The following is a 57,671-nucleotide window of genomic DNA, read 5'->3' as shown; positions in this document are numbered from 1 at the left end:
CGGGTTTGTCTCCGGACCGCCCGACCTCGGCGTGACCGGCGGCGCGCTCGACGACCTGATCGCCCGCCAGCGCGCGTTCTTCGCCGCCCGCGGCGAGGAGTTCGAGTGGAAGACCCGCAGCCACGACCGCCCCGCGGAACTGCCCGAGCGGTTGCTCGCGGCCGGATTCGTCCCGGAGGAAACCGAAACCGTCCTGATCGCGCCACTGGACGCTGTTGCCGCCTCCGCTCCGCCGTCCACCGACGTGGTCGTGCGCGAAGCAGACAGCAGCGACGACCTGCTGCGCATCGCGACGCTGTCGGCCTCGGTGTTCGGTCACGACGAAGCCGCGGTCGCCGCGGATCTGCTCGCGCGGGCCCGCTCCGACGCCGGGACCACCACGCATGTCGTGGCTGAAGCGGACGGCCGGTTCGTCGCCGCGTCCCGGCTGGAACTGGTGCCCGGCACCGGATTCGCCGGACTCTGGGGCGGCGCGACTCTCCCGGAATGGCGCGGCCGCGGCCTCTACCGTGCCCTTGTTGCGCACCGGGTCGGCGCGGCCCGGGCTCGCGGCGTCGCTTACCTCCAGGTCGACGCGCTGCCCACGAGCCGTCCGATCCTCGAACGGCTCGGCTTCACCGCGGTGACCGAGACGACGCCCTACGTGTGGAGCCCGCTCAGCCGATGAGGCGCGTCGCGTACGGCATGATCCCGCCGTAGCGGACCGAGGTCACGCGGACGTAGGAACCCGACTGCGGGGCCTCGACCATCTGCCCGTTGCCCAGGTACAGCGCGACGTGGTGGATGCCGCCCGAGCCGCCCCAGAAGAGCATGTCGCCGCGGCGCATCTGCGACAGCGGGACCCGGCGGCCGGAGGTGTACTGGTAGCCGCTGAAGTGCGGCAGGCCCTGCACGCCGGCGAAGGCGTAGATCATCAGGCCGGAGCAGTCGAAGCCGATCTTGCGGTAGTCGCCGTACCGGTCGGCCACGCCGCCGTCGCGGATGCCGCGGGTCGGGCCGCTGCCGTTGCCGCCGCCCCACGCGTACGGCATGCCCACCTTGGACAGCGCCCGCGCGATCACGGCCTCGATCGAGCTGCCCGCCGCCGGGGACGGCCGGCCGCGGCTTCCGCCGCCGTTGTCGCCTCCGTCGTCGTTGTTCGCCGCGGCTGCCCGCAGGGCCGCCTGCCGGGCGCGCTCCTCGTCCTCGCGCTGCTTCTGCGCGAGCCAGTCCTGGTAGCGCTGGCGCTGCCCCTGCAGCCCGTTGACCTTCGCCTGCGCGGCGTACAGCTGCTGCTCGACGGCGTTCTTGTTGGCTTCCAGCTGCGTGTTCTGCGCGGCCTGGGCCTGCTGCGCGGACACGGCGGCGGACTGCGCGGCGTCCGCGGTGCCCTTCGCCCGCGTGGCCGCGTCCTGCTTCTGCTGCGCCAGCTCCAGCGCCTTGCGCGCGGCGGAGTCCTTGTTGGCCTTCTCCGTCTGCGCCTGCTGGAGCCGGTCCATCGCGTTGAGCCGCGAGCCGCCGATGGAGTTGAGCAGCTGGGCGCGGGCGAGCAGGTCCTTCGGGCTGTCCGAGGTCAGGTACGCCGAGATCGACCCGATCGTGCTGCCCTGCTCGAAGCTCGCGGCGGCGAACTTCTTCGCGTCCGCGCGGGCCTTCTCGATGGCGCCGACCGCCGCGTCCGCCTCCTGGCGCGCCGACTTCGCGTCGTTCTGCGCCTGGGTCGCCTCGTCCTGCGCGGTCTGCAGGTCGACCAGGGCCTTCATGGCCTGTTCCTGCTTCAGCTCGACGTTGTCCTGCAGCGCGCTGAGCTTCTGCTCGGCCTGCGCGAGCTGGTTGGTGAGCCTGCCGACCTCGCCGGCCTTCGCGTTCGCGTCGCCCTTGGCGGAGTCGATCGAGGAGTCGCTCGGATTCGGCGGCGGCGGGGGCACCGCGAGCCCGGTGCTCGTCGCGCCGAGCAGGGCCGCCAGGGTGACCGTCGCGATCGCCAGCCCGCGCCGGGCCCCGGCTCCGCGCACCAGCGCGCCCGCCGTCCCGGACTGTCCACGCCGGACCCTCACGCCCGCCACCTCCGCTCGCCCGCTGCCGTCCCGCGGGCACACCGCGTACCTCTGCAGTCACACCACTATCACAAGCCTCAGGAAGAACTTACACACCGCGGAGATCATTTCCCCTGTTCGGGGGACCTGGCGGGACCGCGTGTCCGGATGGCGCACGTCACTCCGCGTGTCGTCTTGAACGAAATACAGGACACGCGTACTGTTTGGGTCGAGAAGACGAGGTGTGCCCTCCCGGTTCCGGTTCTACGGTGGGGGTGCGCAAGACTCGCGCGGGTCGATCCCGACGACCCGGAGACCGACACCGAACTGACCCGGGAGGACACGCCGGCGGCGGCGTGGAATCCATGCCACTGGAGTTAGACGTGACTGCACCTAGCAAGGACAGCTTCGGCGCCAAGGACACCTTGCAGGTGGAAGAGAACTCGTACGAGATCTTCCGCCTGGACAAGGTCGAAGGCGCCGCCCGGCTGCCCTACAGCCTGAAGATCCTCCTCGAGAACCTGCTGCGCACCGAGGACGGCGCGAACATCACCGCCGACCACATCCGCGCGCTCGGCGGATGGGATCCGAACGCGGACCCGTCGATCGAGATCCAGTTCACGCCCGCCCGGGTGATCATGCAGGACTTCACCGGCGTGCCCTGCGTGGTCGACCTGGCCACCATGCGCGAGGCCGTGACCGCCCTCGGCGGCGACCCGGACAAGGTCAACCCGCTCGCGCCCGCCGAGATGGTCATCGACCACTCGGTGATCATCGACGTGTTCGGCCGCGCGGACGCCTTCGAGCGCAACGTGGAGATCGAGTACGAGCGCAACCGCGAGCGCTACCAGTTCCTGCGCTGGGGCCAGGGCGCCTTCGACGAGTTCAAGGTCGTTCCGCCGGGCACCGGCATCGTGCACCAGGTCAACATCGAGCACCTGGCCCGCACCGTCATGGCCCGCAACGGCCAGGCCTACCCCGACTCGTGCGTCGGCACCGACTCGCACACCACCATGGTCAACGGCCTCGGCGTGCTGGGCTGGGGCGTCGGCGGCATCGAGGCCGAGGCGGCCATGCTGGGCCAGCCGGTCTCCATGCTGATCCCGCGCGTCGTCGGCTTCAAGCTGACCGGCGAGATCCCGGCGGGCGTGACCGCGACCGACGTCGTGCTCACGATCACCGAGATGCTGCGCCGCCACGGCGTGGTCGGCAAGTTCGTCGAGTTCTACGGCGAGAGCGTCGCCCAGGTGCCGCTGGCCAACCGCGCCACCATCGGCAACATGAGCCCGGAGTTCGGCTCCACCGCGGCGATCTTCCCGATCGACGAGGAGACCGTCCGCTACCTCAAGCTCACCGGCCGTTCGGCCGAGCAGGTCGCGCTGGTCGAGGCGTACGCCAAGGAGCAGGGCCTCTGGCACGACCCGTCGCACGAGGCGCAGTACTCCGAGTACCTCGAGCTGGACCTGTCGACGGTCGTCCCGTCGATCGCCGGCCCGAAGCGCCCGCAGGACCGCATCGAGCTGACCGACGCGAAGTCCTCGTTCCGCAAGTCGGTGCACGACTACGCCGAGGACGAGCAGCCGACCCCGCACACCAACGTCGACGAGACCGTCGAGGAGACCTTCCCGGCCTCCGACCCGGCCGCGCTGTCGTTCCAGGACGAGACCGCGGTGCCGGTGCAGTCCGCGGCGAACGGGGCCACCGGGCGCCCGACCAAGCCGGTCAAGGTGTCCACCGCCGACCGCGGCGAGTTCGTGCTCGACCACGGCGCCGTGGTGATCGCCTCGATCACCTCGTGCACCAACACCTCGAACCCGTCGGTCATGCTGGGCGCGGCGCTGCTCGCGCGCAACGCGGTCGACAAGGGCCTGTCGGTCAAGCCGTGGGTCAAGACGTCGATGGCGCCGGGTTCGCAGGTCGTCACCGACTACTACGACAAGGCCGGCCTCTGGCCGTACCTGGAGAAGCTGGGCTACCACCTGGTCGGCTACGGCTGCACCACGTGCATCGGCAACTCGGGCCCGCTGTCGGACGAGATCTCCGCCGCGATCCAGGAGAACGACCTCACCGCGGTCTCGGTGCTCTCGGGCAACCGGAACTTCGAGGGCCGGATCAACCCGGACGTCAAGATGAACTACCTGGCGTCCCCGCCGCTGGTCATCGCGTACGCGCTGGCCGGGACGATGGACTTCGACTTCGCGACCCAGCCGCTCGGCCAGGACAGCGACGGCAACGACGTGTTCCTGAAGGACATCTGGCCGTCGCCGCAGGAGATCCAGGAGACCATCGACTCCGCGATCACCCAGGAGATGTTCAAGAAGGACTACGCCGACGTGTTCGACGGCGGCGAGCGCTGGAAGTCGCTGCCGACGCCGACCGGCAAGACCTTCGAGTGGGAGGCCGAGTCCACCTACGTCCGGAAGCCCCCGTACTTCGACGGCATGACCGCCGAACCGGCCCCGGTGCAGGACATCTCCGGCGCCCGGGTGCTGGCGAAGCTGGGCGACTCGGTCACCACCGACCACATCTCCCCCGCCGGCGCGATCAAGCCCGGCACGCCGGCCGCGCAGTACCTGGTCGAGCACGGCATCGAGCGCAAGGACTTCAACTCCTACGGCTCGCGCCGCGGCAACCACGAGGTCATGATCCGCGGCACGTTCGCGAACATCCGGCTGCGCAACCAGCTGCTGGACGACGTGCAGGGCGGCTACACCCGCGACTTCACGCAGGAAGGCGCCCCGCAGGCGTTCATCTACGACGCGGCCCAGAACTACGCGGCGGCAGGCACCCCGCTGGTCGTCCTGGGCGGCAAGGAGTACGGCTCCGGTTCGTCCCGCGACTGGGCGGCCAAGGGCACCAGCCTGCTGGGCGTGCGCGCGGTGATCACCGAGTCGTTCGAGCGCATCCACCGCTCCAACCTGATCGGCATGGGCGTCATCCCGCTGCAGTTCCCGGAGGGAGAATCGGCGTCGTCGCTGAAGCTCGACGGCACCGAGACGTTCGACATCGAGGGCATCACGAAGCTGAACGAGGGCGAAACGCCCCGAACGGTCCACGTGACGGCCACGAAGGAAGACGGCTCAAAGGTCGAGTTCGACGCGGTCGTCCGCATCGACACCCCCGGCGAAGCGGACTACTACCGCAACGGCGGCATCCTGCAGTATGTGCTGCGGAAGATGACCCAGTCCTGACGGTCTGACCTCCAAGTTGTTGGCCCGCTCCGATCTTTCGGAGCGGGCCACACTTGTTTCCGCCTTCGTCCGCTTCGCCCGCCGTGCGTGAGGGGAACCCTCATTGACTCTGATTCCCCCAGGGTTCCCCTCACGACCCGCCCGCCGGCCGTGAGGGCCTCCTTCACGGACTTGGATTCCCTCAAGGAGCCCTTCACGGACCACCCCGGCTCCGCCCCGCCGCCCCCGCCGCCACGATGCGCCCCCAATGCGGCATTGGGTGCATCGCATGCACCCAACAATCGAGGCACCCACACCACCCCCGCACCCCGATACGAAGCCAAAAATGCGGTCCGGGGGTGCTTGTCAAGGCATCTTTCCCGCCTTGACAAGCACCCCCGGACCGTCATCACAATCAGCTTCGGGGTGCCCCACGCAACCAAGGGCCGCAATGTCGCCGCCAGGCGACGAGCCGCCCAGCAACCGCAGCGCCCCCCTTAACCAACCACCGCCCCAGTCCGAGGATCCAACCTCAACGACTTCGCCTTAGCATGCGAAAAATCGAACATCCCCGTCAACGGAGCCGCCATCACATCAAACGACCCGCCACCAATCCGCCCCAAATGCCAGTTGTCCTCAATAAACCGCAGCACCGAAGTCTGATCAGTCATAGTGTGATCAACATAATTAACCCTGCTATAAGGCGAAATCACCAGCAACGGCAACCGAGGCCCATACCCGCACCGATCCGCGAACCCACCCAACTTCACCGGCTTCGAAGTACAAACCGAAGCATCCTGCGCAGAATCATGCGACCCGTTCAGAATCTTCGGCGCAACATGGTCATACCACCCGTCCGAATCGTCATAAGCCAACACGATCGCCGTATTCTTCCACTGCGGCGAAGCCTGGATCCGATTGACCTCCTCAGCCACAAAGGCCTGCTCGTCCAACGGATCCGAATACCCAGCATGCCCGTCCTGATACTCCGGAGCCTTCAGAAAACTCACCGCAGGCATCGTCCCCGCAGCAAGCGCATCATTGAAGTCCCGAACGTCATACTGATGATTAGCCTGATCCTGCTGCCCCACCGCATGCAACGAGGACGGCGGAAGGTGCTTCCGATTAGCCGTCGACCGGTAGTACTGGAACGGCTCGTGATGCGGACTGTAGTCAACGGACGCCTGCCCACCCACATTCGGATGCTTAGTCCCGCAAACGGCATACCCGTTAGCCTCACCAGTAGGCCGGAACCCACCCTCGAACCAGCCCCACGTAACCCCGCGAGCATTCAGCAGATCCCCGACATTCCGCCCCTGAAACGCCCCGAGATTGTCCTTAGCCGTGTGATTCTTGTCCGAACAGTCGTCAAACGCCGGATCCGGATCGGTAATCATCGTCCCGACCCCATGAGCATCCGGCGAAGCCGCAGTGTGCGGATCAACCTTGGGCTCCCCGGTAACCGAATCCACCGGCTGCAACCCATGCGTCTGCCCCGACACGAGATTGATCGCCCCGGGACTAGACGGCCCGAACACAGTATTGAACGAGTTGTCATTCAACGAGTAGTGCTGCGCGTAATTCCACATCGCAGTAACAGTATTGCCGTCGAAGTAGTTCATCACCAGACCGGGCTCGCCGAACAGCACAGGCTGCCCAGTGCACTTGTCCTTCTCGGTGTACTCGACGAACTTGTCCATCTTGCCGCCGTTGAACGCGGCCTGTTCCTTCTTGTAGTCATGCGCCTGATCACAGGTGAGCGCCTGGTCGGGGCTCAACCGCTTCGGGTTGTAAGCGTTCGGGTTGTGCTGCAGCAGTTCCGGAGTCAGGCCGTTGACCTTGGGAGTGCCGGGCGCGGCATGGAACGGAGTGCCGTTCTCGTTCGTCGCGTTCGGATAGGTGCCGAAATAATGGTCGAAGGAGATGTTCTCGCCGAAGATCACCACGACGTGCTTGATCGGCGTCGACGTCGTGAACGTCTCGGCGGCGATCGCGTGCGCCGGGGCCGAGGTCGACGCCGAACTGCTCGCGCACGCCGCGGCCAGCGCCGCGGTCGCCGCCAGCGCGGCCGCCGCGGTGGCCCGCTTCCTGGTCCGCTTCACTGCAGAACTCCTTCCGCTCAGCCCAGCACTGCCCGGCCGTAGTGGTCGGCCGGATCCGTCACGCCCGGGAACAGGTGGAAATACCCGCCCCCGAACGGCGAGACGTAGTCGGTGAGCGGCTCGCCGGCGAGCCGCTTCTGCACGGCCTCGAACTGCTGCTCGAGATCGCGCTGGTAACAGGTGAAGACGAGGCCCATGTCGAGGTTGCCGTTGGAGTCCACGCCGCGGTCGTAATTGACCGCGCGGCGCAGGATCCGCTGTCCGTCCGTCTGCGGCGTGCGCGGGTTCGCGAGCCGGATGTGGCTGGTCAGCGGGATGACCGTGCCGATCGGGTCGTCGGCGTAGCGCGGCGCGTCCTGCTCGGCCGCGCCGTCGAGCGGGGCGCCGGTGTCGCGGCGGCGGCCGATCATGTTCTCCTGCTCCGACAGCGACACCCGGTCCCAGAACTCGACCAGCATCCGGATCAGCCGGATGACCTGGTAGCTGCCGCCGTCGTCGGTCCACACCAGACTGTCCGCTTCGGACGGTCCGGGATTCGCGGTGCCGTCCTTGAATCCGAGCAGGTTGCGCGGGGTCCCGGACGGACGCGGCGGCGAGCTGAACCCGTCGATCTTCCAGCGCAGCTGCATCCCGCCCCGGGTCGCGCGGGCGATGTCGCGCAGCGCGTGCAGCACGGTGTCCGGTTCGGCGGCGTTGAGCACCAGGGACAGATCGCCGTGGCACCACTGCGGATCGAGCGCGTCGTCCGGGAACATCGGCATCTGCTTGAGCTTCGGCGGTTTGCGCGCGGCGAGCCCGTACCGGTCGTCGAACAGCGACGCGCCCGCGCCCACCAGCACGGACAGCTGTCCTTTCGGGACTTCCGGACCGAGCACGCCGGAATCCGCGGGCGGGCCGGTGATCCCGACGGACGCGGGCGCACCGCCACCGGTGAGGAAACGCGCGCGGTCGGTCAATTCCTTGAGCAGGGCGGTGAGTTCGGTGCGATTCTCGGCGACGACGTCGAACGCGGCGACGACCGAATGTCTCGCCGGTTCCGCCAGCACGGCTGTCTGATGTGGACCGTGGAACGGCACCGCTCCCCCGGCGGCCGTCGCGCTTCCGGACAGACCGACCAGACCCGCGCCCGCCCCGGCGGCTGCCGCTCCGCACAGGAACGCGCGCCGTCCCAGGCTCACGAGACCCTCCTCGGCTCCGCGATCGCCGCGACCGGGGCCATGCGTTCGGTCAGCTCCGAGACGTCGGCGTTGATCCGCTGCCGCTGCTTCCGGTCGAGAGCGGAGAGCGGTTTCCCGGCGACCGTTTGGAGATCGTGGTCGGTGCGGGCGATCCAGGCGTCCAGATCCTTCAAGCCGGGGAACCTCGTCGTCAGCAGCGGGCGCAGCACGTCGAGCACCGCACGGGTCCCGGCGAGGTTCGCGCGGGCGGTCGCCAGGGTGGAGCCGCTGCCGTAGTCGGTGCGGCCGGTCAGCTCGAATTGGAGGGTGTTCTCCATGATCTCGTGCGCGCGCAGGCCGAGATCGTTCTGGTCGATCTGGGCGTCGGCGAACGACGTGCGCAGCTTCTGGACCGCCTGGTCGAGCTGATCGGCGATCGGGCTCAGCTCGGGCATCGCCTCGTTGTGCCACAAGCCGTTCTCGAGGCGATGGAAGCCGGTGAAGCCCGGATCGGCGGCACCGCCCGGCAGCCCGGCGGTGGTGCCGTTGATCACCCCGTCCGAGTCTCCGAAGGCGTCGTAAGCGGCGCCGAGCCGTTCGTAGGTGAGGTGTGCGGTGAGCCAAGCCTGTTGTGCCGCACCGCGATTGCCCGAGCGGACGGCTTGCGCCAGCGCCGCGGTCTGGCCGGTGAGCGTGCTGAGGCCGTCGGCGACGTAGGCGTGGTACTGCTTGAGCGGGCCGAGCAAATCCGCGTTGGTCACCGGCACCACCGCTGGGCCCGGACGGTCCGCGCCGCCGGTGACCTGCACGGTCGGGCCGACGAAGGGCGTGCCGTCCTCGGGGGCGCAGCGCAGGGCGTACGCGCCGTTGCCGAAGTTCACCGGCAACGCGCGCGTCGTGCCGGGGCCGACGCCTTCCAGTTCCCCGAAGACCGTGCCGGTGGCCGGGTCGACGAGTTCGATCTCCATCGTGACGGCGGCGTTGTTGCGGACCTGCAGGGTCTGCGGCCCGGCCGGCGGCGCGGTCCAGCCGTCGCCGCAGGCCGAGCGCGAAACCTCGACCGGACCGGGCAGGGCGGGCGAGCCGGAACACCCGGCGAGCGCCGCGGTCCCGGCAAGGACCGCGGCCGCGCCGAATCCGCCCGCCCAGCGCCGCACGTCAACCCCCCTCAGGTGAACTTCTGGCGGACACTTTCACCGATCCGCCGGGCGCTGACAAGAGGGTTGTGCCGATATGCCCGATTCCGGGCCGAAGATCAACCGATCAGCCCTTCGCGGGCGTCGTGAACGGCTGCTGGTCCGGCTGGAACACCTGGCCGGCGGCGGGCACCTTCAGGTCGATCAGGTACGCGGCGGTCGCGTCGTCCACCCCGCGCGCCTTGCCGAGGATGCAGTGGCCGAACGCGTCGACCGACAGCAGCCGCGAGTTGCCCAGTTCCTCGGCCATCCGCTGGCCGAAGCGGTACCGGGTGGCCGGGTCGTAGAAGTTGCTCACCACCAGCACCGGCGTCGCGGTGTTCGCGCGCCACGGCCCGCGGTACGGGTCGGACGTCTTCGCGGCGGGCCACACCGGGCACGCGGCGATGTCGGAGAACACCTGGTAGCGGCCGAAAGTCGGCGATTCCCGGTCCGCGTTGGCCGCGATGCCCGGCACCTGCTCCTGCCGGATCCGCATCGGCTTGTCCGCGCAGTTCACCGCGAAGTAGGAGTCGTCGCCGGTGTACGGGCTGTCCGGGGCGAGGTCGAGCAGACCGCCGCGGCCCGCGGACAGGGTGCCCTTCCGCGCGGACTGCGCCTGCAACGACGGATGCAGCACTGAGTACGCCTGCTGCAAGCCCTCCGCCAGCTCGCCGAACGAAGCGGGCGAATACAGCGAGCTCGACACCGCGCCGGTCAACGCGCCGAGGTCGATCTTCGTGCCGTCGGGCAGCGTGATCGGGTCGGTGCGCACGTGCTCGCGCAGCTCGTCGAACTTCGCGCGCGGGTCGCCCGCGCTGAACGCGCATTTGTCGCCGGCCTGGGCGCAGCGGTCGAGGAAACCGGCGAGCGCGATCTCGAAGCCCTGCGCCCGCGCGAGGTCGTAGGTGACACCGTCGTTGGTGCGCAGCTGCGGGTCGACGTTCCCGTCGATCACGATCGCCCGCGTCTGCTTCGGGAACATCGCCGCGTAGGTGGAGCCGACGAGCGTGCCGTAGGAGAACCCGGTGTAGGTCAGCTGCTTGTCGCCGACGGCGGCGCGCAACTGGTCGAGGTCGCGCACGACGTCGCGGGTGGACATGTGGTCGAGCAGCGCGCCCGCGTTGCGGCGGCAGAACTGGCCGTAGTCGCGGTACGCGGCGAGCGTGCCGGAGATTTCCTTGCGCGACAACGGAACCGGGACCATCTCGTTCTGCACGTCCGCGGCGTCCTCGGCGGTGGTGAAGCAGCGCAGCGGATTGCTGGTCCCGACGCCGCGCGGGTCGAACCCGACGAGGTCGAAGCGGTCCATCACCTGCGGGCGGAAGTAGCGGTCGCCCGCGATCGGCATCCGGAGCCCGGACCCGCCCGGACCGCCCGGGTTGAGGAACAGCGACCCGATCCGCTGCCCGGGAACCCTGGCGGCGCGCTTCATCAGCGCGATGTCGATGCTGCCGAGCGACGCGTCGTCGTGGTCGACCGGCACGCGGTAACGCGAGCAGCTGTACAGCTTCACCTGGTCTTCCGGGACCCCGCGCAACTGGTCTTTGGTGCAGTCCTCCCACCTGACCGGCGCGGTGCGCGCGATCTCCGCGGGGGTGGCCTGCTGCGCCGCCGGACCGGCGGGCGCCGCGACGGCAGTGCCCGCCAGCCCGGTCAGCGCGGTCGCGATCGCCGCGACCAGTGCTCCGGCTCGTGCTCTTTTCGCTCCGCGCACGTGGAATCTCCCCTGGTTGCGCACCCGTCTGATTACGGGGCGTCACCGAGACTGGCACAATCCGGCCAAGCCGGGCACCGGCCAAAAGGAGGAACTGCGGATTCGGGCGAGCGGCCCGGTTCAGGGATCCTCGACGACCGGCCGGAGCGGTGAGAGAAACGGGTCGAGCCGGACGGTGATCTCCCCGCGCGCCATGACTCGGACCCGGAACCCGTCCGGCCAGGGCATCTCTCTCGCGTCGTCGTCGAGCTCGTACAAGAGGCCGTGCGAGCCGGGAAGCAGGCGGGCCACGTACTCAAGAAGTTCGGTCAGCTCCTGTTCCTCGTCGCGGCGGCGGTTCGGCATGCCGTTCACCGTCAAGACGTGCATGCCGTTGAACACCTTCAGTCTCGCTTCGCCGGACAACCAGTCGATCGCGGCGACGCGCTCGCGGACCTCCTCGAGCAGCTCGTCGAACTTCTCCTCGCCCCACTCGACCTCGGACGGGGATTCGTCCAGCTCGAACCAGCCGTGGAACGTGTACATTCAGATCTCCGAGATAGGTCCGATTTTGACGACCGGCTCGATGCCGTACCTGCGAGCGTATTCCGCGATCTTAGCCAGAATCTGGGGATCCGGCGGCACCCCGAAGTGGAAGAACGGGATCCGGCCGGTCAGCTTCGCGAACTCGAAGGTCCTCTTGGCCTGGGCGCGGAACTTACTGCCTTTTTGCAAAGGCTCCGATTTGGTCTGAGCGATGTAGAGATCACTGATGACGTCGAACTCCCGCTGCTCCGGGTCGTTGACGAAGATCCCCCGGGAGTAGCCCCCGAGCCGCTCCGCCAGCGCGTCGGCGTCGGCATCGGGCTTGTTGGACTTCTTGAGCCCGCCCAGCCCGGCGTTGATGCACTCGTCACCGTTGTTGTTGTGCACCAGGACCGGCGTCCCGGCGGCCTCGATGTAGTACGTGTGGAGGCCGTTGACCGTCAGGTTGTACGTCCGTCCGCTGCCGGAATAGCGACGGTTCGCCGCGACGCTGACGTGCTGGCCGCGAGTGCTGTCCAGCTGAGTCCCCGGCGCGAGCGCCGCGGCTGGCGCCCACGTGTGCGCGGTGCCGTCCCAGAAGAGGTGGTGCGCGGTAGCAGTGACCCGCGCGGAACCGCCGGGCGTGGCCAGCGTGACATCGTCGAAATCGGTGTCGTCGTCGGTGATGTGCACGGCATCGACGACGTGCTGCTGGAGCACCGGGCTATCCGGTTCGGCATTCGCGACCCGGTCGCCCGCGCGCACGGTCTCGATGGGCTTGGTCGTGCCGTCCGCCATCAATACCCGGGTCCCGGCCACGAAACTGTTGCCTCGGCACAGGATTTTGCTGAGGCTTTGCGCCTCTTCGGCTATCTGAGCGAGTTCCGCTTCTCCTTCCTGAGCCAGGGTGGCAGCTTCGCCCAGTTCCGCGTTGATCTCGGCGCCGAGCACGTCGAAGGCGCTGCGGCCGCTGCCGAGAGTGTCGGCCAGCCCGGCGATTCCTTCGAGGCTGTCGGCCACGCCGATTTCGGCCCCGGCTCCGCCCAGGAGCGCGAGGACGTCGCAGACGCCTTCGCACGCGGCGGTCAGCAGGCCGATGCCGATGAACATGAAAATGTCGTCGACCGGATCGCCCCCGCTGCCGGTCATGATCGGGTCCGGGTATCGGGCCGCGAAGTTCGGGTTGAACAGATTGTGCGGGTCGAGGCAGGCGTTGGTCTTGTAGCTGCCCTGCGGATTGAGCTGACGGCACAGGTCCTGCAGATGGTGGAGAATCCGCTCTTTGTCCGCCTGGGTGCCGGTGATCAGGAGGATGCAGTCTTCGGTGCTGTACCCGGCCATCGACGCCGCGGGGCGCATCGCGGGCTGGCACGATTGCTTGCGCTGCTCGACGATCTTTTGCTTCTCGGACTCGACCTTGGCTTTGACGCCGTCCCAAGCCGCACGCGCCGCGTCGGCGGCGTCCTTGGCGCTCTTGCCCGCGCCGAGTGCGTACTGGTAGGCGTTGTGCGCGGAGACCGCCGCGTCACGCGCTGAGCTGGCGGCTTCCGCGGCCGAATGAGCGGCCCACGCAGCGGACCGGCCCGCCTGGTCGGCCGCCGAAATCGCCCGTGCCGCCGCGGCCGCGGCCATGTTCGCCGAAGCCTGGGCCTGCTGCGCGGAAGCGGTGGCGCGGTTCGCCGCTTCTTGAGCACGAGTGGCTGCGGCTCCGGCGTCAGCGGCCGCTTTCTGCGCCTCGTTGAGATAGCGCGTCGCGTCCTCGTCCGCCTTGCGGGCACGGGCCGCGGCAGCCTGGGCTTCGTTCGCGTCGTGGGTCGCGGATGCCGCCGCGCTGGCGGCCTGCTCCAGCAAGCTGTCGATGGCGGCGTTGTGGGCAGCGGTGTTCTGGTCGCGCCGGGCCGCGGTGAACTGGCCGACGGTCAGGAACTCGTGCAGCAAGGTCGGCGGCCCGTCCAATGCGGCCTGCGCCCCGGCGACGACCTCGCGCGCCCCGGCAGCCCGGGCGGCGGACTGCACCTGTTCTGCCTTGACCTGGTCGTCTGTCTGCAAAGAGACGTATTGGCCGGTGTCGAGGAAGTCGCGCAGCGCCTGGTCGGTCCCAGCGTCCAGCGCGCTCTGCCCGTGCTGCACGACTACGGTGCGCCCGGCCGCCCTCGCTGCGGACATGATCTGGCTGACCTGCAGGGTGTCGTCCTGCAGACGGCCCGGGTAGTCGCGGCTGCGCAGGAAATTCCGGACATCCGTATCCGAGCCGGCTTGGGCGGCCGCGGCGGCCGTCTTGAAACCGGCTGTGCCCGACTCCGCGAGCCGGCCGAGGAGGACACGATCGTCCTGGCCCGCGGCGGCAGCCAATCCGGTGAGGACGAAGTCGGCGGCTTCGTCGTCCGAGGCGGAGATCGCCGTGGCCGCCGCAGCTCTGGTCCACGTACCGCCGAGGTCGGCCAGCGTCAAGGCGACCTTGCGAGCGTCGCTGACGACAGTGGCGCGTGCGGTGCCCGGCGCAGTGGCTTCGGCGATCAGGCGGTTGGTCTCGGCGTCCCAGATGCTCGCCTGGTCCAAGTCCGTTCGCGGTGGCGCCGGACGGGTGGCCTGTGCCGCGGCGGCCTCGCGGGCCGCGTCGTCGGCTTGCTGACCCGCCAGAGCGATCCGGTCGTCGTCTGCCTTCCGGGCCACCTGCGCGATCTGTGCTGCCTGCTGCGCCGCGGTGACCGCGGTGTTCGCCGCAGCGGTCGCGGCATTCGCGTGGTCAGTGGCTTTTCGGGCCGCCTCGTCGGCTTGTCCCTTGAAGACCGCAGCGGCTGCGGCCGCGTCCGCGGCCGCGCGTGCGTTGGCTGCGGCCGCATCGGCGGCATCGGCGGCCTGACCTGCCGCGGCGCTGGCCTGATCCGCCCACGACTGGCTCGCCTGGGCCGCTGCCACCGCGCGAGCGGCTTGGGATCGCGCCCGCGCCGCCGCGGCCTGGGCCTGCCGCGCGTCAGCACCGGCCGCCGCGGCCGCGTTGGCCGCGTCAGTCGCCGCCTGCGCCGCAGTGCGCGACTGGTTCGCGGCGTCCGAGGCAGCTTGCCCCGCTGTCCGGGCGTTCTGCGAAGCAGTCCTTGCCGAGCGCGCGGCATCCGCGGCCGTCGACGCGGCGAGCGCCGCGTCGCGCGCGGTTTGGGCCGCCGTGGCCGCGTCGCCGGCCTTGGTCTGGTCGCCAAGCGCTGCTGCCGCCGCGTCATACGCGTGCGAAGCCGCCCTCCCGGCCTGCGAAGCCGCCGCCGCCGCCCGTGAAGCGGCGACCGCGGCAGTGTGCGCCGCAGCAGTGGCCGCGTTCGCCGCACCGATCGCCTGACGTGCGGTGACCGACGCTTGGTCCGCGGCGTAGGCGGCCCGGGTCGCGGCATCGGTCGCCTGATTGGCATGCCCCTCCGCCGCGCCGGCCGCGTCTTTGGCTTCTTGAGCTGCCTTCTGCGCGGCAGCGGCCGCGGTGACGGCGCGGTCTGATTCCTCCTTCGCCTGCTGCGTTTCGCTCGCGGCTCGTTCCGACGCGGCCTTGGCCGTCGCGACCAGATCGGCGATGGAGGCCGTTTCGGCATCGCGAGCCTGCGCCACGGGCAGATCCGTTTGCAAGAACTGGTTGAGGGCGTCAAGGGTGCCCGCGTCGAGCGCCTGCTGGCCGACCTTCTTCACTTCCGGACCGCCGGCCGAGACAGCCCGGCTGACCTTCACCGACTGGTCGGTTTCGAACGCTCCCTGCCATCCGGAGTCGAGGAACTCCCGCAGCGCGTCCTGGGTGCCCGCGTCGAGCGCCTTCTGCCCGGCTTTCTTCACTTCCGGACCGCCGGCCGACATGACCTGGCTGACCCGGACGCTGACGTCGATGTCGTGCGGCGCTTCCCAGCCGGTGCCGACGAACGCCTGCAGCGCTTCGTCCGTGCCCGCGTCGAGCGCTTGCTGTCCAGCCGACCGCGTCGCTGCGCCGCCTGCCGAAATCAGGCGGCTGACCTGCACAGTCCGGTCAATCGACGCGTCCGGATCCTTCTGCGTCGTCAGGAATCGGGCGATGTCGGCGTCCGTGCCGGCCAGCGCGGCCCCGGCGTCGCGCTTTGTGGCCGGGCCGCCGACCCGCCACAGCAGAGCCGCCTTCGCGCGGTCCGCGGCGGCGGCCGAGGCAGTCTGCGCGGCTGCCGGGCCGCCCTCGATCCCGGCCGCCGAGGCAGCAGGCGGAGTTAGCGCATTCGCAGCCAGCGCGATTGTCATCGCAGTGATCAGGGCAGCACGAAACCTGGGTCTTTCCGAACGCATCCGGTCCCCCTCAATTGACCATCGCGCATATCTTGGCCCCGACCACAATGCGCGGAAAAAACATTTACCGGGCTTCTTGCGACCAGGTCAACCGCCAATAAGACGTGATCGACATCACCGTGCGCCTTGCCGAATAGTCCGCCTAGCCTCGCACTGCCCGAGATCAGTTTCGGGTCCGGCATCCACATTGGGTCAAATGTCGGATTTCATCCCTTAAGGAACACTCATGAGACGGTCCTATCGGACATTTTCCCTCGCCGGAGCTGCCGCGGCAGGCGTGCTGACCGCCGTCGCCGTCCCGGCGAGCGGCACCGCTTCCGCGGCCGACGAGCCGCCGCCCATCGTGGAGGACTACGGCTACCCGGGCGCGGCCGCGATTTTCGCCAGCGACCACGTCCAGCTGATCAGCGGCGACGGCCACCTCCTCTACCGCCCCTGCCCCGCCCCGGAAACTCCTGGCCTGATCATCGTCCGCACCACCGACCGGATCGGCTCGGCGGGCAATGGCAAACTCTGCTTCGAAGTCACCGGGACCACCGGGCGCATCACCGTGAAAATCCCGAACGTCTACGCCATCCGGGGCGATGGCACGTCCACCGCGCCGGGTCACAAAATCAAGGCCCAGCTGACCACCGATGCCGGGGCCAACACGACGGTGGACGTCAACCCGAATGCCGACACGCAGGTCGGGATCGCCACCACGCCGCCGGGAGACCCGACCGCATTGCTCCACATGGACGCGTCGCGCTGATCTCCTTCCGCGACGATTTCCGGCAGCCAGCCACGCGCACGTTATTTCTCATTCACTCGCACGGATGTTGCGTACGCGGATTAACCGCTCGTGGCTGGCCTCGCGAAACCCGACACCGGGGCGGGATCCCGACCCGGCAACCGAACGAACGCCAGCTGCTCAGGACCGGGTCAGCACGAATACTGGCAGCTCCCGCCCCGCCGTGGCGCGTTCCATTTCGTAGCCCGGCCAGAATTCGAGCAGTTCCGCCCACATCCGGTCGTACTCCGCGCCTTCCAGTTCCCGCGCCTTGACCTCGATCTCGCGGCCGCGCAGCGCGACCGTCGCCTTCGGGTTGTCGCGGAGGTTGTGCGTCCACGCCGGGTTCTTCGGACGGCCCCAGTTGGAGCCGGTGAGCACGAACTCGCTGCCGTGGGGGTAGTACAGCAAGTTCGTGCTCCGCGGGAGGCCGCTGCGCCGTCCGGTGGTGGTGAGGCGCAGCGACGGCAGGCCGGCCAGTCCGACCAGGCTGATCCGGCCGCCGAACCACCGGTGCAGCTGCCGGTCGGTCGCGATGATGGCGCGCGAGGCGCCCATCAGCCGGCGCTGGGTGCCGAGCTTGCGGGCGAGTGCCGCGAGAGGGTTACGCACGCACTGATCTTGCCAAACTCACCCCGAACCGCTGCTGTGAGTCTGTCCACCATCGCTCGAGCGCGAACCCGGCGGCGTTCAGTTCCGCTTCGACGCCGTCGGGGCGGAACTTCGCGGACACCTCGGTGCGGATGTGCTCGCCCTCGGCGAACGGCACGATCAGGTCCGCTCCGGGGATGCGCACCTCCGTCCGCCGCCGGGCGCGCAGCCGCATTTCGATCCACTCGCGGTCGGCGTTCCAGTGGGCGACGTGGTCGAACTCGTCCGGGTCGAAGTCCGCGCCCAGTTCGGCGTTGATCACGCGCAGCACGTTGCGGTTGAACGCCGCGGTGACGCCCGCCGAGTCGTCGTAGGCCCGTTCCAGCGTTTCCCGGTCCTTCACCAGGTCGGTGCCGAGCAGCAGCCACTCCCCCTCGCCGAGCACGTCGCGCACCGAGTGCAGGAACTCGGCCCGCTCGTCGGGCAGGAAGTTGCCGATCGTGCCGCCGAGGAACGCGACGACCCGCGGCGCGGTGCCGGGCAGCAGCTGCAGGTGCTGGGTGAAGTCGCCGACCACCCCGCGCACCTCGAGCTTCGGGTAGTCCGCCGTGATCGCGGCGGCGGCCTCGGCGAGCGCGGTTTCCGACACGTCCATCGGCACGAACGCCTCCAGCGTGCCGTGCGCGGTGAGCGCGTCCAGCAGCAGTCGGGTCTTCTCGCTCGACCCCGACCCCAGTTCGACGAGCGTGTGCGCGCCGGTGCGTTCGGCGATCTCGGCCGCCCGTGCCGCGAGCACCTCGCGCTCGCTGCGGGTCGGGTAGTACTCCGGCAGCGCGGTGATCTTCTCGAACAGCTTGCTGCCTTCGGCGTCATAGAACCACTTGGGCGGCAACCACTTCTGGTCGGCCGTGAGCCCCTCGCGCACGTCCGCGCGCAGTTCGGCGGTCACGTCGCGGCGATGGCTCTCCAGGTCCGCTTCGGTCATCGGGCGGTGCTCCGTTCCAGGGTCAGGGGAAGGACGTCGACGCCGGCCGCGGTGATGCGCACGGCGTGGTGGTCGGGCACGGCGGTCCAGGCCGGGTCCGGATCGCACGGCTCGGACGCCAGCACCACGCCGGTTTCGGTGCGGCGCACGGACAACGCGTGCGTCCAGGCGGTGGCGACGAGCAGTTCGCCGTCGGTGAGCAGCAGGTTCAGCCGGGAGCCCGGGGCGACCGCCTCGACCTCCCGCACGAGGCCGGTCACCGCTTCGAGCGGCTCCTCCCCCGCGCGCAGCCGGGCGCGCAGCAACGCCCACAGCAGTGCGGAATCCGTCGGCGCTTCGAGCGTGAACAACTCGGTGACGTCCAGTCGCCCGGCCAGCCCGCGCATCGAACCGGGCCAGCCGCGCACCACGCCGTTGTGGCTGAACAGCCAGCGGCCCTCGGCGAACGGCGCGGCGGCCGCTTCGGTGACCGGCATTCCGGTGGTGCCGTTGCGCACCGCCGCGACGAACGCGCGAGTGCGCACCGACGCGGCCAGCGCGGGCAGCGTCTGGTCGGTCCACAGCGGTTCGCGGCGGCGGTAGCGCTGCGGCGGCGCACCCGGCTCCGGGTACCAGCCGAGGCCGAAGCCGTCGGCGTTCACCGAACCGCCGCCGCGCATGTCGAGCGGCGCGTACGACTGCACGAGCAGCGCGTGCGGCGCGGCGAACATCAGCTCCGCCGGGGACACCGGCGCGCCGAGATAGGCGAGATGACGGCACATCCGGCTAGCCTGCCTCGCCCGGGCGCGGATCGCGCGCGCACCGGAAACCGGAGAAGATCTGCCGCCGGATCGGGTAGTCCCAGTTGCGGAACGTGCCCCGGATCGCCGCCGCGTCGGTGCCGAACGACCCGCCGCGCAGGATCTTGTACTCCGGTCCGAAGAACACCTCCGAGTACTCCCGGTACGGGAACGCCGCGAAGCCCGGGTAGCCGTGGAAATCGGTGCTCGTCCACTCCCAGACGTCGCCGATCAGCTGGTGCACGCCCAGCGGCGACGCACCGGCCGGATACGCGCCCGCCTCGGCCGCGCGCAGGTGGCGCTGCCCGAGGTTGGCGTGCTCGGCGGTCGGTTCCTCGTCGCCCCACGGGAATCGCCGCGACCGTCCGCTCTCCGGGTCGTGCCGGGCGGCCTTCTCCCACTCCGCCTCGGTGGGCAGCCGCTTGCCCGCCCAGCGCGCGTACGCCTCCGCCTCGTAATACGAGACGTGCACGACCGGCTCGTTCTCCGGGACGCGCTCGCGCACGCCGAAACGGGTGCGCCACCAGCCGTCCGGTTCGCGGCGCCAGAACCGGGGCGCGGTGATGTCGTGCTCCTGCCGCCAGGCCCAGCCGGGCTCGCTCCAGAACCGCTGGTCGTGGTATCCGCCGGATTCCAGGAACTCGACGTACGCCCCGCAGGTGACCGGGGTGGTGTCGAGGACGAAGGCGGGCACGTCGACCTCGTGCGCCGGGCGTTCGTTGTCCAGCGCCCACGGTTCGGCGGTGGTGCCCATGGTGAACCGGCCGCCGGGCACGAGCACCTCGGCGGGCAGCTTCCGGGCGGGCGCGCGCGGCGGCTCCGGGGCGTGCAGCACCGGTTCGCCCTTGCGCAGCTGGTGGGTGGCCAGCATGGTCTCGTCGTGCTGCTGTTCGTGCTGGGTGATCATGCCGAACGCGAAGGCGCTCTCGGTGAGCCGCCTGCCTTCCAGCGGGGCGGTTTCCAAGACGTCGAACGCCTTTTCGCGAACTTCCTTCACGTACGCCCGGGCCTCGGCCGGGCCGAGCAGCGGCAGCGCCGGGCGGTCCGCGCGGGCGTGCTGGAAGGCGTCGTACAGGTCGTCGATGTCCGGCCGCAGCGGCTCCCGGCCGCCGACGTCGCGGACCAGCCACAGTTCTTCCTGGCTGCCGATGTGCGCGAGGTCCCACACGAGCGGCGACATCAGCTTCGAATGCTGCCGCACGAGGTCCTCGTCGTCGACCGCGTCGGTGAGGGCCACGCTGCGCTCGCGCGCCCGGGTGAGGGCCGCGGCCGCGTGCGCCCGCAGGTCTTGCGGGCTCAGCTCCAGCAACGGGTTCTGTTCGGGGATGGTGCTCATGGCTCCTGACTCCTCGAGTCCGGTTCGCCGGGCTCCCCGCCCGGCGGTGTTCTCGGTCCTGCTCATCGGTCCTGGCGCGGGACCCCGGCGGCCCGCGTCCGCAGCCCGGCGGCCAGCCGGGCGACGGTGTCGTCCGGAAGCCCGGTGGCGGGCAGCTCGGCCACGCCCAGTTCCACCAGCTCCCTGGCGACCGCCGCCAGCTGCGCGTCGGCCATCCCGCACCGGGCGGCGTCGGCCCAGCGGCCGGCCGCGGGCGCGCACACCTCACGCACTTTGTCCACAGTGGACTGATTCGCCAGCAGCGCGGTGACCAGCGCGACCGGCGGCAGCCATTCCCCCGGCGGCTGCCCGTCCAGGTACCTCAGCTCGAGGTAGCCCTGCGGCCGCACCGGGGTGAACATCGTGGTGAGGTGGTAGTCGAGGTCCGCGGCCGTCGGGCGGCGCAGCACGGTGGCCGCGCCCCGGCCGCCGATCCACTCGGCGAAGGTCAGTCCCTCCGGCGCGTCCCACGGCCGTTCGCCGCGCGGGAACACCATCAGCGGCGTGTCCATCATCCGGCGGGCCCATTCGCGCGCCGGGTCGTCCCCGGGTTCGGGCGACTGGGTGCGGACCGGTTCGGTTTCCATGACCGCGAGCCAGCGCGCCGACGCGAATCCGGTGTCGGTTCCGGCGTGCACGCGGGAATTCGCGAACAGGGCCAGCAGCGGCGGGCCCATCGCGTGCGCGGCCGCCCAGCGCGCGGCGACCTCGTGGGCTTCGCCCGCGTCGACGCAGATCTGCAGCCCCGCGGTACTGCACATCATGGTGATGCCGCCCGCCCCGATCGGGGCGAACCGGCGTTCCATGGCGGCGTAGCGGGGCGTGCGCAGAACGCGCCGGGGCGGACGGTGTTCGTCGATGCCCGCGGCCCCGAGTTCGAGGCCGTGGCGGGCGAGAAGACCGGTGAGATGAGCGAGATCGGCCTCCACAGCCGCGTGCAGGGCACGCAGCGAGGCCTGCGGCGGAGCGGAGATCTCCACCTGGCAGCCCGGTTCCAGGCTCACCGGCGCGCCGGCCGGGAGCGGGATCGCGGGACTGTCGGGGCGCAGCGTCCGCGGGGTGTGCGGGCCGAGCGCCGTCGCGAGGACATCGGGGTCGAGCGGGCGGACCGGGTCGCCGGAATGGTGCACGGTGAACTCCAGTTCCACCCCGAGCAGTCTCGGCGGGCCGTGCTTGAAACAGACCGACGCGACGTACCGCTCCCCCTCCGCGCGGTCAGCGAGCACCCGCGCGGTCCGGTTCGCCGCACTCCCCGATCTGTCCGGAAAGTCGTGCACTGCAGTCATCTGTCGCCGTCCCCGTCAGGAGGTCCGCGGGGCCGGACCTCGTCGCTTCGCGACGCTACACGCGGGGTCCGACAAAAACAGGGCCGAGAAGCGCCGGAGACGATCGATAAGGAACCCGTAATCCTGGTTGACCTGGGAGTTCACCGAATGGATCAACCTGGCGGGCACTGCTCCATCCGGGGCACCCCGGACTCACGGCAGAGCGGGCTCGGTCCCCAGTCCCAGCTCCGCCGCCGCTTTCTGCACCGCCGCCACCACCAGGTGCAACGCCGGCCGCCGGATCTCCGTGCGGCGATAAGCGATCGACACCGTCCGCAGCAGCGGCGGGGCCAATGCGACGACGTCGATTCCCGGCGGGCGCAGCAGCCGCAGGCCGAGATCGGACACCAGGGTGACGCCGAGCCCGGCGCCCACCATCGCCATCGCGGTCGACTGCTCCTCGACCTCGTGATTGATTTTCGGCTGGAAACCGTGCCGCTGGCAGGCAATCCGGATCGCGCGGCCGAAATGGGACTTAGGGCTCGCCAGGATCCACGGGTGCTCCGCGAGCGCGTCGAGCGGGACCGTGGCCGACTGCAGCGCGCCCGCCGGGACCGCCGCGTGCAGCCGTTCCACCGCCACGACCGCGCGCTCCAGCCCGTCGCTCCACTCCATCGGGGCATCCGAGTAGTCGATGACGAACGACAGGTCCAGCGAGCCGTCCCGCACCGCGTCGGCGGTCGCCTCCGGGGCCAGTTCTTTCGTCCGCACTTGGATTCCCGGGTAATCCGCGGCCAGCGCGGTGAGCGCGGTCGGCAGCAAACCGGACGCCACGGACGCCCAGACTCCCGCGGTGAGCCGCGCGGACATCGAGCCCTGCGCTTCCTCCAGCGCGAGCGTCGCGCGCTCGACCGAACCCAGGATCTCCTCGGCGTGCTCGGTGAGCAGGATGCCGAGTTCGGTCAGCTGGACCCGGCGGCCGAGCCGTTCGAACAGCTTCGCGCCGACGTCGCGTTCCAGCTGCGCGAGTTGCTGCGACACCGCCGAAGCGGTGTAATGCAACGCCGCGGCAGCCGCGGTGACCGTGCCCCTGCGGTGCAGTTCGCGGAGCATCCTCAAGCGGTGCAACGAAAGCTCCATGTACGAACCCTAAACAACTTCGTGCACATTCGGTAAATGGACGCGGCCCCCGAAGTGGCAGCACCCTCGGAAGCAGGCGGCGAAGCGCGCTGCCAAGGACTCGAGGAGGTGAGTGGCTCGATGGACACGCGGATCGCCGAACCGCTGATGAAGCTCACGTGGACGGACCCGGTCACGGGCGCGCGCGGCTACCTGGTCGTGCACAGCCTGGTTTCCGGCGTCGCCACGGGCGGCACGCGAATGCGCGCCGGCTGCACGGTCGACGAGGTGGCCGACCTCGCGCGCGGCATGGCGAACAAGACGGCCGCGTTCAACCTCCCGGTCGGCGGCGCGAAGGGCGGCATCGACTTCGACCCCAAGGACCCGCGCGCTACCGGTGTGCTCACCCGGTTCTGCGAGTTCCTGCGTCCCTGGCTGGACTCCAGCTGGGTGACCGCGGAGGACCTGGGGGTGCCACAGCATCTCATCGACGAAGTTTTCGCGACGCTCGGGCTGGAGCAGTCGTACCACGCCGCGATCCGCCGGTCGGCTGATCCGGCGCGCACGCTTCGGCGGGTTCAGGCCGGGCTGAACGCGCCGGTTCCCGGCGGGCAGTTGCTCGGGGACGTGATCGGCGGGTACGGGGTGGCGCAGGCTTGTCTCGGGGCGGCCAACACCTGGGGGTGGGCTGTTCCGGAGACGACTGTCGCTATCCAAGGCATCGGGACGATGGGCGGCGGCGCGGCTTGGTACCTGCACGAGGCGGGAATGAAGGTCGTGGCTGTCGCGGATGCCGCTGGGACGTTGTACGACCCGGAGGGGTTGGACGTTCCCGCGTTGCTGGAGTTGCGGGACCGGTTCGGCGAGGTTGACCGGGGGCGGTTGCCGGAAGGGGTCCAGTCGCTGCCGCGGGAGGCGGTGGTGGCTGCTGAGGCGGATATCTTTGTTCCGGCGGCTATTTCTTACGCGTTGCGGGTGGACAACGAGAATCTCGTCAAGGCCAAGGTGGTGGTGGAGGCGGCTAACGCTGCTACTACTCCGGAGGCTGAGGCGGCGTTGTCGGCTCGTGGGGTTGCGGTGATTCCGGACTTTATCGCCAATGCTGGGGCTGCGGCTTGGGCTTGGTGGTTGCTGCTCGGGGAGGTCGGGGCGGATCCGGCTGATTCGTTCTTGCGGTTGCGGACGGAGATGCAGGCCAAGGTGGCGTTGGTGCTGGCGGAGTGGCATTTGGATCGGGTTCCGCCTCGGGTTACTGCGTTGCGGCAGGCTGAAGCTGCTCGGGAGGCGCGGAATGCGGACGCGTTGAGTCCGACGGGAGTGCCTGCGTTGATGATTCCGTAGGGGGCGGCGGCTCGTCGCCTGGCGGCGACATTGCGCCTGTTGGTTGCGTGGGGCACCCCGAAGCTGATTGTGATGACGGTCTGAGGGTGCTTGTCAAGGCTGGAAAGATGCCTTGACAAGCACCCTCAGACCGCATTTTGGCTTCGTATCGGGGTGCGGGGGTGGTGTGGGTGCAGCGCTCGTGGGTGCATCGGTGGCGGTTTCGTTCGCGGCGGGGCTAGCGCCCCAAAGTGGCATTGGGTGCGTCTGACGCACCCAATGCCGCATTGGGGCACGTTCCGAGCGGGCGCGGGGTGGGCGGGGCGAGGGTCGTGAGGGGAACCCTGAGGGAATCAGATTCCCTCAGGGTTCCCCTCACGTACCGAAAAAACCGTGAAGGGGTCCCTCACCGGCGGGTGGCGAATTTGTCGGTGGCTGCGATTAGGGTGTTTTCCATCGAGGGGACTGCTGTCGTGTGGCCTGCGCCGCTTACCAGGATTAGTTCTGCGTCCGGGATTGCTTGTTCCAGGAGCCAGGGGGTGCCTGCCAGGCTGCTCAGGTCCAGGATGCCTTGTGCCAGGACTGTCGGGATTCCGGCCAGTTTGCCTGCGTTGCGGAGGATTCCGCCGTCTTCCAGGAAGCAGCCTTGGGAGAAGTAGTGGGTGACCAATCGGGCGAAGGCCAGGCGGAAGCGGGGGTCTTCGAATTTCGGGGACGGCGGGACGCCGGGGAGCATGGCGGATTCCCAAGCGCACCAACGTTGTGCGGCTGGCTCGTGCACTGCGGGGTCCGGGTCGGTGAGCAGGCGGTAGTAGGCCGCTGACAGGTCGCCGTCTCGTTCGGTTTCCGGTACGCCGTCGCGGAAGCTTGCGTAGGCTTCCGGGAACATTTCTGCGAGGCCGCCGGTCAGCTGGTCGATTTCGATCTGACGGTCGGTGGCCAGGCCCATCATGACGATTTCCGTCACTCGTTCGGGATGCTGTTCCGCGTAAGCCAGGCCCAGTACGCAGCCCCAGGAGCCGCCGAAGAGTTGCCAGCGGTCGATTTTCAAGGTTTCCCGCAGCAATTCCAGATCTGCGATCAGGTGGCTGGTGGTGTTCGCCTTCAGCGCTTCTACAGTGTCGCCTGCGTGCGGGGTGCTGCGGCCGGAGCCGCGTTGGTCCAGCAGGACGATTCGATATTTTGCCGGGTCGAAAAACTGCCGCATGCCTTCGCTGCAGCCGGTTCCCGGGCCGCCGTGGAGGACTGCGACCGGTTTGCCCTCGGGGTTTCCGCAGGTTTCCCAGTACACCCGGTGGCCGTCGCCGACGTCCAGCAGGCCGCTGTCGTACGGTTCGATTTCCGGATAGCGCACCGCAGCGTCCCCTCAGTTCAGGGTGCACTCCAGAGCCCGCAGCGCACCGCACAGTTCGGCCGGGCCGGCCGGCCCGATCCGGATTTCCGCGTCCGGCCCGGCCCCGACGGTGTAGCTCAGGTACCGGCCCCAGTCCGTGTCCGCGTAGTGCAGGGGTTCTTCCAACCGGACGTACCGGCCGACGTCGTCGCGTCGTCCCGCGTACAGCTCTCCGCTTCCGTGCACCGGACGCTGCACCAGGGTTAGCACGTCCGACAGCACCGGGTCCAACGGAAAAGCGTCCTCGCCGCGGCGGGCGGCTTCGGTGAGGTCCGCGACGCGCACGGTGCGCACGTATCCGCCGCCAGGGCCCACCGCGGGCAGTTGCTCCACCAGCGTTTCCAGCACGCGTTCGCGGTCGATCTCCTGGACCCCGACGTGTTCGCCGTCCGACACCGCGAGCACCGCCTGCAGTCCGCTGGCCGCGGCGAGCACGCCGTACGTGCGGTCGCCGGTCGCGACCCAGCCGTAGTACTCGACCACCGGGCGCACGAGCAGCGGCAGCCAGTCCAGGAAGTCCACCGTGGCCCGGCCGCGCGAGTCGACCAGGCCGGCCAGCGCCAGCGCGTCGTCCACCCGCTTGGCGGCTTCGTCGCGTTCGGTTTCCGACAGCCACGCCGGATCCGGCCGCAGCGTCACGTGCAACCGGCCCACCTGCTCGCGTTCGGCCAGCGCCGCGAGCGCTTCGACCGGGACGTCCACCCGTCCCGCCGGATCGGCCACCGGCTACTCCTCCTCGTCGCCGAGAACCGGCTGGGTCGCCGAACCGTCCGCCCCGAACGCGCCCTCCGGATCGGACTCGAGGAGGTACTCCGGCCGCCAATGCAGGCCGTCGCCGGGGCCGCCCGCCGCGACGGGCGCACCGCCGACCGCCGGGCCCGAGCCGCGCTGGGACGGTTCGCTCACCGGAGCGGGCAGCACCGCGGCGCCGGGGCCGTTCCGGTCGTGGCTCGCGGCGGTCTGCGTGGCCGTACTGTCCGAAGTGGTCCGGCGGACCGCGACGCCGTCGGCGACGATCGGGCCGTATTGCTTCGGCAGCACGCGTTTCGTGTTCGCGGTGACGCCGTGGTACTGCTCCATCACCCGGACGTTGTTCTCGTTCGCGCCGTGGAACCGGTCGATGCTGTCCTGAAAGGACACTGGCGCGGCCGACGCGGGCAGCACCGCCTGCAACGGCCCGGCCCACGGCTGCGGCCGCTCCGGGCGGGGCGGCACGTCGACGACCGCGTGCCGGGAGCTTTCGAAGCTGCTGGCCTGGGTGTCCATCGACGCGCTGGTGAGGTCGAGCGGGTCGACCGACTCCCGGAACCCGGCCTCGACCGGTCCCGCGCCCGCTTTCGCGGCGTCGGCGGAGTCGCCGGTCCACGAGCGCGCCATCCGCTCCTGAAGCTCTTTCACGCTCTGCGCGCGCTCCAGGTAGGCCGCCGAAAGCTCCTGGACCTTCGCCGCGGCGGCACGCAAACCGGACGTGTCGCCGCCGCGGAAGTTGTCGAAGATCTGCTTGCCGTCCACCTGGTTCCCTTCGTGCGCGGCCGGGGCCGTCCGCTTACCGGCCGCGACTGAGGTCGGCGCCGGCCTGGTCCGCCTCGGTCGTCCGGTCCCGCGCGGCGCGCAGCTTGTCGAGGTATCCGGCGGCGTACCGGCGCAGCGCCTCGTTCTGGTCGCGCAGCGTGTGCAGGGAGTCCGCGCCGGCGGCCGCGTACTCCGTGCTCGCCGGGTCCGAGCCGGGGGCGGCGAAGAGCGCGAGGATCTCGTCGATCGCACGGCCGTCGGCGGCGATCTTCGCGAGCTGGTCCTCCCACAGCCGGATGACCGCGGTCAGCTCCGCCGCGTCCATGGCGAAACCGCCGCGCGCACGGCCCGACTCGCCGATGACCAAGGCCGCTCCCTTTCCGGTGCTCACGTCGTGATGTGCACAGCGTAGTCAACCGGCCCGGTCGTGTCAGCCGAGAACCCGCCAGTGTGACGGCGCGCATCCGTTCCGCCGTCTCGTCACAGTACGTACGTACGGATTGCGAGAACCCGGTCCTCGATGTCAGGATTTCAGGATGCCACGGGTCAGCCAGGATCACCTCGACGCACGCCGCCGGCAGATCCTCGACGGCTCGCGCGTGTGTTTCGCACGCTACGGCTACGAGGGTGCCACGGTCCGCCGTCTGGAAGAAGCCACCGGATTGTCGCGCGGGGCGATCTTCCACCACTTCCGCGACAAGGAATCGCTCTTCCTCGCCCTCGCCGAGGACGACGCGGTGCGGATGGCCGACGTCGTCGCCGAACAGGGCCTGGTCCAGGTCATGCGCGACCTGCTGGCCGGGAACAGCGAACATCCGGCGGACTGGCTCGGCACCCGGCTGGAGGTGTCGCGGCGGCTGCGCACCGACCCGGAGTTCCGCGGCCGGTGGGCGGAACGCTCGCAGCAGCTGACCGAGGCGACCCGCGACCGCCTCGAATGGCAGCGCAAGGCAGGCAACCTGCGCGACGACGTCGACGTCAGCGTGCTGACCGCGTTCCTGGAACTCGTGCTGGAAGGGCTCGTGTCGCACCTCGCGATGGGCCTCCCGGGCGACGATCTGGGCCCGGTGCTGGACCTGGTCGAAGAGACCGTGCGACGACACCGGCCCGGCGCGCGCAGCTGAATCGTGTTCAATGTGCCCCGTGGATCTCCTCGCCGCCCACGGCAGCGCACTGGACGTGTTCGACGCCGCCGTGCGCGCCGCCGGTCCGGGCGACTGGGCTCGCGGCACGCCGTGCACCGATTGGTCGGTACGCGATCTGGTGAATCATCTGGCCGTCGAACAACTCTGGGTACCCCACCTGCTCGCCGGAGCGACCCTCGACGAGGTCGGCACCCGCTACGACGGCGACGTCCTCGGCGACGACCCACTCTCGGTGTGGGAGAAGGCGTCCGCCGCCGCCCGCGAAGCGTGGCTCTCCCCCGGCGCGCTGCGTCGCACCGTGCACGTCTCGTTCGGACTGGTGCCCGCCGAGGAGTACGGCTGGCAGATGACGCTCGACCTCGCCGTGCACGGCTGGGACCTCGCCACCGCGCTCGGCCGCCCGAATCCGGTCCCGGACGTCCTCGCCGGGCGGCTGCTCGACGTGCTGCGCCCGATGATCGACGACTGGCAGGGCCTCGGGCTGTTCGACCCGCCAGTCGCGGCCGGCCGAAACGCGGCGGCTCCGGACCGGCTGGTGGCTTTGCTGGGGCGACGGCCGCGCTGAAGCACCACTGTGGACGGACGCGCGGCAGCGTTCGGGCGGGTGGCGTGGTCTCGTTGAGGTCGTGAGGGGACCCCTCACGGACATTCCCGCCAGTCCGACCGCGTCGAGCAGCCAGGCGCAGGCGCGGCGAGCAGCGGCAGCAGGCGGAGAGGCGGGCCCGGGGAAACAGGGCAGGCAGCAAGGGCAGAGGCACCGAGCGGCAGGCAGCGGCCGCAGGGCGGGCAACGGCCGCGGGACGGGCAACGGCAACGGGACGGGCAACGGCCGCGAGGCGGGCAACGGCCGCAGGGCGGGCAACGGCCGCAGGACGGGCAACGGCAAAGGGGCGGGCAGCGGCGACGGCAACGGCAACGGCAACGGGCAGCTTCGCGCACTGCGCCAGCGGGTTTCTCGCCCTGCCGCGGCGGGCGCGCGCGTTTGGCGAGGTCCGTGAAGGGCTCCTCGACAGAATCAAATTCCCTCAAGGAGCCCTTCACGGACCGCAGCGGGAGAGAAGCCGTCCGGCGCGTCTCGTCCGCCGGAGTTCCGCATCGCTGGCGAGCGCTGCGCATCACCTGTTCAGAAACCTCAACGCGGCACGAGGGCTTGGGGCACGTCAGCGGCCCGGGATGACGCAGGCGGGAGCGCGGTTCCCGCAGCGGCGGGCGGAAAAACGGGCGCCAGGTTCGCGTCCTGTCGCCGCACGGCTGCCCGGACCCGGTACGATTGTCGGCATCGTCGCATTACAAACCCGTTATGCCGAGGAGTGACTTCCATCCGTGCGCGCTGCGCCATCGCCCGGTGACAGTACCGGGCCGGGTCCGCATCGACCCGGCTTTCCGCCCGCCGTCCGTTCCGCCGTCCCGGACGGTGCGCTGTGATCCACGTCCTGCTTTCCGTGCTCGGCGTGCTGCTCTTCCTTCTTCTCACGATCGGCACCGGTCTCGCCGTGGCGGCCGAGTTCTCGCTGACCGCGCTCGAGCGCAGCACGGTCGACGCGGACGTCCGCCAGGTCGGTGACAAGCGTTCGCGCACCGTCCAGAAGGCGCACCGCACGCTGAGCTTCCAGCTCTCCGGCGCGCAGGTCGCGATCACGCTCACCACGCTGATCACCGGTTTCCTCGCCGAACCGCTCATCGGCGACCTGGTCCGCCCGCTGCTCGACGCGACCGGCCTGCCCGCTTCGGCGGCGTCCGGGGTCGCGGTGGCGGTCGCGCTGGTGCTGGCCACGTTCCTGTCGATGATCCTCGGCGAGATGGTGCCGAAGAACATCGCGATCGCGCGTCCGCTGCCGACCGCGCGCGCGGTTTCCGGCTACCACGCCCGGTTCTCGGCGCTGTTCCGCTGGCTCATCACGCTGATGAACAACAGCGCCAACTTCCTCGTCCGCAAATTCGGCATCGAGCCGCAGGAGGAGCTGCGTTCCGCGCGGTCGCCGCAGGAGCTGGGCTCGATCGTCCGCTCCAGCGCGGAAAGCGGGAAGCTCGACACGTCCACCGCGGAGCTGCTGGACCGCTCCCTGCGCTTCGGCGACCGCACCGCGGACGAGCTGATGACCCCGCGCGTGCAGGTCGAATCGCTCACCGTGGACGACACGATCGAAGACCTCATCGACATCTCCCGGCGCACCGGGTTCTCGCGGTTCCCCGTCTACACCGAGGATCTCGACGACGTCCAGGGCGCGGTGCACGTCAAGCAGGCGTTCGCCGTCCCGGCCGCCGACCGCGCGACCACGCGGATCCGGTCGGCGATGCGGCCGGTGCCGACGGTGCCGGAATCGCTGCCCGGCGACGATCTGCTCAACCGGCTGCGCGATTCGCGCTACCAGCTGGCGATCGTGGTGGACGAGTACGGCGGCACCGCCGGGCTGGTCACGCTGGAGGACGTGGTCGAGGAGATCATCGGCGACGTCCGCGACGAGCACGACGACCGCGAGGCCCCGGCCGCGCAGCAGCTCGGCGCGGACCGCTGGCTCGTGTCCGGGCAGCTGCGCGCGGACGAGGTCCGCGACATCACCGGGTTCCGGATGCCCGAGGGCGACTACGAAACGATCGCCGGGCTGATCCTGGAGCGGCTCGGCGCGATCCCGGCCGAGGGCGACGCCGTCGAGGTCGACGGCTGGCGGCTCGCGGTCACCAGCATGGACCGGCACCGCGTCGCCGAGGTCCAGGTGCGCCCGGCCGAACGCGAGGTGACCGCGTGAGCGACTGGCTGAACATCGCCCTCGTCGTGGTCCTGCTGCTGGCCAACGCGTTCTTCGTCGGCGCGGAATTCACCCTGATCTCCTCGCGCCGCGACCGGCTGGAAGCGTTGCTGGAACAGGGAAAGACCCGCGCGCAGATCGTGATCAACGCGAGCAAGCACGTCTCGCAGATGCTCGCCGGGGCGCAGCTGGGGATCACCATCTGCTCGCTGCTGCTCGGCCGCTTGGGCGAGCCCGCGGTCGCGCACCGGCTGTCCGGGTTCTTCGATCTGCTCGGCCTGCCCGACCAGCTGCTGCACCCGATTTCGTTCGCGATCGCGCTGGCGTTCATCACCATGCTGCACGTGCTGATCGGCGAGATGGTGCCGAAGAACCTCGCGATCGCCGAACCGGAGCGGCTCGCGCTGTGGCTCGTGCCGGTCCACGTGGCGTGGGTGAAGGTGGCGAACCCGGTCATCGCGTTCCTCAACTTCGTCGCGAACTCGCTGCTGCGCCTGATGAAGGTGGAGCCGAAGGACGAACTGGAGACCGCGTACAGCTCCGACGAACTCGCCGAACTGCTCAGCGAATCGCGCCAGGAAGGGCTGCTCGACCAGTCCGAGCACCGGCGGCTTTCGCAGACGCTGTCGTCGGTCGCCAAGACCGTCGCGGACGTGCTGGTGCCCACCTCGGAGCTCACGACGCTCCCCTGCGGGCCGACGCTCGGCGACGTCGAGCGAGCGGTGTCCACCACCGGGTTCTCGCGCTTCCCGGTGTGCACCGACGACGGTTCGCTCACCGGCTACATCCACGTGAAGGACGTGCTCGACCTCGTCGGCCAGGACCCGGACACGGTGGTGCCGGACGACAAGACGCGGCCGCTCACCGAACTGCGGTCGGACGCGCGGCTCGACGTCGCGCTTTCGGCCATGCGCAAGGAAGGCAGCCACCTCGCGCGGGCGCTCGACGCTTCCGGCGCGGCCGTCGGCGTGGTGGCGCTGGAGGACCTCGTCGAGGAGTACGTGGGGACCGTGCGCGACGGCACCCACGTGGCGGCATGAGCGTGGTCGTGCTCGCCGAGGCGGAGTGGCAGGCCCGGGAGCGCGCGCACGCCGAGCGGATGCGCGCGTGGACCGGGCCGCATCAGGAACGCCGGGCTCGGGGCGAGAAACACCCCGTGCTGGATTTCCTGTTCACGTACTACTCGCACCGGCCGGGACATCTCGAACGCTGGCAGCCGGGTCCGGGTGTGGTGCTCGCGGGAGCGTCCGCGCGGCGGTTCCTCGAGCGTCCGGCCTACGTCGAGACCGAGGCCGGGGTGATGCTCGACCCGGCGGCGTTCACCGGCCGCCGGGCGCGCACCGCGGAGTTCGTGCTGAAGCTGCTGTCGGCCACGGCTTCGCGAGCGCCGCGGCTGAGCTGCTTCGGGCTGCACGAATGGGCCATGGTCTACCGCGAGCCCGCGGACTCCGTCCGGCACGCGCAGGTCCCGCTGCGGCTCGGCTCGGCCGGGACCGACCGGGTCGTGGAATCGATGGACATCCGGTGCGGGCACTACGACGCGTTCCGGTTCTTCACCGGTCCGGCGCGGCCGCGGAACACGCTGGAGCCGACCCGGGAATCGCAGGTCGCGCTGGAGCAGCCGGGCTGCCTGCACGCGAACATGGATCTTTTCAAGTGGGCTTACAAGCTCGATCCGTTCGTGCCCGCGGAGCTGGTCGGCGACTGTTTCGCGCTCGCCGCGGACGTCCGTGAACTGGACATGCGGGCCAGCCCGTACGATCTAGCGGACTACGGCTACCGGCCGGTGCCGATCGAGACCGCCGAAGGGCGGGCCTCCTACGCCCGCGCCCAGGCCGGATTCGCCGAGCGGGCCGCGCCGCTGCGGGCCCGCCTGATCGGCCTCTGCCGCGACCTTCTCGCCGACCCGGCCAAGCCGCCGGATCCCGAGCCGGAGTCGCCCGGCCGTGGAGTTGACAACTCTGCGTAACGGTATTCACCGCAGGTCGCTGGCCTGATAGAGTGATAACGGTTCGATTGCATAACTGAGCGTGTTGTGCAGGTCACGAAAGGACAACGATGGGGCGTCACAGCCTGCCCGAGGAGCCGGTGCCGCACCCTCTCGACCCGCCGAAGCGGCCCGCCGGCCGCAGCGAGACGACCGGGTCGCACCGGATCGTCGCCAAGAAGGCGCCTCGCAGGCGGATCGCGAAGTGGCCTCTCGTGGCCGTCGGGCTCGTGGTGCTGGCCACGCTCGGCGTGGTCGGCTGGAACTGGGCCGACAGTGTGCTCAACAACCGCGCCGAGGCGCAGGCCGCCAGCTGCAACGGCGGCCGCACCGACGTCCGGATCGTGGTGACCCCGCAGATCGCCAAGCCGGTCGAGACCGCGGCGGCGCGCTGGAACCAGGACCTCACCCAGGTCCACGGCAGCTGCGTGCACGTGGCCGTGCAGAGCAAGCCCGCCTCCGAGGTGCTGAACGCGCTCACCGGCAAATCCTCGCTCGACACGATCGGCGGACTGCCCGACGGCTGGATCCCCGAATCGTCGTACTGGGTGACCCAGCTCTCGAAGTCCAAGCCGGACGTCATCGGCTCCCCCGCGATGCCGATCGGCTCCGGCCCGCCCGCGGACTACCCGTTCGTCGGCCTGTCCGGGAAGACGATCGACGAGGTCCAGCAGCGCGGCACGCAGAGCTTCCGCGCGTTCCTCAAGGAACCGGCCCAGCTGGCCGACTTCGCGGCGGCGGGCATCCGCGCTTCCTGACTCTCTGACCCGCTGGCACCGCCTCCGCCCTCGACCGGGCTGGGGCGGTGCGGTGTATCTGGGGCAAGCCTCGAGGACATCGCCAGAACCCGCGCAGCAGCCTGGCACCGCAACGACGGGCATGCGCCCCCTCGAACGGCAAGCACCGCCTCCGCCCACGGCTGGGGCGGTACGGTGTTTCCGGGGCCGCGAGGAAGTCGCCAAAACCCGCACAGCTGGCTGCCTCCGCAGCTACGCGCATGCGCCCTGGGCTGTGGCAGTGAGGGCGTATCCTGGGCAGGCCTTGGGCTCCCGAAGCCGCAGCGACCGGCATCCGCGCAGCTGACTGCCGCTGCGACGCGCATGCGCCCTGGGCTGAGGCGGTGCGGCGCGTCCGGGGCAGGCCTTGATTCCCGAAGCCGCGGCGGGCATCCGCGCTTCCCGACCGGCCGTTCAGGAGTCGAGTTCTGCCAGGGCCAGCAGGTCGTCCTCGGCGAGTTCGAAGTCGAACACGTCCGCGTTCTCCCGGATCCGCGACGGGGTCGCCGACTTCGGGATGGCGATGATGCCCAGCTGCAGGTGCCAGCGCAGCACCAGCTGGGCGGGCGTCTTCCCGTACTTCGCCGCCAGCGCCGTGATCACCCGGTCGTTCAGGTTCCGGCCGCGGGCCAGCGGGCTCCACGCCTCGGTCGCGATGCCGTGCTCGGCGTGGAACGCGCGCAGCGGGGCCTGCTGCTGCCACGGGTGCAGTTCGACCTGGTTGACCACCGGCACGACGTCGGTCTCGTCGAGCAGGCGGCGCAGGTGGTCGACGCCGAAGTTCGACACGCCGATCGCCCGGACGCGGCCCTCGTTGAGCAGGAGTTCCAGCGCGCGCCAGGTCTCGACGTAGCGGTCCAGCTCCGGTTTCGGCCAGTGGATCAGGTACAGGTCGACCGGGCCGAGGCCGAGGGCTTCGGCGCTGCGGTCGAACGCGCGCAGGGTGTTGTCGTATCCGTGGTCGGTGTTCCAGACCTTCGTGGTCACGAAGACGTCCTCGCGCGGCAGCCCGGACTCCCGCACCGCCGCGCCGATCTCGGCTTCGTTGCCGTACATGGCGGCGGTGTCGATGCTGCGGTACCCGGCTTCGAACGCCGTCGCGACGACCTTCGCTACCTGGTCCGGCCGGACCTGGTACATGCCGAGTCCGAGTTGCGGGATGACGACCGAGTTGTTCAGCGTGAGCAGGGGCGGCACAGCCATGCGGCGATCCTCACTGCGGTGTTCTCGGGGACGGGTCTCCTGGGGAACACCGCAGATCTTGCCACTGTCCGGCCGCCGCCGCTCGCGTCCCCCGCCGCGGTCCGCCGCCCGACGTCCGTGAAGGGCTCCTCGAGGGAATCAGATTCCTTCGAGGAGTCCTTCACGGACCCGCACCGCCTCCGTGACCCGGGCGGCTCTCTCGGCGATCTCGTCCGGCTCCGCGGCCAGCAGGACGCCGTGCCGGGCTTCGACGGCGACTCGTGCGGTCATCGCGGACGAACGCGCCATTTCCGCCGCCGCGGAGACGTCCGGCAGGGCCGCCGGGTCCACAATGGACAGCAGCCGTTCCGCCACCCGGACCACCTCCACTGCCACCGCGACCACGTCCGCGGCGGGCTGGGCGCGGTCGGGCACGTCGTGCGTGACGGCGTGGGCGTCGATCTCCGCCAGCCGCAACGCGTGCCGGGTCAGCTGGTCCGCTTCGGCGTCGCCGCCGGCGGCCCGGCTGAGCAGGGCCGCCGCTTGGGCCAGGGCGAGGGCCGCGACCGTCGCCCCGGCCGGAGCCGGGATCGCGGGCCGGGCGAGGGTGTTCAGGAAGTCGCTCACGATCTGGTCCCGCATGGCAGGGTTCCTTCCACTCAGCGCCGGATGCGCTCCATCCCGGGGTCGACCAGCGGTTCCGCGGCTACCGTCGCGGCGACCCGCCGTCCGAAATACTCGATTTCCACCTGGTCGCCGATCGCCGCCGAGCCGGGCAGCCAGGCGTACGCGATGGGGCGGCCGATCGTGTAGCCGTAAGCCGCGCTCGTGACGTAACCCGCGGCGGCGCCGTCCACGAACACCGGTTCCTTGCCCAGCACGACGGTCCGGCCGTCGTCCACGGTGAGGCAGCGCAGCCGCCGCGCCGAGGTTTCCTCGCTGCGGCCGTCGATGGCGGCCCGCCCGGCGAACTCGCCCTTCGCCGGGCGCACCGCGAACCCGACCCCGGCCTCGTACGGGTCGTGCTCGGTGGTCATGTCGGTGCCCCACAGCCGGTAGCCCTTCTCCAGCCGGAGGCTGTTGAACGCGCCGCGCCCGGCCGCGATGACGCCCAACCCTTGCCCGGCCTGCCACAGCGCGTCCCACAGGCGCTGGCCGTTGTCCGCGGAGGTGTAGATCTCCCAGCCGAGTTCGCCCACATAGGACAGTCGCAGGATCGTCACCGGCACCCCGGCGATCCGGGCCCGGCGGCCGCGGAAGTACTTGAGCCCGGTGTGCGAAAGGTCTTCCGCCGACAGCGGTTGCACCAGGTCGCGGGCGAGCGGGCCCCATACGCCGATGCAGCAGGTGCCGCCGGTGGTGTCGACGACCCGGACGCCTTCCGGGGCGCGGCTGCGCAGGTAGGCGACGTCGATGTTCCCGTTGATGCCGACCTGGAACAGCTCCGGTTCCAGCCGTGCCACGGTGATGTCGCTGCGCACGCCGCCCGCGTCGTCCAGCATCAGCGTGTAGGTCACCGAGCCGACCGATTTCGCCAGCTGGTTCGTCGTGAGCCCCTGCAGGAACTCCAGCGAACCCGGCCCGCTCACCTCGACGCGCTTGAGCGGCGTCATGTCGTACATCGCGACGCGGTTTCGGGTGTGCCAGGCCTCGGCCGCCACGATCGGCGAGTGGAACTGCCCGGCCCAAGCGTCGCGCGCGGGCGGGAGGAAGTCGTGCGGCAGGTCTTTCAGCAGCGACGCGTTGGCCTCGAACCAGTGCGGCCGTTCCCAGCCGCCCGCCTCCAGGAACACCGCGCCCAGCTCGCGCTGCCGGGCGTGGAACGGGCTGACCCGCAGGTCGCGCGGGGAAAGCCGGGGCTGCAGCGGGTGCAGCACGTCGTAGATCTCCACGAAGTTCTGCTGCGCGGTTTCGCGGATGTACTCCGGGGCCAGCTGGACGTCCTCGAACCGGTGCACGTCCAGTTCGTGCAGATCGGTTTCGGAACCTCCGTCCACAATAGACTCCGCGACCGCCTTCGCGATGCCCGCGGAATGCGTGACCCAGATGGCCTCGGCGATCCAGAATCCGCGCACGTCGCTCGATTCGCCCACGAGCGAACCGCCGTCCGGGGTGAAGGAGAAGATGCCGTTGAAGCCCTCCTCCGCCTTGGTCCGGCCGAGCGCGGGCAGCAGGAGCTTGCTTTCCTCCCACGACGGCGCGAAATCGTCCTCGGTGAACGGCAGCATCGACGGCATCGCGGACGCGGTGACCTCGCCCGGTTCGGCGAACTTGTCCACCGGCATCGGGCGGTGCGCGTAGGAGCCGATGCCGAGCCGGTCGCCGTGCTGGCGGAAGTACAGGTCCTGGTCCTGGTGCCGCAGGATCGGCAGCGCCGGGTGCACCGGGTCCGCTCCGGCCAGTTCGGCGAGCTGGCCCGTTTTCGCGTACTGGTGCGCGAGCGGCAGCAGCGGCACGGTCATGCCGGCCATCTCGCCGATCTCCCGGCCCCAGAATCCGGCGCAGGACACCACGATGTCGGCCGGGACCACGTCGTCGGCCGTCTTGACGCCGGTGACGTGCCCGTGCGCCTGCTCGATGCCGGTCACGCGGGTCAAGCCGACGAACCGGGCGCCGCGCGCGGAAGCCCGTTTGATCAGCTCGTCCACCGCGCGGGAGGCGACGGCGAGCCCGTCGGTCGGGACGTACAGCGCGCCGAAGATCCGGTCCTCGTCCAGCATCGGCCAGCGGCGGACGCACTCGTCCGGGTCGATCAGCCGCGCCTCGACGCCCCACGACGTCGCCCAGCCGTGCTTGCGTTTCAGGTCCTCCCAGCGCGCGGCGGTGCTGGCCACCTCCATGCCGCCGACCTGCTCGAAACAGCCGAGGTCGAGCAGTTTCGCGACGGTGTAGCCGGCGAATTCGGTCATCGCCTTGGACGGGTTGGTCTGGAACACCAGCCCGGGCGCGTGCGACGTCGAACCGCCGGTCAGCGGCAGCGGGCCCTGGTCGAGCACGGTGACGTCGGTCCAGCCGCGCAGGGTCAGCTCGTCGGCGAGGTTCGCGCCCACGATTCCGGCGCCGATGATCACGACACGGGTCATGAGAACTCCCTGGGATAGGTCAGCGGAAGACGACGGTCCGGTTGCCGTTGAGGAGAACGCGCCGCTCGCAGTGCCAGCGCACCGCGCGGGAAAGCGCGAGGGCTTCGGCGTCGCGGCCGACGGTCGCGAGCGCGCGCGGCGAGTGCGAATGGTCGACCCGCTGCACCTCTTGTTCGATGATCGGGCCCTCGTCGAGTTCGGGGGTCACGTAGTGCGCGGTCGCGCCGACGTACTTGACGCCCCGGTCGTAGGCCTGCGCGTACGGTTTCGCGCCCTTGAACCCGGGCAGGAACGAGTGGTGGATGTTGATCGCGCGGCCCTGGAGCTTCTGGCACAGCTCGTCGGAGAGGACCTGCATGTACCGGGCCAGCACGACGAGGTCGATGTCGTGGTCCCGCACCAGGTCGAGCAGCCGCTGTTCGGCGTCCGGCTTGGTCGCCGGGGTGACCGGGATGTGCACGAACGGCAGCCCGGCGGCCTCGGCCATCGGGCGCAGGTCCTCGTGATTGGACGCGACGAGCGCGATTTCCGCGCCGAGCGCGCCCGCGCGCCAGCGGAAGAGGAGGTCGTTGAGGCAGTGCCCGGCCTTCGACACCATCACCAGCAGCCGGTCCGGGGTGCGGTCGGAGAACCGGTACCGCATGGCGTAGTCGCGGGCGACGACGTCGAACTCGCGGGTGAGATCGTCCACGGTGGCCGGTCCGGCGCAGGCGAATTCGGTGCGCAGGAACAGTTCCCCGTGCACGTCGTCGTCGAACTGCTGGTGCTCGACGATGTCGCAGCCGTTGCTCACGAGGAACGTCGTCACGGCGTGCACGATCCCGGAGCGCTCGGGGCAGTGCAGGGTCAAGGTGAACTGGGTCAAGACTCCTCCTCTCGGTATTCCAGCGCCGCGTCGGCGAGCCAGGCGGCGAAATAGGGGGCGAACGACTGGCGCACGAGCACGGTGAATTCGCCCGCTTCCCGCACCAGCAGGACGATTCCGGTGCGGGCGTACAGCGTCTGGACGCAGGTGCCCGGCGGCGCGGCCTTCGGGTGGAGGTCGACGGCGCAGCCGTGCGCCAGGACGTCGCGGGCCGCCGGTCCGGCCAGCCGCACCGTGGTGCGCTGCGCGGACACGTCGGTCACCGCGCCGACGGCGATCGCTTCCCGCAGTGCTTCTTCGGTGCCTTCGGGTGCGTCGAGCACGAGGTACTCGTCGGGGCCGAGCCACAGGACGTCGCCGATGCCGCTGGTGAACCGGCAGACGTCCGGCAGCGCGGTGCCGAGCACGGCCGCTGCGGCGTCGTGGCCTTCGCGGATGCGGACGTTGAGCTGCGAGACGAACGGACGTTCCTCGGCGAGCACGGCCGGCGCGCAGCCGGCGAGCAGGCTCGCGTGCTCCGCGAGCGGAGACAGGGTCTTAGCCGTCACGGCGGGTCCCCTCCTTGTCGTAGAGCACGGATTCGGTCACCGTCACCGGCACCACCTCGTCGCCGACCGGGACGTACAGCGTCTCCCCGATCCGTTCTCGGCCGGAGCGGACGAGGGCGAGCGCGAAGGTGCGGCCCAGCGCGGCGCTCGGGTAGCTGGAGGTGACGTGGCCGAGCATGCGGACCGGCGGCTTCGGGACGTGCGCGGTTTCGATGATCTGCGCGCCCTCCGGCAGCAGCACCGTCGGATCGGCCGGGAGCAGGCCGACGAACTGCTTGCGGTCCGGGCGCAGGTTTTCCGACCGGGAGAAGGACCGTTTGCCGAGGAAGTCGGCCTTCTTCTTGGACACTGCCCAGCTCATGCCGAGGTCCTGCGGGGTGACCGTGCCGTCCGTGTCCTGGCCGATGATCGGGTAGCCCTTCTCCGCGCGCAGGACGTGCATGGTTTCGGTGCCGTACGGCGTGATTCCTTGCGCCGCCAGCGCTTCCCAGAGCGCGAGGCCGTACCAGGACGGCACATTGATCTCGTAAGCGAGCTCGCCGGAGAAGCTGATCCGGCACACCCGCGCGGCGATCCCGGCCACCTCGGCGTCGCGCCAGGCCATGAAGCCGAAGGCGTTGTTGCTGACGTCCAACTCCGGTGCGAGGCCCGCCAGGATCTCGCGCGAACGCGGGCCGACGAGCGCGACCGTGGCCCAGTGCTCGGTGACCGAGGTGGCGAACACGCGCAGGTGCGGCCATTCGGTCTGCAGCCACTCCTCCATCCAGTCCAGCACCATCGCGGCGTTGCCGGTGGTCGTGGTGACGAGGAAACGGTCCTCGGCCACGCGGATGACGGTGCCGTCGTCGATCACCATCCCGTCGACGCCGCACATCACGCCGTACCGGATCCGGCCGACCTTGAGCGTGCTCATGAGGTTCGTGTAGAGCATGTCGAGGAACTCGGCGGCGTCCGGGCCCTGGACGTCGATCTTGCCGAGGGTGGAACCGTCCATCATGGCCACGTCGGTGCGGGCGGAAAGGCATTCGCGCCGGACCGCGGCATCCATGTCCTCCCCCGGCTGCGGGTAGTACCACGGGCGCTTCCACTGGCCGACGTTCTCGAATTCCGCGCCGTGCTCGACGTGCCACGAATGCAGCGCGGTGACGCGGACGGGGTCGTGCAGCTCGCCGCGGTTCCGCCCGGCCAGCGCCGCGAAGGCGACGGGCGTGTACGGCGGGCGGTAGGTGGTCGGGCGGCGGTCCGCGAGGTCGACGCCGAGGGCTTCGGCGGTGATCCCGGCGGCGAGCATGCCGGAGGTTTTGCCCTGGTCGTGCGCCGTGCCGATGGTGGTGTAGCGCTTGACGTGCTCCAGCGAGGTGAGGCCTGCGCCGGTCGCGCGGAGCACGTCGGAGACCGTGGCGTCGCGCTGCAGGTCCACGAAGCGGGTGTCCACATCGGACTCCGCGCCGGGGATCTGCCATTCGACGGCCGGGGCCAGTTCGCGGGGACGCGCGTCCGAGACCGGGAGCGGGTTCTCCTCCGGTGCCCCGGCTACAGCCTCCCGGCCTTCTCGCACGCACCCGGCGAAGTCGAAGGTTCCGTTGGCGCTGCCTGCCACGCGCGCGGTCGGGAGGTCGCCGTCGGGGAGATACGCGCCGAGCGCGGGTTCGTAGCGGAGGGGGCCGCGCTGCTGGCTGAACAGGTGGACCGCAGGGGTCCAGCCGCCCGAGACCAGGAGCGTGTCGCACGGGATCAGTTCGTCGGCGACGCGCACGCCGGTGACGCGTTCGGTCCCTTCCGTCCCGGTCACCGCGGCCCCGGCCCGGACTTCGATCCCCCGTTCCGCGCAGGCGGCGGCCCAGTTTTCCGGGGCGGCCGGGCGGACGTCGGCCACCAGCGGGATTTCCACGCCAGCGTCGGCGAGGTCGATCGCGGCGGCGTAGGCGGAATCGTCCATGGTGAACACGACGGCGCGGCGACCGGGGACGACGCCGTACCGGTGGAGGTACGTCCGTGCGGAGTTGGCGAGGAGGATGCCGGGGCGGTCGTTGTCCGGGAACACGATCGGGCGTTCGTGCGCGCCGGTCGCCAGGACGGTCTGCTGCGCGCGGATCCGCCAGACGCGCTGCCGGGCCGCACCGGACGTCCGATGCTGCACGGCCAGGACGAAACCGTCGTCGTACGCACCGAAGGCGGTCGTCCGGTCGAGTACTTCCACGTCCGGGGTCGCGCGGAGCTCGTCCGCGATCGCGCGGGCCCACTCGATCGCAGGCTTGAGGTCGAGGTATTCGTTCGAGCCGAGCAGCGAACCGCCGGGTTCGGGCTGGTCGTCCACCAGCACGACCCGCGCTCCGGCCCGTGCCGCCGTGCGGGCCGCGACGAGCCCGGCCGGACCGGCGCCGACCACGAGCACGTCGCAGTGCAGGTGCTTCGCGTCGTACCGCGCAGGGTCCGGTTCGGTCGCCAACCGGCCCTGGCCGGAAAGGCTGCGCGCGACCAGGCCGTCGTACAGCTCGACGGTGGTCGCGGTCTGCATCGGTTCGGGGAACGGCTTTTCCAGCTGCACCACCGCGTTCGGCTCTTCGACGCCGGCCGCCATGATGCCGCGCGGGCGGCCGAGTTTGACGCTCCGCGCGACCTGGTGCACGCCGTTGGCGAGCAGCGCGGACGCGAGAGTGTCGCCGGGGTGTCCATTGAGGACGCGGCCGTCGAAGGTGAACTGGAGCAGGGTGTCGCGGTCGACGTGGCCGCCGCTGGGGAGGCGGAAGGTCATGGGATCACCGGCCGGGGTTCGTCGAGGCGGTAGACCGCCGCGAGTTCGTGGGTGCGGGTGTCGCGGACGGCGTTGAACCAGCGGCGGCAGCCGGCGCTGTGCGTCCAGCGCTCGGCGAGCGGGCCGCTCGGGTTGGCGCGGAAGAAGACGTACTTCGCCCACTCCTCGTCCGACAGCGCCGCCGGTTCCTGCGGGTACGCGACGTGGGCTTGGCCGCCGTAGTGGAATTCGGTCTCCTCGCGGGGACCGCACCAGGGGCAGGGAATCAGCTGCACAGTGGCTCCTAATGCGCGACGGCGGCGGCGCCGTGCTCGTCGACGAGCGCGCCGGTGGTGAACCGGTCGAGGGTGAACGGTTCGGCGTACGGATGCGGTTTGCCCTTCGCGACGGTGTGCGCGAAGCAGTCGCCGACGCCCGGCGTGGCCTTGAACCCGCCGGTCCCCCAGCCGCAGTTGAGGTACAGGTTCTCCACCGGGGTCAGCCCGACGATCGGCGAGGCGTCCGGGGTCACGTCCACGATGCCCGCCCAGGTCCGCAGCAGGTGCGCCCGCGCGAACACCGGGAACAGCTCCAGCGCGGCGGCCATCTGGTCCTCGATGATGTGGAACGCGCCGCGCTGGCCGTAGCCGGCGTAGGAGTCGATGCCCGCGCCCATCACGAGTTCTCCCTTGTGCGCCTGGGAAACGTAGACGTGCACGGCGTTCGACATCACCACCGTCGGGTGCACCGGTTCGAGCAGTTCGGACACGAGCGCCTGCAGCGGATGCGACACCAGCGGCAGGTCGATCCCGGCCATCCGCGCCAGCACCGAACTGTGCCCGGCCGCGCACAGCGCGACCTTCCCGGCAGCGATCCGGCCCCGGCTCGTCTCGACCGCGACGACCTTGCCGTCCCGCGTGTCGATGCCGGTGACCTCGCAGTTCTGGATCAGGTCGACGCCCATCGCGGCCGCCGCGCGGGCGAAACCCCAAGCCACGTAATCGTGTTTGGCGATCCCGGCGCGCGGCTGGTAGGTCGCGCCGAGCACCGGGTACCGGACGTGCGGCGAGGTGTTGACGATCGGGCAGAGCTCCTTGACCCCGTCCGCGTCGACCCATTCCGCGTCGATCCCGTTGAGCCGGTTGGCGTTCACCCGGCGCACGCTGTCGCGGACGTCCTGCAGGCTGTGCGCGAGGTTCAGCACGCCGCGCTGGCTGAACAGGATCGGGTAGCCGAGGTCTTCCTCGAGGCCCTCCCACAGCTTGAGCGAGTGCTCGTAGATGCCGGAGCTTTCGTCCCACAGGTAGTTGGAGCGGATGATCGTCGTGTTGCGGGCCATGTTCCCGCCGGCGAGCCAGCCCTTCTCCAGCACGGCGACGTTCGTGATGCCGTGCACCTTGGCGAGGTAGTAGGCGGTGGCGAGGCCGTGCCCGCCGCCGCCCACCACGAGGACGTCGTACGCGCGCCGCGGCTCCGGGTCCCGCCAGAGGAAATCCGGATGGTCCGGAAGGTCCGCGCCCGGCGGCCGGGGCTGGTCCGTCGTGGTCATTCCGGCTGGCCTCCTGTATCGGACAACTGGTCGACTACTGATATATCAATCTTCGCTGTAGAGTAGGCCGGGTGAGCACCCCGGTCAACCACGTCATCCCGGCCGCCGCACCGTCGCTGGCCGAACGCGCCTACGAGTTCCTGCGCGACCGCCTCGTCATGCTCGACATCAAGCCGGGCGACCCGATCAACGAGGAGTGGGCGGGCAGCGTCCTCGACATGGGCCGCACGCCGATCCGCGAAGCGCTGAAGCGCCTCGAAACCGAACGGCTCGTGGTCGCGTACCCGCGTCGCGGCACGTTCGCCACGGACGTCAACATCTCCGACCTCGCCCACATCTCCGAGGTCCGGCGCACCCTCGAACCGACCGCCGCCGCGTCCGCCGCCACGCGCGCGACCGACGAGGACCGCGCCCATCTGGTCCGGCTCCGCGACCAGCTGGATTCGGCCACGCCGAGGGAAAACGCCGAACTCCTGCGCACCGATCTTGAGCTCCACCGTGCGATCTACCGCTGCGTGCACAATCCGTTCTTCGAGGACACGCTCGTTCATTACGACAACCTCGCGACCCGGATCTGGTGCGTGTTCCTCCCCCGGCTGCGCGGCATGGCCGGGCACGTGGACGAGCACTCGCCGCTGCTGACGGCGATCGCCGAGGGGGACGCGAAGAAGGCTTCGGCGCTGACGCTCGAGCACGTGACCGGTTTCGAGAAGGCGATCCGAGCGCTGATCTAGCGCCCTAGTCCCCGACCTGGGCGCGCACCCAGGCATGGAACTCGCCGATGTGGTGTTCGCTCGGCACCAGCACGCCGCCGCGGGCGTAGGCGCGCGAGCCCATCGCCTGCTGGCACCGTTCGCACGCCTCGAAATCCTGCTGGTTCACGCGGTGGAACAGCTCCACCGAACGGTCGAGGTCCGCGCCCGATTCCACGACCTCCGGCAGGTACAGCCAGTCGCAGCGGACGAGCGTGCGGTCTGGGGCGAGCGGGAACATCCGGTGCACGATCACGTGGTCCGGCACCAGGTTCACGAACACCTGCGGCCGGATCGTGATCGCGTAGTACCGGCGGTCCTGGTGCTCGCCGACGCCCGGGAGGCGCTGCAAACCGTCGCCGCCGTCCACAGTGAACCCGGTGACGTCCGAGCCGAATTCCGCGCCGTGGCCGACGAAATACTGCGCGGCGTACCCGTCGGCGAACTCCGGGAGCACCTCGGTGAGTTCCGGATGGATCGTCGCGCAGTGGTAGCACTCCATGAAATTCTCGATGATCTGCTTCCAGTTCGCGCGCACGTCGTACTCGATGCGCCGGCCCAGCGCCAGATTCTCGATCCCGTACGCCTCGATCTCGCCCGGGCCGCCGAGCCGTGCGCTCACGTCCGCCTGCACAGTGTCCGCAAAGGACGGTGCTTCTTCGGCGAGGCAAACCCAGGCGTAGCCGAGCCATTCGCGCAGATGCACCGCGGTCAGGCCGTATTCGACGCGGTCGACGTCCGGCATCCCGGTCAGATTCGGGGCGGCGACAAGCTTTCCGTCGAGACCGTAGGTCCAGGCGTGGTACATGCATTGGAAAGCGCGCTTCACCGAACCCTTCTCGTCGGTGCACAGTCGCGCGCCACGATGGCGGCACACGTTCAGGAACGCGCGCAACGCCCCGTCGCGGCCGCGCGCGATCAGCACGCTTTCGCGACCGACCTGCACGGTCTCGAACGAGCCGGGCGACGGCAGGTCGGCGCTGCGCACCGCGCAGAACCACCCCGCTTCGAAGATCCGCTCCTGCTCCCGGGCGAAGATCGCCGGGTCGGTGTAGTGCGGCCCGGGAAGGGTCGGCAGCAGGCTCTGCGGGAGGTCGACAGCGGTCACCGGCAGGGCTCCTCTCACACACGATCGAAGTTGCGTATTACGCGTCTTGTTGCCCTCTCCGGAACAAGATGAGGCTCAGCGGGGGCGCTGTCAAGCACCCGCGGCGGTGCCGCACCCGTTCGCGGGAACCGCCCTCGACCAGGGCTTTCATCCGGAACTGCGCTCCGAAAAACTCCACCCCGGAACCCCTTGACGGCGCCCCTCCGGCACGCCCAGACTCTGTTGCGTATCACGTCGGGTGTTCCTCAATACGCAACAATCACTGGCTTCGGAGGAATCAATGCTGCGCGCGTGCACTGTGGACGAGCTGCCCCCGGGCGAGTCCGTCCGGATCGCGGGGCCCGAGCCCATCGCCGTCTTCAACGCCGACGGCGAGCTGTACGCGATCGGGGACACCTGCACCCACCAGGACGCGTCACTGGCCGACGGCTGGCTCGAAGGCTGCTTCGTGGAGTGCCCGCTGCACGCGGCGCTCTTCGACCTGCGCACCGGGATGCCGTCCTGCCTGCCCGCCAAGCAGCCGGTGCGCACGTACCAGGTGCACGTCGACGAGGGCGTGATCTACGTGCTCGCCGACGCCGCCGAGGACGCCGCGTGAAAACGGTCGCGATCGTCGGCGCCTCGCTCGCCGGCGCCCGCGCCGCGCAGGAGCTGCGCGCCCAGGGGTTCGACGGCCGGGTGGTGCTCGTCGGCGAAGAGCCGCATCTCCCCTACGACCGGCCGCCGCTGTCGAAGGCGTTCCTGGCCGGGTCCGCGTCGCGCGAGTCGCTGGACCTGCTCGACGCCGACGATCTGGCTTCGCTGGACGTCCGGCTCGGCACCCGCGCGGAACGGCTCGACCCGGCGACCGGCCGCCTCGTGCTGTCGGACGGGGAGCTGGAAGCGGACGGCGTGGTCCTGGCGACCGGTGGCCGTGCGCGGGCCTTGCCGGGGACGGAATCCGTTGCCGGAGTTCATGTTCTGCGCACCTTGGACGACGCGCTCGCCCTGCGCGACGAGCTGGTTCCCGGTGCGCGCGTGGTGATCGTGGGCGGCGGGTTCATCGGGGCCGAAGTGGCGTCGACGGCCAACAGCCTGGGCTTGGAGGTCACCGTGCTGGAGGCGCTGCCGACGCCGATGGCCCGCGTGCTGGGTCCGGAACTCGGCTCGATCTGCGCGCGCCTGCACGACCGGAACGGCGTCACTCTGCGCTGCGGCGCTTCGGTGGCCGGGCTTTCCACGCTCTCCGGCCGGGTCACCGGGGTACAGCTGGAAACCGGCGAGAATCTGCCCGCTGACGTGGTCGTCGCCGGGATCGGCATGGTGCCGGCGGTCGAGTGGCTCGACGGCTCCGGGCTGGCGGTGAGCAACGGCGTCCGCACCAATGCCGGTCTGGTCACGTCTCTGCCGAACGTGGTCGCGGCGGGCGACGTCGCGTCGTACGGGCCGGCGGGCACGCGGCACGAGCACTGGACAAACGCGACCGAACAGGCTTCGGTCGCGGTCGCCAATCTGCTGGCCGGGCAAGTGGTCCGGGAGTACGAGCCGAGCGGCTACGTCTGGTCCGATCAGTACGCCGGGACCATCCAGCTCGCCGGACATCCCGCGCCGGAGGACGAGGTGCGCTTCGCCGACGGCAGTCCGGACGACGAGTCCTTCCTCGCGACCTATCACCGCGGCGGGCAGACCGTGGCGGTGTTCGGGCTCAACAATCCGAGGGGGTTCGGCCGCCTGCGCCGGCAAGCGCTGCGGCGGCCGATGCCCGTCGGGTGATCACCGCACGACCTGCACCACGTCGCCCGGCTGCAGCGTGTTGAAGAACGCCACCGCGTCAGCGTGCGAGAGGTGGACGCAGCCGTGCGACTGGACCTTCAGGCTGCCCTGGTGGAACGCGACCCCGGTGTTGGTAAAGAAGACCGAGTACGGCATCGGACCGTGGAACTGCTTGCTGTAGTGGTCGATGTCCTTGTACTGCACGCGGAACGTGCCGACCGGGGTCGGGTACTTGGGCTTGCCGACCGTGACCGGCACGCCGCCGCGGGTGACCTTGCCGTTGTCCATCAGCCACGCCGTGTTCGCCGAGAGCTTCAGGCACGCCTTCGCCTGGGGGCCGCACGGCGGGCCCGCCGCCTCCGCGGTCGCGGAGAATCCGATCGTTGCCGCCATCGCCGCGATACTGGCCAGTGTTGCCGTGAGTTTCCGGTTCATCCTGTGCCTCCCCGAGATGGTCGTACTTTAGATCTTTCCCAGAGAGGTCAGTCTTAAACCAAAAGTGCGCCCATGTGGGTGAGCTCTAACGGGAGCGCCACGACAGCGGCGACGTCGCCAAGGCTGCTTCGGCGACGCGCCGGGCGGTTTCGGTGAAGAGCCCTGCCTGCGCCGACGCGAGCCATTCGTCCACTGTGGAGACTCCGGTCGCGCGGTATTCGAGGGCCTGGAAAAGCATCTCGAGTTTGTCCGCGTCCTTAGCGCATCGCGCTTCGGGCGACTCGCGCGTTTCGTACTCGTCTACCGCCGACTGCACGGTTTCCGCCGACGCACGCGGGAGGCCCGCGGTCTGGTCCGCCGTGATCGCCCTCGGTTCCGGCTTCGTCAGGTACGGCGCGGCGGTGTGCGGCAGGTCGCCGGTGCGGGTCTCCTGGGTGTCGTGCCACAGCGCGAGAAACGCCGCGCGCTCGGGGTTCGCGCCTTCCTCGGCGGCGAGCAGCGCGGCCAGCTGCGCCGCGCGGAGGCTGTGCTCGGCGACCGACTCCGGGTCGCGGACGCCCGCCTGCCACCAGCCCGCGCGGCGGACCCGCTTGAGCACCCCCAGCTCGAACCCGAACGCGGCCAAGCCGTCCATTCCGCACTCCCCTTCCCGTGCCGACACCAGTGCCGGAGCCTACGGGGCGTGGCATGCTGCCCGGACAGCCGCTTCTTCCCCCGGAGGCCCGCGTGAGCACTGTGCTGGTCGAGCACGACGGTCCGGTCACCACCATCGGCATCAACCGGCCGGAGCGGCGCAACGCCGTCGACCGCGCCACCGCCGAGGCGCTGGCCGACGCCTTCCGGGAATTCGACGCCTCGGACGCCTCGGTCGCGGTGCTGTACGGCGTCGGCGGGACCTTCTGCGCGGGCGCGGACCTCAAGGCGGTCAGCGAAGGGCACGGCAACCGCACCGAGCCGGACGGCGACGGCCCGATGGGACCGACGCGCCTGCGGCTGCGCAAGCCGGTGCTCGCGGCGGTGTCCGGCCATGCCGTCGCGGGCGGGCTGGAACTGGCGATCTGGGCCGACCTCCGGATCGTCGAAGAAACGGCGGTGTTCGGCGTGTTCTGCCGCCGCTGGGGAGTCCCGCTGATCGACGGCGGCACGGTGCGGCTGCCGCGGCTGATCGGCCGGAGCCACGCGCTCGACCTGGTGCTCACCGGACGCCCGGTCGACGCGGCGGAAGCCCACCGGATCGGTTTGGCGAACCGCGTCGTGCCTGCCGGGCAGTCCCTGCCCGCTGCGATCGCCCTCGCCCGGGACATCGCCGCGTTTCCGCAGACCTGCTTGCGCGAGGACCGGGCTGCATTGCTGGAAAGCGAATCCTTGAGCGAGGAATCCGCACTGGAGAACGAATTCCGGCACGGGATCCGGTCCTTGAAATCGGACACGCTCGCGGGTGCTGCCCGGTTCGCCGCGGGCGCGGGCAGGCACGGGTCGTTCGAGAAGTAGTCGCGTCCGATTACCGTTGCATCGCAAGGTGCATACCTGCGTCGAGGCAGGACCGGCCGCCATGTTCCTTCCCCAGGCGAGCACAGAGCGGCGGTGCTGATCGGCGGCTGGCTGATGAGCCGGTACACGTGGCGCCATCGGGTCGCGGAATTCGTCGAGCAGCTGACCCCACTCGACCGGCGCCCCACTCCGGTCTCGCCGTGACGCAAACCGTGCCCCGGCGCTCCGGCTGGCGCCGGATTCCGGAATCCGTCCCCGGTTCCGGCCCGTTTTCCTTCCCCGCGGGCGAATTCTCCGGTTGCCGTCCCGCTCACCGGCACGACCCCCCGATCGTGGCCGCGCGCGGTCCGCCGCCGGGCGCGCGGATCTGGGTAGCCTGACGGCGTGGCCGACCCGATCCCCCCAGTCCCCGCCCCCGGCGAGTCCGGATCCGACCGTCCCGGCACCGACGAGCCGCCCAGGAAGGGGCGGCGCAAGCGCCCGTTCTGGCAGGAGCTGCCGATCCTGATCGGGATCGCGCTGGTGCTGACGATCCTGATCCAGCAGTTCGTCGCGAAGGTGTTCCTGATCCCGTCGGCGTCGATGGAGACGACGCTGCACGGCTGCGACGGCTGCTTCGGCGACCGGGTCGTCGTCGACCGCGTCACCTACGACTTCACCGACCCCGCACCCGGCGACGTCATCGTGTTCCGCGGCCCGCAGCCGTGGACCGCGAACGAGATCGCGCCGCAGGAGTCGGGCAACTTCTTCACGAAGACGTTGCGCGGCCTCGGTTCCCTCGTCGGCTTCGCGCCGCCGGACGAGCGCGACTTCGTGAAACGCGTGATCGCCGTCGGCGGCCAGACCGTCCAGTGCTGCGATCCGCAGGGCCGCGTCCTGGTCGACGGCAAACCGCTCGACGAGCCGTACGTGCACTGGCTCGACCAGCCGCCGACGGCACGGCAGACCTTCGCCCCGGTCACCGTCCCGAAGGGCAGCCTCTGGGTGATGGGCGACAACCGCGAGAACTCGTGCGACTCCCGCTGCCAGGGCGGCGGCGGGGTGAACGGCACCGTCCCGGTGGACAACGTCATCGGCAAGGCGCGGGTGATCGTCCTGCCGCCGTCGCGCTGGGGCGGCGTCAGCGACCACGACCCGCAAGCCGCGCCCGCCGCGCTCGGGGCCCCCGCGTGGCAGCAGGGAATCCCGCTCGGGGCCGGGGCGCTGCTGGCGTTCCCGACCCTCGCCGCTGGGCGCGGCCTGCGCCGGAAGCTGAGCAAACAGGACTGAACCCTCACGGGCGTGCGTGAGGGTTCCCCTGACGGAATCAGATTCCCTCAGGGTTCCCCTCACGTACTGCCGCGAGCGAGGTCTGGACCACCCGTTACCCGGCGGAGCTGGCCGCCCGCACGACGTCCATCCGCAGATGCCGCGTCAGGTCGCCGGTCATCTGCAGCACCGGCGTCCGCTCCGCGAACAGCCACTCGTCCCCGCGCCGGACGAACCGGTCGTCGTAATGCCCGGCGGCGATGGGTTGCAGCGGAAAGCCTTCCGCGGCTTGGAAAACGGTGAAGTAGCTGTGCGCGGAAGCCGTGTCCTCCCCCGCCGTGATCCGGACGTTCGTCGTCACGTGGCGGGTCCTCGGCGTGCCGTCGGGATGGATGACCAGGATGGCGCGGAACCAGTTCTCCACGGCCTCCCGCCCGGTCCGGCCGCCGCCGCTGTGCAGGGTGCCGTCGCGGAACAGTTCGCCCACTCCGGCCAGATCGCCCGCGTCGATGCGCGCGGCGTAGGTCATGATCAAGTCCTGGATCGCCCACCGGGCCGACTCTGCCGACATCGGGCCAGCATAGGAGTTCCGCGGCGGAGGCGTGTGACCTGCGGTTCTCCCGGACACCGCCCTCCCGCCGCAGCGCGGTGCGGCGACGGTGGCATGATGCCCGCACGGTCCCGGCCGATCGGACCGCTCGCCGAGGAGGAAGGTGACGCTTGAGCACGCGCACTACCCAGGTGGACGACCTCCGGCTGGTGGCGCAGCCGAGCGCGGTCCCGTGCACCGAGCTGTTCGTCCGCCTGATCCTGACCGACTGGTCCCTGATGCCGATGCTGGACCAGGTCACGAACGCCGCGGTCCGGCTCGTGGGCGACGTCGTCGACCAGAGCAGCCCGTCCGCGCCCGCCTTCGTGACCGTCCGGCTGCAGCTGCGCGGGGACCGGCTCGTCATCGAGGTCGACGACGACCTCGTCGCCCCGACCCCGCCGCGCGACGAACGGATCGGCGTACGCCCCGGCGAACGCGGCGGCCGCACCACGTGGTGCGAACTGGCGCTGCCCGACGGGATTTCCGCCGGACAGGTCCGCCTCCCGCGCCGAGGCGACCGCCGCACGCTGGTCGACGAACCCGTGTCCGGCGAACCCGTCACCGCGGACCCGCAGGTGCTCGAACGCCTCCTCAACCGGCTCAGCACCTGGTCCGAATAACCGCACCGGAACCGACGCCCGGCTGCTCCCCGGCAGCCGGGCTCAGCTCCCGGCAGACGCCGCCCAGGCCTTCTCCAACGCCTGCGCGAAAACCTCCACCGACTGCCCGCCGGACACCCCGAACCGTCGTCCCAGCACGAAAAACGGCACCCCGCCCGCGCCCAGTTCCGTGGCTTCGCGTTCCTCGGCCCGCACCGCCTCCGCGTAGCGGGACGGGTCCGCCAGCACCGCTTCGGCCTCGCTGCGCGGCAATCCGGCCTCCTCGGCTACATCGGCCAGCACGTCCGAAGTGAACACCGGCCGAGCCTCGGCGAAATTCGCGCGGAACAACGCCGACACCATCTCGTTCTCCAGCCCTTTTTCGCGGGCCAGGTGCAGCAGGCGGTGCGCGTCGAAGGTGTTGCCGATCTCCCGGTCCGTCCGGTAGCCGAGCCCTTCCGCCGCCGCGAGCCCGGCGACCCGCTGTTCCATCTCGGCGGCCTGCGGCCCGTACTTCGCGGTGAGCATGTCCAGCAACGGCTCGGTCCCGGTCTTCCCGGGGTCCAGTTCGAACGACCGGTACGTCACGGTCACCTCGTCCCGGTGCTCGAATCCGGCCAGCGCCTTCTCGAACCGCGCCTTCCCGAGGTAGCACCACGGGCACACGACATCGCTCCAGATCTCCACCTGCATGCCGCCAGCGTAGAACGTCTTCCGCCGCGCACCGGGAGGCGAGGTCGGATCACCGCACCAGGTCGGACCAGCGCCGGACTCGCTCGGACTCGGCGACGGCGGGCATGGCGTTCGGCCGTTGCCTCCACCGGCCGTGCGGGAACAGCACGACCATGTCCCGTCCCGTTCCGCCCACCCAGGCCGGCGCCTCCCGCACGAGGCCACACCCGTGAGTCGACATGGCTTGGCGCAAGCGGATTCCGGAGCCGTCGCGGTACCGCACCAGGACGACCGGTCCGCGCCGGGACCTGCGCGCGGGGTCGGGCACGACCGTCACCTCCGCCGCGCGCCAACCGGTACGGCGCACTTCCCGGTGCCGCCGGCGCCACCGCACGGCCGCCACCAGCGCGAAAGGCAAGCAGACCACAGCCAGAATCCCCGGCACCACAGAAAACCCGACGAGAGCCTGGTTGTCGTTTTGCTCCTCGGTGGTCCGCACGTCGTCGGGGTCCGCCGGGTCGTAGACCACCGTCACGCTTTCGCCCGGCGAGTAGCTCCGGCCGGAGTTCCGCACGATCTCGGCAGTCCAGCTCGTGCCGCCTGCCGCGTAGCGCACCCGCATCGACGAAGCCCCGCGCCCGCTCACGGGGTCGTCGACGCTCAGCACCTTCCCCGCGGTCCGGGCTCCCGTGGCCAGCAGGGTCTCCGCCGACGCCTCCATGCGGACCATTCCCACGACGCATCCGACGAGAACGACGAACCAGCACCCCGCGAACCCCCACGCCCTGACGCCGGTGCCCCGCAGCCGCGGGATCTCGGCGTCCAGGTCGATCGCCGCCTGCCCGTCGTGCTTGCCGCGCGGCGGCAGCCACCGCCTGTCCGCCCGCGCCGAGACCCGGCGGTCCGGCCGGCCGGCACGGAAGACGCCGAACACCGCCAAGGACAACGACCCGGCGAGAACGGCGAAGTCGGCCGCCAGCTCACCGTCTTCCAGCACGTAGCGGGGGTACAGCAGCGACCAGGCTGTCCCGGCGGTGAAGACCGCGAACACCAGCACGCCCAGCACCGCAGCAACGAGCCACCACCGCGACGTCCCCCGCACAGCCCCGCCCCCCGCCCAGTCGCATCGGCCAAGAATAGGCCCGAAAACCCCTCGGGGACCACGCGATTCTCCGCCGGACAGCGCGGGGCTTCGCCCTTGGCCCGGAGGTTCTCGGACCCGCCCTAGACCGCGGTCTTCACCGGTTCCCGCGCCCCGGTCCGTTCCGCGCCGATGCCCGCGGCCACCACGAACGCGATCCCGGCCGCGGCGGCGACGTTCGGCACCTGGTGCAGCACGATCAAGCCGAGCACGAGGGCGATCGCCGGTTCCAGGCTCATCAGCGTCCCGAACGCCGAGGCCGTCAATCGGCGCAGCGCCATCATCTCCAGGCTGAACGGCACCACCGGCACGAGCACCGCGAGCCCGAGCCCGGCGAGCACCAGCGGCCACGTCAAGTCGCCGACCACCGCCGGAGCGTGCACGACAGTGGCGACCAGACCAGCCACCGGCATCGACACCGCCAGCCCGCGCAGGCCCGACACCTCGTCGCCGACCCGTTGCGTCAGCACGATGTACGCGCCCCAGCACACCGCCGCCGCGAGCGCGCAGCCCACGCCGATCAGGTCGGTGCCGCCCTGCCACGGCTGGGTCAGCAGCACCACTCCGGCCGCCGCCAGCACCGGCCACACCCGGGTTCCGCCGCGGCCGCGCACGATCGCGACGGTGAGCGGGCCGAGAAACTCCAGCGCGCTCGCCGTGCCCAGCGGCAACCGGGTCGCGGCGACCATGAACAGGATCGTCATCCCAGCGGTCGCGAACCCGAGCACCACGCACGTCAGCAGCACCGGACGGCGGAACGCCGACGGCCGCGGCCGCACGAGCACGAGGAGCAGCACGCCGGCCCACGCGAGCCGCAGCCACGCGACGCCGGTCGGCCCGATCTGGTTCGCGAGGCTGACCGAAACCGCCAGTCCGAGCTGGACGGACAGCATGGCGCCGACGGCGAGGACGACACCGGTCCGGGGAGTGGAGGGAAGCACGCTGTCCAGGAGAACCCATCCGGACCGTTCGTGTCCACGTGCCAATCCTGGACGTACCGTCCGGATATCCTGGACAATCGGGCGATGGACACCCGCAGGCTGCAGTTCCTTCTCGAGTTGTCGCGGCTCGGCTCGATGCGCGCGGTCGCGGACGTGCTCGAAACCACAACGTCGACCGTCTCCCAGCAGATCTCGGTGCTGGCCAAGGAAACCGGCGTCGCACTGCTCGAACCGGACGGCCGCCGCGTGCGGCTCACTCCGGCCGGGCGACGGCTCGCCGAGCACGCCGTGACCATCCTGGGCGCGGTCGAGGCCGCCCGGGTGGACCTCGATCCGGAAGCCGAACCCGCCGGGACCGTGCGGGTCGCGGGGTTCGGGACCGGCGTGCGGCACGCGGTGCTCCCGGTCGCGGATCTCCTCGCGCAACGGCATCCGCGGGTCCGCGTCGTGATCAGCGAACACGAGCCCGCCGAAGCGCTCGCTCAGCTCCGGACCGACGACGTCGACCTCGCCCTCACCTACGACTACAACCTCGCGCCGGCACCCGCCGATCCGTCGCTCGCCGTCCGTCCGCTGTGGACGGCGCCGTGGGGTCTCGCGGTGCCGCGCGCGGACGCGAAACGGCTGCGGGGCAACGGAACCCTGGAGGTCTTCGCCGCGTTCCGCGACCGCGACTGGATCGGCAACTCCCGCAACGGCGCGGACGAGACGGTCGTCGGGACGCTGGCGTCGATGGCCGGGTTCGCGCCGCGGTTCACCCACCGCGCGGACAACCTCGACCTCGTCCAGGACCTGATCGCCGCGGGCGGCGGGGTCGGCCTGCTGCCCGAGTCCTGGCCGACCCGGCCCGACGTCGCCGTCGTGGCGCTGACCGGGCCGGACGTCCGGCTGCGGGCCTTCGCCTGCACCCGCCACGGGCGCGACGCGTGGCCGCCGCTCGCCCTCGTCCTCGGGCTCCTGCCTGGCGACTAGCATGGCGGCGGAAGCGGTTCGAGCACGGAGGAGGCGAAATGGCCACGGAGAAGGCGATTCTGGCCGGCGGGTGTTTCTGGGGCATGGAGGAGCTGTTCCGCCACCAGCCCGGCGTGACCGCGACCCGCGTCGGCTACAGCGGCGGCGACGTGCCGAACGCGACCTACCGCAACCACGGCACGCACGCGGAAACCATCGAGGTCACCTACGACCCGGACCAGACCGACTTCCGCGCCCTGCTCGAGTTCTTCTTCCAGGTCCACGACCCCAGCACCAAGAACCGCCAGGGCAACGACATCGGCGCCAGCTACCGCTCCGCCATCTTCTACACCACCGACGAGCAGAAGCAGATCGCCGAAGACACCATCGCCGACGTCGACGCCTCCGGACTCTGGCCCGGCAAGGTAGTCACCGAGGTGACCCCCGCCGGGGACTTCTGGGAAGCCGAACCGGAGCACCAGGACTACCTGCAGCACTACCCCAACGGCTACACCTGCCACTTCCCGCGCCCCGGCTGGAAGCTGCCTAAGCGCGCCTGACTCAGCGCGCCATCGCGGCCTCTGCGTCCCGGAACGCCGCAGGGGTCAGCTGCCGCCACACGAGCGTCGTGCCGAGCAGCTGGACCGCCGCCGCCATCACCCACACCCCGCGCAAGCTCCAGTGCACGGCCACGAACCCGCCCGCGAGCGCGCCCAGCGGCGTCAGGCCCCAGGCGAGCGCCCGGTGGCTGGTCAGCACGCGCCCGAGCAGCTCCGACGGCGTGAACCGCTGCCTGCTGGACTGCGAGCACACGTTCCAGATCAACGTCGTCGAGGTCAGGAAGATCAGCACCGCGCCGACCAGCACCGGCCACGGCGGCACGATCGCGATCAGGAGCTGGCTCAGCACCGCGCACACCTGCGCGATCCGCATCGCCGTCGAGTAGCCGAACCGGCGCACGAACCGGTCCACGAAGAACGACGACGCCACCCAGCCGACCGCCAGGCAGGCCAGCAGCACGCCGTACCCGAACGGCGCGAGATGCAGTTCCTGCGTGGCGTACAGGACGAGCATCGAGTTGCCCGCCGCTGCAGCGAACGACCCGAGCGCGACCGTGATGGTGATCGAGCGCAGCAACGGCGTGCCGACTAGATAGCGCAGCCCGGCCGTGAGGTCCTTCAGCGGATGCGCGGGCGTCCGCACCGGTTTCGCCGACGGGATCCCGCGCGCGAGCAGCAACGCGACCAGGGCAGCGACGGCCGCCAGCCACGCGGGCAGCCCCGCGCTGATGCCGATCAGCAACCCGGTCGCCGGAGGCACCACGAACTGGACCATGCCGCGGTCGATCACCTGCAGCCGGGAATTGGCCATGTTGAGCTGATCCGGCGTGACGACCTCGGGGACCACCGAGCCCGCCGCCCCGTCGCCGAACACCTGCGCCGTCGTGAGCACGAACGCCACCACCAGCAGCGCGGGCAGGCTCAGCGAACCGGTGGAACCGAGCAGCGCCAAGGTGAGCGCGGCGACGATCTGCACCGCGTACGCGGAAGCGAGCACGGCCGTCCGCCGGACCCGGTCGATCACCACCCCGGCGAACAGCGAAAGCAGCAGCCACGGCGCCTGTCCGGCGACGTTCACCAGCGACACCGCACGCGGGTCGGTGGTGATCGAGACGGCCAGCAAGGGCAGTGCCGCGAGCAAAAGCCCTTCACAGGTCGAACCCGACACCGCCACCGCTTGCAGCCGGACCCAAGCCGGCCCGCTCCCACCCCGCCCCGCCATGTCCGCCAGTCTCCCCCGCGCCGCAACCGGTTTTCCGCAGCACACCGCCGGATGCTCCCGTTCCCCGGACCTTCTCGCCGAACAAAACCCCTCCGGTTATCACGCGGGCGCGGGCCACGCCTTTCCTTGTCCGTCAACCGGAACCGGCGCGCCCGGCCGGATCGCGGGACACCGGCTCACCTGCTGGGACAGGCTTCAGCGCACCGCCGCGAACGGGTGAGCTGGACGCATCCGTTCCGTCCCCGCTGGAGGAATTCCGTGCCCCGCCACACCCCGCCCCGACCCGGCCGTGCCGCCCGCGCGCGGTCCCGTTCCGCCTTCGTGCTGGCCCTTCCGCTGCTGCTCGCCGCGTGCGGCAC

General features: G+C 70.4%; 53 protein-coding genes (2 of these 53 only partly in view). 20 read left to right on the top strand and 33 right to left on the bottom strand.

The annotated features are described in order from the left end of the window. Positions 1-667, top strand: partial view of a GNAT family N-acetyltransferase gene (locus PUT80_RS12075; protein WP_037806530.1) — the 3' portion only. The gene continues 128 nt to the left of window position 1, outside the view; the window shows 667 of its 795 coding nt (coding positions 129-795); the start codon falls outside the window, past its left edge; it ends in the stop codon at positions 665-667. Here the strand turns inward: PUT80_RS12075 and PUT80_RS12070 are convergent. Further along, positions 657-2,036 (bottom strand): NlpC/P60 family protein, encoded by a 1,380-nt coding sequence (locus PUT80_RS12070; protein WP_051728557.1) that lies wholly within the window; start codon positions 2,034-2,036, stop codon positions 657-659. The genes PUT80_RS12075 and PUT80_RS12070 overlap by 11 nt on opposite strands. Before the next feature lie 362 nt (positions 2,037-2,398). Between PUT80_RS12070 and acnA the strand changes: the two genes are divergently transcribed. Then, positions 2,399-5,206 (top strand): aconitate hydratase AcnA, encoded by a 2,808-nt coding sequence (gene acnA, locus PUT80_RS12065; protein ID WP_134668427.1) that lies wholly within the window; start codon positions 2,399-2,401, stop codon positions 5,204-5,206. Positions 5,207-5,682: 476 nt separating this feature from the next. Here the strand turns inward: acnA and PUT80_RS12060 are convergent, their stop codons facing one another. From PUT80_RS12060 to PUT80_RS12035, 6 genes are all read right to left on the bottom strand, one after another. Continuing rightward, positions 5,683-7,287 carry an alkaline phosphatase family protein gene (locus PUT80_RS12060; RefSeq protein WP_275291967.1) on the bottom strand — a complete coding sequence of 535 codons (1,605 nt, stop codon included), beginning with the start codon at positions 7,285-7,287 and terminating at the stop codon, positions 5,683-5,685. Positions 7,288-7,304: 17 nt separating this feature from the next. Further along, a complete protein-coding gene (locus tag PUT80_RS12055; RefSeq protein WP_275291966.1) occupies positions 7,305-8,465 on the bottom strand; it encodes a Dyp-type peroxidase in 1,161 nt (386 codons plus the stop codon). Continuing rightward, positions 8,462-9,601: an EfeM/EfeO family lipoprotein gene (locus tag PUT80_RS12050; protein ID WP_275291965.1), complete on the bottom strand. Its 1,140-nt coding sequence runs from the start codon at positions 9,599-9,601 to the stop codon at positions 8,462-8,464. Before PUT80_RS12050 ends, PUT80_RS12055 begins: the two co-directional genes overlap by 4 nt. Positions 9,602-9,707: 106 nt before the next feature. Then, on the bottom strand, positions 9,708-11,270 hold the full coding sequence (locus PUT80_RS12045) for an alpha/beta hydrolase (RefSeq protein WP_275291972.1): 1,563 nt from the start codon (positions 11,268-11,270) through the stop codon (positions 9,708-9,710). 186 nt (positions 11,271-11,456) lie between these two features. After that, a complete protein-coding gene (locus PUT80_RS12040) occupies positions 11,457-11,861 on the bottom strand; it encodes an Imm7 family immunity protein (protein WP_275291964.1) in 405 nt (134 codons plus the stop codon). Then, positions 11,862-16,079, bottom strand: coding sequence for a restriction endonuclease fold toxin (locus PUT80_RS12035; RefSeq protein WP_275291963.1), 4,218 nt, complete (start codon positions 16,077-16,079; stop codon positions 11,862-11,864). 271 nt (positions 16,080-16,350) lie between these two features. On the opposite strand from PUT80_RS12035, the gene PUT80_RS12030 reads away from it, so the two are divergent. Beyond that, positions 16,351-16,875: a hypothetical protein gene (locus PUT80_RS12030; protein ID WP_275291962.1), complete on the top strand. Its 525-nt coding sequence runs from the start codon at positions 16,351-16,353 to the stop codon at positions 16,873-16,875. A gap of 159 nt (positions 16,876-17,034) precedes the next feature. Here the strand turns inward: PUT80_RS12030 and PUT80_RS12025 are convergent, their stop codons facing one another. The 6 genes from PUT80_RS12025 to PUT80_RS12000 form a co-directional block, all read right to left on the bottom strand. Then, positions 17,035-17,505 carry a nitroreductase family deazaflavin-dependent oxidoreductase gene (locus tag PUT80_RS12025; protein WP_275291961.1) on the bottom strand — a complete coding sequence of 157 codons (471 nt, stop codon included), beginning with the start codon at positions 17,503-17,505 and terminating at the stop codon, positions 17,035-17,037. Continuing rightward, positions 17,498-18,469: an L-histidine N(alpha)-methyltransferase gene (gene egtD / locus PUT80_RS12020; RefSeq protein ID WP_275291960.1), complete on the bottom strand. Its 972-nt coding sequence runs from the start codon at positions 18,467-18,469 to the stop codon at positions 17,498-17,500. Before egtD ends, PUT80_RS12025 begins: the two co-directional genes overlap by 8 nt. Beyond that, entirely contained in the window at positions 18,466-19,230 is a 765-nt protein-coding gene (gene egtC / locus PUT80_RS12015; RefSeq protein WP_275291959.1) for an ergothioneine biosynthesis protein EgtC, read from the bottom strand. Before egtC ends, egtD begins: the two co-directional genes overlap by 4 nt. Before the next feature lie 4 nt (positions 19,231-19,234). Next, entirely contained in the window at positions 19,235-20,584 is a 1,350-nt protein-coding gene (gene egtB / locus PUT80_RS12010) for an ergothioneine biosynthesis protein EgtB (RefSeq protein ID WP_037814289.1), read from the bottom strand. 62 nt (positions 20,585-20,646) lie between these two features. Continuing rightward, complete coding sequence (locus tag PUT80_RS12005; protein WP_275291958.1) at positions 20,647-21,909, bottom strand: glutamate-cysteine ligase family protein; 1,263 nt, start codon at positions 21,907-21,909, stop codon at positions 20,647-20,649. A 192-nt stretch (positions 21,910-22,101) separates the two neighbouring features. After that, a complete protein-coding gene (locus PUT80_RS12000) occupies positions 22,102-23,028 on the bottom strand; it encodes a LysR family transcriptional regulator (RefSeq protein ID WP_037814293.1) in 927 nt (308 codons plus the stop codon). 120 nt (positions 23,029-23,148) lie between these two features. Between PUT80_RS12000 and PUT80_RS11995 the strand changes: the two genes are divergently transcribed. Further along, positions 23,149-24,348: a Glu/Leu/Phe/Val dehydrogenase dimerization domain-containing protein gene (locus tag PUT80_RS11995; protein WP_275291957.1), complete on the top strand. Its 1,200-nt coding sequence runs from the start codon at positions 23,149-23,151 to the stop codon at positions 24,346-24,348. A 385-nt stretch (positions 24,349-24,733) separates the two neighbouring features. Here PUT80_RS11995 and pip read toward each other — a convergent pair whose 3' ends face one another. From pip to PUT80_RS11975, 4 genes are read right to left on the bottom strand one after another with little or no spacing between them, the layout of a single operon-like run. Beyond that, the gene (pip, locus tag PUT80_RS11990) at positions 24,734-25,681 is read right to left on the bottom strand and encodes a prolyl aminopeptidase (RefSeq protein ID WP_275291956.1); all 948 of its coding nucleotides are present in this window, start codon (positions 25,679-25,681) and stop codon (positions 24,734-24,736) included. Between the two features lie 12 nt (positions 25,682-25,693). After that, positions 25,694-26,422, bottom strand: a complete 729-nt coding sequence (locus PUT80_RS11985; RefSeq protein WP_275291971.1) for an ESX secretion-associated protein EspG — start codon at positions 26,420-26,422, stop codon at positions 25,694-25,696. A 24-nt stretch (positions 26,423-26,446) separates the two neighbouring features. Next, the gene (locus tag PUT80_RS11980; RefSeq protein ID WP_275291955.1) at positions 26,447-27,232 is read right to left on the bottom strand and encodes a WXG100 family type VII secretion target; all 786 of its coding nucleotides are present in this window, start codon (positions 27,230-27,232) and stop codon (positions 26,447-26,449) included. Positions 27,233-27,266: 34 nt separating this feature from the next. Beyond that, entirely contained in the window at positions 27,267-27,623 is a 357-nt protein-coding gene (locus tag PUT80_RS11975) for a hypothetical protein (protein ID WP_275291954.1), read from the bottom strand. Positions 27,624-27,768: 145 nt separating this feature from the next. On the opposite strand from PUT80_RS11975, the gene PUT80_RS11970 reads away from it, so the two are divergent. The 7 genes from PUT80_RS11970 to PUT80_RS11940 all read left to right on the top strand — a co-directional run bounded on the left by PUT80_RS11970 (position 27,769) and on the right by PUT80_RS11940 (position 33,869). Continuing rightward, positions 27,769-28,356 (top strand): TetR/AcrR family transcriptional regulator, encoded by a 588-nt coding sequence (locus tag PUT80_RS11970; protein WP_037814298.1) that lies wholly within the window; start codon positions 27,769-27,771, stop codon positions 28,354-28,356. Positions 28,357-28,375: 19 nt separating this feature from the next. Continuing rightward, positions 28,376-28,942 (top strand): TIGR03086 family metal-binding protein, encoded by a 567-nt coding sequence (locus PUT80_RS11965; protein WP_205673443.1) that lies wholly within the window; start codon positions 28,376-28,378, stop codon positions 28,940-28,942. A gap of 61 nt (positions 28,943-29,003) precedes the next feature. Continuing rightward, a complete protein-coding gene (locus PUT80_RS11960; RefSeq protein ID WP_275291953.1) occupies positions 29,004-29,375 on the top strand; it encodes a hypothetical protein in 372 nt (123 codons plus the stop codon). A gap of 423 nt (positions 29,376-29,798) precedes the next feature. After that, positions 29,799-31,124, top strand: coding sequence for a hemolysin family protein (locus PUT80_RS11955; RefSeq protein ID WP_275291952.1), 1,326 nt, complete (start codon positions 29,799-29,801; stop codon positions 31,122-31,124). Beyond that, positions 31,121-32,164, top strand: coding sequence for a hemolysin family protein (locus tag PUT80_RS11950; protein ID WP_037814302.1), 1,044 nt, complete (start codon positions 31,121-31,123; stop codon positions 32,162-32,164). Before PUT80_RS11955 ends, PUT80_RS11950 begins: the two co-directional genes overlap by 4 nt. After that, a complete protein-coding gene (locus tag PUT80_RS11945; protein WP_275291951.1) occupies positions 32,161-33,093 on the top strand; it encodes a 3-methyladenine DNA glycosylase in 933 nt (310 codons plus the stop codon). The genes PUT80_RS11950 and PUT80_RS11945 overlap by 4 nt, the downstream gene beginning before the upstream one ends. 89 nt (positions 33,094-33,182) lie before the next feature. Next, the gene (locus PUT80_RS11940; protein ID WP_078870511.1) at positions 33,183-33,869 is read left to right on the top strand and encodes a substrate-binding domain-containing protein; all 687 of its coding nucleotides are present in this window, start codon (positions 33,183-33,185) and stop codon (positions 33,867-33,869) included. Between the two features lie 432 nt (positions 33,870-34,301). Here the strand turns inward: PUT80_RS11940 and PUT80_RS11935 are convergent, their stop codons facing one another. The 8 genes from PUT80_RS11935 to PUT80_RS11900 all read right to left on the bottom strand — a co-directional run bounded on the left by PUT80_RS11935 (position 34,302) and on the right by PUT80_RS11900 (position 43,848). After that, on the bottom strand, positions 34,302-35,090 hold the full coding sequence (locus PUT80_RS11935; protein WP_275291950.1) for an aldo/keto reductase: 789 nt from the start codon (positions 35,088-35,090) through the stop codon (positions 34,302-34,304). A 138-nt stretch (positions 35,091-35,228) separates the two neighbouring features. Continuing rightward, a complete protein-coding gene (locus tag PUT80_RS11930) occupies positions 35,229-35,711 on the bottom strand; it encodes a hypothetical protein (protein WP_134733978.1) in 483 nt (160 codons plus the stop codon). A 17-nt stretch (positions 35,712-35,728) separates the two neighbouring features. Beyond that, complete coding sequence (locus PUT80_RS11925) at positions 35,729-38,152, bottom strand: FAD-dependent oxidoreductase (RefSeq protein WP_275291949.1); 2,424 nt, start codon at positions 38,150-38,152, stop codon at positions 35,729-35,731. 19 nt (positions 38,153-38,171) lie between these two features. Then, positions 38,172-39,017 (bottom strand): formyltetrahydrofolate deformylase, encoded by an 846-nt coding sequence (purU, locus tag PUT80_RS11920; RefSeq protein ID WP_134733980.1) that lies wholly within the window; start codon positions 39,015-39,017, stop codon positions 38,172-38,174. After that, positions 39,014-39,565, bottom strand: a complete 552-nt coding sequence (locus PUT80_RS11915) for a sarcosine oxidase subunit gamma family protein (protein WP_275291948.1) — start codon at positions 39,563-39,565, stop codon at positions 39,014-39,016. Before PUT80_RS11915 ends, purU begins: the two co-directional genes overlap by 4 nt. Next, positions 39,555-42,320 (bottom strand): 2Fe-2S iron-sulfur cluster-binding protein, encoded by a 2,766-nt coding sequence (locus PUT80_RS11910; RefSeq protein WP_275291947.1) that lies wholly within the window; start codon positions 42,318-42,320, stop codon positions 39,555-39,557. The genes PUT80_RS11915 and PUT80_RS11910 overlap by 11 nt, the downstream gene beginning before the upstream one ends. Next, positions 42,317-42,595, bottom strand: a complete 279-nt coding sequence (locus tag PUT80_RS11905; RefSeq protein WP_037814329.1) for a sarcosine oxidase subunit delta — start codon at positions 42,593-42,595, stop codon at positions 42,317-42,319. The genes PUT80_RS11910 and PUT80_RS11905 overlap by 4 nt, the downstream gene beginning before the upstream one ends. Positions 42,596-42,603: 8 nt before the next feature. After that, complete coding sequence (locus PUT80_RS11900) at positions 42,604-43,848, bottom strand: sarcosine oxidase subunit beta family protein (RefSeq protein ID WP_275291946.1); 1,245 nt, start codon at positions 43,846-43,848, stop codon at positions 42,604-42,606. Positions 43,849-43,919: 71 nt separating this feature from the next. Here PUT80_RS11900 and PUT80_RS11895 point away from each other — a divergent pair, with 71 nt between their 5' ends. Next, the gene (locus PUT80_RS11895; protein WP_275291945.1) at positions 43,920-44,582 is read left to right on the top strand and encodes a GntR family transcriptional regulator; all 663 of its coding nucleotides are present in this window, start codon (positions 43,920-43,922) and stop codon (positions 44,580-44,582) included. Between the two features lie 4 nt (positions 44,583-44,586). Here PUT80_RS11895 and PUT80_RS11890 read toward each other — a convergent pair whose 3' ends face one another. Further along, positions 44,587-45,708, bottom strand: a complete 1,122-nt coding sequence (locus PUT80_RS11890; protein WP_238606639.1) for an aromatic ring-hydroxylating dioxygenase subunit alpha — start codon at positions 45,706-45,708, stop codon at positions 44,587-44,589. Between the two features lie 280 nt (positions 45,709-45,988). Here PUT80_RS11890 and PUT80_RS11885 point away from each other — a divergent pair, with 280 nt between their 5' ends. Both PUT80_RS11885 and PUT80_RS11880 read left to right on the top strand, forming a co-directional pair. Then, entirely contained in the window at positions 45,989-46,306 is a 318-nt protein-coding gene (locus tag PUT80_RS11885; RefSeq protein ID WP_037814333.1) for a bifunctional 3-phenylpropionate/cinnamic acid dioxygenase ferredoxin subunit, read from the top strand. Beyond that, the gene (locus tag PUT80_RS11880; protein ID WP_275291944.1) at positions 46,303-47,460 is read left to right on the top strand and encodes an FAD-dependent oxidoreductase; all 1,158 of its coding nucleotides are present in this window, start codon (positions 46,303-46,305) and stop codon (positions 47,458-47,460) included. The genes PUT80_RS11885 and PUT80_RS11880 overlap by 4 nt, the downstream gene beginning before the upstream one ends. Here PUT80_RS11880 and PUT80_RS11875 read toward each other — a convergent pair whose 3' ends face one another. Both PUT80_RS11875 and PUT80_RS11870 read right to left on the bottom strand, forming a co-directional pair. Further along, the gene (locus PUT80_RS11875) at positions 47,461-47,895 is read right to left on the bottom strand and encodes a L,D-transpeptidase (protein ID WP_134733985.1); all 435 of its coding nucleotides are present in this window, start codon (positions 47,893-47,895) and stop codon (positions 47,461-47,463) included. An 85-nt stretch (positions 47,896-47,980) separates the two neighbouring features. Continuing rightward, positions 47,981-48,529: an HD domain-containing protein gene (locus PUT80_RS11870; protein WP_037814337.1), complete on the bottom strand. Its 549-nt coding sequence runs from the start codon at positions 48,527-48,529 to the stop codon at positions 47,981-47,983. Positions 48,530-48,582: 53 nt separating this feature from the next. On the opposite strand from PUT80_RS11870, the gene PUT80_RS11865 reads away from it, so the two are divergent. Next, positions 48,583-49,386: a crotonase/enoyl-CoA hydratase family protein gene (locus PUT80_RS11865; RefSeq protein WP_275291943.1), complete on the top strand. Its 804-nt coding sequence runs from the start codon at positions 48,583-48,585 to the stop codon at positions 49,384-49,386. A gap of 384 nt (positions 49,387-49,770) precedes the next feature. Beyond that, positions 49,771-50,655 carry a signal peptidase I gene (lepB, locus tag PUT80_RS11860; protein ID WP_275291942.1) on the top strand — a complete coding sequence of 295 codons (885 nt, stop codon included), beginning with the start codon at positions 49,771-49,773 and terminating at the stop codon, positions 50,653-50,655. 94 nt (positions 50,656-50,749) lie between these two features. Here lepB and PUT80_RS11855 read toward each other — a convergent pair whose 3' ends face one another. Continuing rightward, positions 50,750-51,205, bottom strand: a complete 456-nt coding sequence (locus PUT80_RS11855) for a nuclear transport factor 2 family protein (protein ID WP_063762885.1) — start codon at positions 51,203-51,205, stop codon at positions 50,750-50,752. A gap of 149 nt (positions 51,206-51,354) precedes the next feature. On the opposite strand from PUT80_RS11855, the gene PUT80_RS11850 reads away from it, so the two are divergent. Further along, positions 51,355-51,846 carry an ATP-binding protein gene (locus tag PUT80_RS11850; RefSeq protein WP_275291941.1) on the top strand — a complete coding sequence of 164 codons (492 nt, stop codon included), beginning with the start codon at positions 51,355-51,357 and terminating at the stop codon, positions 51,844-51,846. 42 nt (positions 51,847-51,888) lie between these two features. On the opposite strand, the gene PUT80_RS11845 is transcribed toward PUT80_RS11850, so the two are convergent. From PUT80_RS11845 to PUT80_RS11835, 3 genes are all read right to left on the bottom strand, one after another. After that, positions 51,889-52,518 carry a DsbA family oxidoreductase gene (locus PUT80_RS11845; RefSeq protein ID WP_043838067.1) on the bottom strand — a complete coding sequence of 210 codons (630 nt, stop codon included), beginning with the start codon at positions 52,516-52,518 and terminating at the stop codon, positions 51,889-51,891. A gap of 49 nt (positions 52,519-52,567) precedes the next feature. Further along, positions 52,568-53,599 (bottom strand): DUF3592 domain-containing protein, encoded by a 1,032-nt coding sequence (locus PUT80_RS11840; RefSeq protein WP_275291940.1) that lies wholly within the window; start codon positions 53,597-53,599, stop codon positions 52,568-52,570. 122 nt (positions 53,600-53,721) lie between these two features. Beyond that, positions 53,722-54,579 carry an EamA family transporter gene (locus PUT80_RS11835; RefSeq protein ID WP_275291939.1) on the bottom strand — a complete coding sequence of 286 codons (858 nt, stop codon included), beginning with the start codon at positions 54,577-54,579 and terminating at the stop codon, positions 53,722-53,724. Between the two features lie 84 nt (positions 54,580-54,663). Here PUT80_RS11835 and PUT80_RS11830 point away from each other — a divergent pair, with 84 nt between their 5' ends. Beyond that, entirely contained in the window at positions 54,664-55,551 is an 888-nt protein-coding gene (locus PUT80_RS11830; RefSeq protein WP_275291938.1) for a LysR substrate-binding domain-containing protein, read from the top strand. Between the two features lie 38 nt (positions 55,552-55,589). Next, entirely contained in the window at positions 55,590-56,090 is a 501-nt protein-coding gene (msrA, locus tag PUT80_RS11825; RefSeq protein ID WP_037814345.1) for a peptide-methionine (S)-S-oxide reductase MsrA, read from the top strand. 1 nt (position 56,091) lies between these two features. On the opposite strand, the gene PUT80_RS11820 is transcribed toward msrA, so the two are convergent. Continuing rightward, entirely contained in the window at positions 56,092-57,312 is a 1,221-nt protein-coding gene (locus PUT80_RS11820; RefSeq protein WP_275291937.1) for an MFS transporter, read from the bottom strand. A gap of 324 nt (positions 57,313-57,636) precedes the next feature. Between PUT80_RS11820 and PUT80_RS11815 the strand changes: the two genes are divergently transcribed. After that, on the top strand, positions 57,637-57,671 hold the start of the coding sequence (locus tag PUT80_RS11815; protein ID WP_275291970.1) for an ABC transporter substrate-binding protein. Its footprint extends 1,543 nt past the window's final position; 35 of the gene's 1,578 nt are visible here — the first part of the coding sequence; it begins with the start codon at positions 57,637-57,639; its stop codon lies beyond the right edge, outside the window.

It is taken from the genome of Amycolatopsis sp. La24 (genome assembly GCF_029087445.1).
Lineage (GTDB): Bacteria > Actinomycetota > Actinomycetes > Mycobacteriales > Pseudonocardiaceae > Amycolatopsis > Amycolatopsis nivea.
The sequence above is the reverse complement of the archived record's forward strand: the minus strand, read 5'-3'. Positions and strand labels throughout refer to the sequence as shown.

Coding starts and splice junctions, on each gene's coding strand:
- PUT80_RS11970 (WP_037814298.1), top strand. CDS start 27,769: ATGCCACGGGTCAGCCAGGATCACCTCGACGCACGCCGCCGGCAGATC.
- PUT80_RS11845 (WP_043838067.1), bottom strand. CDS start 52,518: ATGCAGGTGGAGATCTGGAGCGATGTCGTGTGCCCGTGGTGCTACCTC.
- PUT80_RS12040 (WP_275291964.1), bottom strand. CDS start 11,861: ATGTACACGTTCCACGGCTGGTTCGAGCTGGACGAATCCCCGTCCGAG.
- PUT80_RS11900 (WP_275291946.1), bottom strand. CDS start 43,848: ATGACCACGACGGACCAGCCCCGGCCGCCGGGCGCGGACCTTCCGGAC.
- PUT80_RS11820 (WP_275291937.1), bottom strand. CDS start 57,312: ATGGCGGGGCGGGGTGGGAGCGGGCCGGCTTGGGTCCGGCTGCAAGCG.
- PUT80_RS11945 (WP_275291951.1), top strand. CDS start 32,161: ATGAGCGTGGTCGTGCTCGCCGAGGCGGAGTGGCAGGCCCGGGAGCGC.
- PUT80_RS11940 (WP_078870511.1), top strand. CDS start 33,183: ATGGGGCGTCACAGCCTGCCCGAGGAGCCGGTGCCGCACCCTCTCGAC.
- msrA (WP_037814345.1), top strand. CDS start 55,590: ATGGCCACGGAGAAGGCGATTCTGGCCGGCGGGTGTTTCTGGGGCATG.
- PUT80_RS11885 (WP_037814333.1), top strand. CDS start 45,989: ATGCTGCGCGCGTGCACTGTGGACGAGCTGCCCCCGGGCGAGTCCGTC.
- egtC (WP_275291959.1), bottom strand. CDS start 19,230: ATGTGCCGTCATCTCGCCTATCTCGGCGCGCCGGTGTCCCCGGCGGAG.
- PUT80_RS11870 (WP_037814337.1), bottom strand. CDS start 48,529: ATGGACGGCTTGGCCGCGTTCGGGTTCGAGCTGGGGGTGCTCAAGCGG.
- PUT80_RS11910 (WP_275291947.1), bottom strand. CDS start 42,320: ATGACCTTCCGCCTCCCCAGCGGCGGCCACGTCGACCGCGACACCCTG.
- PUT80_RS11865 (WP_275291943.1), top strand. CDS start 48,583: ATGCTGCCCGGACAGCCGCTTCTTCCCCCGGAGGCCCGCGTGAGCACT.
- PUT80_RS12005 (WP_275291958.1), bottom strand. CDS start 21,909: ATGACTGCAGTGCACGACTTTCCGGACAGATCGGGGAGTGCGGCGAAC.
- PUT80_RS12035 (WP_275291963.1), bottom strand. CDS start 16,079: ATGACAATCGCGCTGGCTGCGAATGCGCTAACTCCGCCTGCTGCCTCG.
- PUT80_RS11930 (WP_134733978.1), bottom strand. CDS start 35,711: ATGCGGGACCAGATCGTGAGCGACTTCCTGAACACCCTCGCCCGGCCC.
- PUT80_RS11995 (WP_275291957.1), top strand. CDS start 23,149: ATGGACACGCGGATCGCCGAACCGCTGATGAAGCTCACGTGGACGGAC.
- PUT80_RS11830 (WP_275291938.1), top strand. CDS start 54,664: ATGGACACCCGCAGGCTGCAGTTCCTTCTCGAGTTGTCGCGGCTCGGC.
- PUT80_RS11875 (WP_134733985.1), bottom strand. CDS start 47,895: ATGAACCGGAAACTCACGGCAACACTGGCCAGTATCGCGGCGATGGCG.
- egtD (WP_275291960.1), bottom strand. CDS start 18,469: ATGACCGAAGCGGACCTGGAGAGCCATCGCCGCGACGTGACCGCCGAA.
- egtB (WP_037814289.1), bottom strand. CDS start 20,584: ATGAGCACCATCCCCGAACAGAACCCGTTGCTGGAGCTGAGCCCGCAA.
- PUT80_RS12000 (WP_037814293.1), bottom strand. CDS start 23,028: ATGGAGCTTTCGTTGCACCGCTTGAGGATGCTCCGCGAACTGCACCGC.
- PUT80_RS11935 (WP_275291950.1), bottom strand. CDS start 35,090: ATGGCTGTGCCGCCCCTGCTCACGCTGAACAACTCGGTCGTCATCCCG.
- PUT80_RS12030 (WP_275291962.1), top strand. CDS start 16,351: ATGAGACGGTCCTATCGGACATTTTCCCTCGCCGGAGCTGCCGCGGCA.
- PUT80_RS11855 (WP_063762885.1), bottom strand. CDS start 51,205: ATGTCGGCAGAGTCGGCCCGGTGGGCGATCCAGGACTTGATCATGACC.
- PUT80_RS11925 (WP_275291949.1), bottom strand. CDS start 38,152: ATGACCCGTGTCGTGATCATCGGCGCCGGAATCGTGGGCGCGAACCTC.